At 58.5% G+C, this 40,555-nt stretch carries 47 protein-coding genes and 1 tRNA gene; 26 read left to right on the top strand and 22 right to left on the bottom strand.

Annotation, left to right across the window (positions count from 1 at the left end; translation table 11 throughout):
• Window positions 1-202 (top strand): hypothetical protein (locus JNM42_RS07285; protein ID WP_294268019.1); only part of this gene is annotated, 202 nt, incomplete at its 5' end.
• A 235-nt stretch (window positions 203-437) separates the two neighbouring features.
• Here JNM42_RS07285 and JNM42_RS07280 read toward each other — a convergent pair.
• Window positions 438-719 (bottom strand): type II toxin-antitoxin system HicB family antitoxin, encoded by a 282-nt coding sequence (locus JNM42_RS07280; protein WP_294268018.1) that lies wholly within the window; start codon window positions 717-719, stop codon window positions 438-440.
• A complete protein-coding gene (locus JNM42_RS07275; protein ID WP_294268022.1) occupies window positions 716-901 on the bottom strand; it encodes a type II toxin-antitoxin system HicA family toxin in 186 nt (61 codons plus the stop codon). Before JNM42_RS07275 ends, JNM42_RS07280 begins: the two co-directional genes overlap by 4 nt.
• 395 nt (window positions 902-1,296) lie before the next feature.
• On the opposite strand from JNM42_RS07275, the gene JNM42_RS07270 reads away from it, so the two are divergent.
• The 5 genes from JNM42_RS07270 to JNM42_RS07250 all read left to right on the top strand — a co-directional run bounded on the left by JNM42_RS07270 (window position 1,297) and on the right by JNM42_RS07250 (window position 6,707).
• Window positions 1,297-1,917: a DUF4440 domain-containing protein gene (locus tag JNM42_RS07270; protein WP_294268017.1), complete on the top strand. Its 621-nt coding sequence runs from the start codon at window positions 1,297-1,299 to the stop codon at window positions 1,915-1,917.
• Window positions 1,918-1,992: 75 nt separating this feature from the next.
• A complete protein-coding gene (locus tag JNM42_RS07265) occupies window positions 1,993-2,595 on the top strand; it encodes a CDP-alcohol phosphatidyltransferase family protein (protein WP_294268016.1) in 603 nt (200 codons plus the stop codon).
• Window position 2,596: 1 nt separating this feature from the next.
• On the top strand, window positions 2,597-4,375 hold the full coding sequence (locus JNM42_RS07260) for a bifunctional alpha/beta hydrolase/class I SAM-dependent methyltransferase (protein WP_294268015.1): 1,779 nt from the start codon (window positions 2,597-2,599) through the stop codon (window positions 4,373-4,375).
• 8 nt (window positions 4,376-4,383) lie between these two features.
• Window positions 4,384-5,754 (top strand): phosphatase PAP2/dual specificity phosphatase family protein, encoded by a 1,371-nt coding sequence (locus tag JNM42_RS07255; RefSeq protein ID WP_294268014.1) that lies wholly within the window; start codon window positions 4,384-4,386, stop codon window positions 5,752-5,754.
• Window positions 5,754-6,707 (top strand): phosphatidate cytidylyltransferase, encoded by a 954-nt coding sequence (locus JNM42_RS07250; protein WP_294268013.1) that lies wholly within the window; start codon window positions 5,754-5,756, stop codon window positions 6,705-6,707. Before JNM42_RS07255 ends, JNM42_RS07250 begins: the two co-directional genes overlap by 1 nt.
• A 20-nt stretch (window positions 6,708-6,727) precedes the next feature.
• Here the strand turns inward: JNM42_RS07250 and JNM42_RS07245 are convergent, their stop codons facing one another.
• From JNM42_RS07245 to JNM42_RS07225, 5 genes are all read right to left on the bottom strand, one after another.
• Window positions 6,728-7,360, bottom strand: a complete 633-nt coding sequence (locus tag JNM42_RS07245) for a glutathione S-transferase family protein (RefSeq protein WP_294268012.1) — start codon at window positions 7,358-7,360, stop codon at window positions 6,728-6,730.
• A 170-nt stretch (window positions 7,361-7,530) separates the two neighbouring features.
• A complete protein-coding gene (locus JNM42_RS07240) occupies window positions 7,531-7,911 on the bottom strand; it encodes a transcriptional regulator (protein ID WP_294268011.1) in 381 nt (126 codons plus the stop codon).
• Complete coding sequence (locus JNM42_RS07235) at window positions 7,883-8,218, bottom strand: type II toxin-antitoxin system HigB family toxin (RefSeq protein ID WP_294268010.1); 336 nt, start codon at window positions 8,216-8,218, stop codon at window positions 7,883-7,885. Before JNM42_RS07235 ends, JNM42_RS07240 begins: the two co-directional genes overlap by 29 nt.
• A 177-nt stretch (window positions 8,219-8,395) precedes the next feature.
• On the bottom strand, window positions 8,396-8,854 hold the full coding sequence (locus tag JNM42_RS07230; RefSeq protein WP_294268009.1) for a VOC family protein: 459 nt from the start codon (window positions 8,852-8,854) through the stop codon (window positions 8,396-8,398).
• Window positions 8,855-9,009: 155 nt separating this feature from the next.
• Window positions 9,010-9,477 carry a VOC family protein gene (locus JNM42_RS07225; protein WP_294268008.1) on the bottom strand — a complete coding sequence of 156 codons (468 nt, stop codon included), beginning with the start codon at window positions 9,475-9,477 and terminating at the stop codon, window positions 9,010-9,012.
• Between the two features lie 678 nt (window positions 9,478-10,155).
• Between JNM42_RS07225 and JNM42_RS07220 the strand changes: the two genes are divergently transcribed.
• On the top strand, window positions 10,156-10,551 hold the full coding sequence (locus tag JNM42_RS07220) for a VOC family protein (RefSeq protein WP_294268007.1): 396 nt from the start codon (window positions 10,156-10,158) through the stop codon (window positions 10,549-10,551).
• Window positions 10,552-10,635: 84 nt separating this feature from the next.
• On the opposite strand, the gene JNM42_RS07215 is transcribed toward JNM42_RS07220, so the two are convergent.
• A complete protein-coding gene (locus tag JNM42_RS07215) occupies window positions 10,636-10,902 on the bottom strand; it encodes a hypothetical protein (protein ID WP_294268006.1) in 267 nt (88 codons plus the stop codon).
• Between the two features lie 513 nt (window positions 10,903-11,415).
• On the opposite strand from JNM42_RS07215, the gene JNM42_RS07210 reads away from it, so the two are divergent.
• Window positions 11,416-12,162, top strand: a complete 747-nt coding sequence (locus tag JNM42_RS07210; RefSeq protein ID WP_294268005.1) for an endonuclease/exonuclease/phosphatase family protein — start codon at window positions 11,416-11,418, stop codon at window positions 12,160-12,162.
• Between the two features lie 60 nt (window positions 12,163-12,222).
• Here JNM42_RS07210 and JNM42_RS07205 read toward each other — a convergent pair whose 3' ends face one another.
• Together JNM42_RS07205 and JNM42_RS07200 are read right to left on the bottom strand one after the other, a co-directional pair.
• On the bottom strand, window positions 12,223-12,624 hold the full coding sequence (locus JNM42_RS07205) for a PIN domain nuclease (protein ID WP_294268004.1): 402 nt from the start codon (window positions 12,622-12,624) through the stop codon (window positions 12,223-12,225).
• Window positions 12,621-12,815: a type II toxin-antitoxin system VapB family antitoxin gene (locus tag JNM42_RS07200; RefSeq protein ID WP_294268003.1), complete on the bottom strand. Its 195-nt coding sequence runs from the start codon at window positions 12,813-12,815 to the stop codon at window positions 12,621-12,623. The genes JNM42_RS07205 and JNM42_RS07200 overlap by 4 nt, the downstream gene beginning before the upstream one ends.
• 499 nt (window positions 12,816-13,314) lie before the next feature.
• Here JNM42_RS07200 and JNM42_RS19445 point away from each other — a divergent pair, with 499 nt between their 5' ends.
• From JNM42_RS19445 to JNM42_RS07175, 6 genes are all read left to right on the top strand, one after another.
• Window positions 13,315-13,590, top strand: coding sequence for a BrnT family toxin (locus JNM42_RS19445; protein ID WP_366504419.1), 276 nt, complete (start codon window positions 13,315-13,317; stop codon window positions 13,588-13,590).
• Window positions 13,514-13,828, top strand: coding sequence for a BrnA antitoxin family protein (locus JNM42_RS07195; RefSeq protein ID WP_294268002.1), 315 nt, complete (start codon window positions 13,514-13,516; stop codon window positions 13,826-13,828). The genes JNM42_RS19445 and JNM42_RS07195 overlap by 77 nt, the downstream gene beginning before the upstream one ends.
• 94 nt (window positions 13,829-13,922) lie before the next feature.
• Window positions 13,923-14,216 (top strand): excalibur calcium-binding domain-containing protein, encoded by a 294-nt coding sequence (locus tag JNM42_RS19440; protein ID WP_366504418.1) that lies wholly within the window; start codon window positions 13,923-13,925, stop codon window positions 14,214-14,216.
• The gene (locus JNM42_RS07185; protein ID WP_294268001.1) at window positions 14,204-14,368 is read left to right on the top strand and encodes a hypothetical protein; all 165 of its coding nucleotides are present in this window, start codon (window positions 14,204-14,206) and stop codon (window positions 14,366-14,368) included. The genes JNM42_RS19440 and JNM42_RS07185 overlap by 13 nt, the downstream gene beginning before the upstream one ends.
• Window positions 14,369-14,461: 93 nt before the next feature.
• Window positions 14,462-15,535: a competence protein CoiA family protein gene (locus tag JNM42_RS07180; protein WP_294268000.1), complete on the top strand. Its 1,074-nt coding sequence runs from the start codon at window positions 14,462-14,464 to the stop codon at window positions 15,533-15,535.
• Between the two features lie 85 nt (window positions 15,536-15,620).
• The gene (locus tag JNM42_RS07175; RefSeq protein ID WP_294267999.1) at window positions 15,621-15,974 is read left to right on the top strand and encodes a hypothetical protein; all 354 of its coding nucleotides are present in this window, start codon (window positions 15,621-15,623) and stop codon (window positions 15,972-15,974) included.
• Between the two features lie 142 nt (window positions 15,975-16,116).
• On the opposite strand, the gene JNM42_RS07170 is transcribed toward JNM42_RS07175, so the two are convergent.
• From JNM42_RS07170 to JNM42_RS07145, 6 genes are all read right to left on the bottom strand, one after another.
• Window positions 16,117-16,563 (bottom strand): YaiI/YqxD family protein, encoded by a 447-nt coding sequence (locus JNM42_RS07170; RefSeq protein ID WP_294267998.1) that lies wholly within the window; start codon window positions 16,561-16,563, stop codon window positions 16,117-16,119.
• Window positions 16,563-17,576 carry a hypothetical protein gene (locus tag JNM42_RS07165; RefSeq protein WP_294267997.1) on the bottom strand — a complete coding sequence of 338 codons (1,014 nt, stop codon included), beginning with the start codon at window positions 17,574-17,576 and terminating at the stop codon, window positions 16,563-16,565. The genes JNM42_RS07170 and JNM42_RS07165 overlap by 1 nt, the downstream gene beginning before the upstream one ends.
• Before the next feature lie 137 nt (window positions 17,577-17,713).
• Window positions 17,714-19,000, bottom strand: a complete 1,287-nt coding sequence (locus JNM42_RS07160; protein WP_294267996.1) for a TIGR03862 family flavoprotein — start codon at window positions 18,998-19,000, stop codon at window positions 17,714-17,716.
• An 8-nt stretch (window positions 19,001-19,008) separates the two neighbouring features.
• Window positions 19,009-19,794: a glutamate racemase gene (gene murI / locus JNM42_RS07155; protein WP_294267995.1), complete on the bottom strand. Its 786-nt coding sequence runs from the start codon at window positions 19,792-19,794 to the stop codon at window positions 19,009-19,011.
• 324 nt (window positions 19,795-20,118) lie between these two features.
• Window positions 20,119-20,850 carry an SGNH/GDSL hydrolase family protein gene (locus tag JNM42_RS07150; RefSeq protein ID WP_294267994.1) on the bottom strand — a complete coding sequence of 244 codons (732 nt, stop codon included), beginning with the start codon at window positions 20,848-20,850 and terminating at the stop codon, window positions 20,119-20,121.
• A gap of 61 nt (window positions 20,851-20,911) precedes the next feature.
• Window positions 20,912-22,456, bottom strand: coding sequence for a fumarate hydratase (locus JNM42_RS07145; RefSeq protein ID WP_294267993.1), 1,545 nt, complete (start codon window positions 22,454-22,456; stop codon window positions 20,912-20,914).
• Between the two features lie 654 nt (window positions 22,457-23,110).
• On the opposite strand from JNM42_RS07145, the gene acs reads away from it, so the two are divergent.
• The 7 genes from acs (at window position 23,111) to JNM42_RS07110 (ending at window position 30,782) form a co-directional block, all read left to right on the top strand.
• Window positions 23,111-25,078, top strand: a complete 1,968-nt coding sequence (acs, locus tag JNM42_RS07140) for an acetate--CoA ligase (protein WP_294267992.1) — start codon at window positions 23,111-23,113, stop codon at window positions 25,076-25,078.
• Between the two features lie 187 nt (window positions 25,079-25,265).
• Window positions 25,266-27,176: a DUF294 nucleotidyltransferase-like domain-containing protein gene (locus tag JNM42_RS07135; RefSeq protein WP_294267991.1), complete on the top strand. Its 1,911-nt coding sequence runs from the start codon at window positions 25,266-25,268 to the stop codon at window positions 27,174-27,176.
• A 2-nt stretch (window positions 27,177-27,178) separates the two neighbouring features.
• Window positions 27,179-27,898, top strand: coding sequence for a 3'-5' exonuclease (locus tag JNM42_RS07130; protein WP_294267990.1), 720 nt, complete (start codon window positions 27,179-27,181; stop codon window positions 27,896-27,898).
• A 63-nt stretch (window positions 27,899-27,961) separates the two neighbouring features.
• Window positions 27,962-29,980 (top strand): sodium:solute symporter family protein, encoded by a 2,019-nt coding sequence (locus JNM42_RS07125; protein WP_294267989.1) that lies wholly within the window; start codon window positions 27,962-27,964, stop codon window positions 29,978-29,980.
• Window positions 29,981-30,024: 44 nt separating this feature from the next.
• Window positions 30,025-30,288, top strand: coding sequence for a DUF4212 domain-containing protein (locus tag JNM42_RS07120; RefSeq protein ID WP_294267988.1), 264 nt, complete (start codon window positions 30,025-30,027; stop codon window positions 30,286-30,288).
• Between the two features lie 31 nt (window positions 30,289-30,319).
• The gene (locus tag JNM42_RS07115; RefSeq protein WP_294267987.1) at window positions 30,320-30,625 is read left to right on the top strand and encodes a hypothetical protein; all 306 of its coding nucleotides are present in this window, start codon (window positions 30,320-30,322) and stop codon (window positions 30,623-30,625) included.
• A 67-nt stretch (window positions 30,626-30,692) separates the two neighbouring features.
• Window positions 30,693-30,782 (top strand) — tRNA-Ser (locus tag JNM42_RS07110).
• A gap of 399 nt (window positions 30,783-31,181) precedes the next feature.
• Here the strand turns inward: JNM42_RS07110 and JNM42_RS07105 are convergent.
• From JNM42_RS07105 to JNM42_RS07095, 3 genes are all read right to left on the bottom strand, one after another.
• A complete protein-coding gene (locus JNM42_RS07105) occupies window positions 31,182-31,841 on the bottom strand; it encodes a peroxiredoxin (protein WP_294267986.1) in 660 nt (219 codons plus the stop codon).
• A gap of 189 nt (window positions 31,842-32,030) precedes the next feature.
• Window positions 32,031-33,071, bottom strand: a complete 1,041-nt coding sequence (locus tag JNM42_RS07100; RefSeq protein ID WP_294267985.1) for an MBL fold metallo-hydrolase — start codon at window positions 33,069-33,071, stop codon at window positions 32,031-32,033.
• A gap of 178 nt (window positions 33,072-33,249) precedes the next feature.
• Window positions 33,250-33,645 (bottom strand): DUF488 family protein, encoded by a 396-nt coding sequence (locus JNM42_RS07095; RefSeq protein WP_294267984.1) that lies wholly within the window; start codon window positions 33,643-33,645, stop codon window positions 33,250-33,252.
• A gap of 377 nt (window positions 33,646-34,022) precedes the next feature.
• Between JNM42_RS07095 and JNM42_RS07090 the strand changes: the two genes are divergently transcribed.
• Both JNM42_RS07090 and JNM42_RS07085 read left to right on the top strand, forming a co-directional pair.
• Window positions 34,023-34,655: an MBL fold metallo-hydrolase gene (locus tag JNM42_RS07090; RefSeq protein ID WP_294268020.1), complete on the top strand. Its 633-nt coding sequence runs from the start codon at window positions 34,023-34,025 to the stop codon at window positions 34,653-34,655.
• A complete protein-coding gene (locus tag JNM42_RS07085) occupies window positions 34,645-35,010 on the top strand; it encodes a GIY-YIG nuclease family protein (protein ID WP_294267983.1) in 366 nt (121 codons plus the stop codon). Before JNM42_RS07090 ends, JNM42_RS07085 begins: the two co-directional genes overlap by 11 nt.
• Window positions 35,011-35,068: 58 nt before the next feature.
• Here JNM42_RS07085 and JNM42_RS07080 read toward each other — a convergent pair whose 3' ends face one another.
• Together JNM42_RS07080 and JNM42_RS07075 are read right to left on the bottom strand one after the other, a co-directional pair.
• The gene (locus JNM42_RS07080) at window positions 35,069-36,286 is read right to left on the bottom strand and encodes an HDOD domain-containing protein (RefSeq protein WP_294267982.1); all 1,218 of its coding nucleotides are present in this window, start codon (window positions 36,284-36,286) and stop codon (window positions 35,069-35,071) included.
• 252 nt (window positions 36,287-36,538) lie between these two features.
• Entirely contained in the window at window positions 36,539-38,236 is a 1,698-nt protein-coding gene (locus JNM42_RS07075; RefSeq protein ID WP_294267981.1) for an AMP-binding protein, read from the bottom strand.
• A 103-nt stretch (window positions 38,237-38,339) separates the two neighbouring features.
• On the opposite strand from JNM42_RS07075, the gene JNM42_RS07070 reads away from it, so the two are divergent.
• Window positions 38,340-38,957, top strand: coding sequence for a DNA-3-methyladenine glycosylase (locus JNM42_RS07070; protein WP_294267980.1), 618 nt, complete (start codon window positions 38,340-38,342; stop codon window positions 38,955-38,957).
• Between the two features lie 16 nt (window positions 38,958-38,973).
• Here JNM42_RS07070 and JNM42_RS07065 read toward each other — a convergent pair whose 3' ends face one another.
• Window positions 38,974-39,417: a universal stress protein gene (locus tag JNM42_RS07065; RefSeq protein WP_294267979.1), complete on the bottom strand. Its 444-nt coding sequence runs from the start codon at window positions 39,415-39,417 to the stop codon at window positions 38,974-38,976.
• A 243-nt stretch (window positions 39,418-39,660) separates the two neighbouring features.
• Between JNM42_RS07065 and JNM42_RS07060 the strand changes: the two genes are divergently transcribed.
• Window positions 39,661-40,095: a hemerythrin domain-containing protein gene (locus tag JNM42_RS07060; RefSeq protein WP_294267978.1), complete on the top strand. Its 435-nt coding sequence runs from the start codon at window positions 39,661-39,663 to the stop codon at window positions 40,093-40,095.
• On the top strand, window positions 40,095-40,331 hold the full coding sequence (locus JNM42_RS07055; RefSeq protein WP_294267977.1) for a DUF2249 domain-containing protein: 237 nt from the start codon (window positions 40,095-40,097) through the stop codon (window positions 40,329-40,331). Before JNM42_RS07060 ends, JNM42_RS07055 begins: the two co-directional genes overlap by 1 nt.
• The last annotated feature ends 224 nt before the right edge of the window (window positions 40,332-40,555 follow it).

Below are 40,555 nucleotides of genomic sequence, written 5' to 3'. Positions count from 1 at the left end.
CTATAGCAAGCAACCCAACAAGCCCGGCAGCACTTGCGGCGAGATAGTGTGCGTGGCTGACGAAATGAATGAGCCACGACACCCCGATGTAACCCAATACCCCGATGCCGGCGATGACAGTAATGAGCAGGCCGAGACCTTCAAGACTTCCTACGAAGCCAGCAATTCGGTCGAGGGTGTCGGCTATGGGGCCGCCAAATAACGGCCGTGGCGGAGGAAGGTTCGTTTCCAAGAAGGCAGGCTGTGATTGCAGATTCTTCGCGCGGCAAACATCGTTAAGCGAAACGATGACGAGCGGCAAAAACAGGAGCAGCGAAAGTAGCAGGGCGGCAAGCCCAACAGCCGTGGGCCAATACTGGTATGAGACTGCGCTCCCGCCGATCAGCAAGGGCACGGACCAGAGGCGCTTGAGTACGTGACGCACTAACCCGGATTTTTCATGAAGGCGGGCGAATCTCGTCTAACCTTTTGATATGCTTGAGCGCGATACGTGGCGGCAATACGACCACTGGCTGGCCGCGCTTGGCCTTGCTCGGGTCAGGCAACGTCCGGCCATCGTCAAGATAGCTGGAAAGCGCCACGGTCAGCGCATCTTGAGCGCGATCCAGCGCCTCGACCTCGTTCGTGCCGGCGGTGATCGCTCCCGGCACATCGGCGAAAAACACGCCAACTTGCCCATCTTGATAGTATTTCAGGGTGACGGGATAAGACAGGTTCATTTTTTATTACTCCTCAAACGGGTATTGAGCTGCTTGCAAATATCGTCCAGTAACTCTGGGGCATAGTCGGTATCGCCGTGCACCGGCACCGTCGTCTGCCGGCCGTTGGGTTTGACCAGGTAATGTCCGCCGTTACCGCGATTCTTGATGACTTCCGCTCCGCAGGCTTTCAAGAATTTCAGGAATTGTTTTTGTTTTCATGGAGCAAAGAATAGGAGGTATATGTCCTTGTTACAAGGCTTGTGAGCGATTTTGTTGTTCTTCACCGGCGGGTATCGAGATACACCGGCCTCTCAATACTGGCTTACCAACCCTGCGGCTACATCCGCTGATGGCCGTCAGACGACCGCAGTCAATTTACACTCACCGGCCGTTTTTGGCCACCAAGCTGCCGTTCACTCAAAAAAACACTTTCGCATTTCGAATGGCGGCTATTCCGCGAACCGTTCCGCAGGCCGGGCCGAAATCGGCAATTGACTGAGCCACCGGGCGTCAGCCATACTCCCCGACGGCCATCTGGCTTCACTATCCTGCGGCTGGGCTCGATCCAGCCGTGCTGAATCGGGGAGACATCGACGTGAAGAAGTTCATTGTATTGGGGCTGGCGGCCCTGTTCTGCATCGTATCCTGGGCCTTTGCCGAGGAGCCCGACCACGCGATCCACGAAGAACTGCGCGGTGTACTGCGCGAGGTCCAGTCGGCGATCAACAGCGGGCAGTACGACAGGATGCTGCCGTATCTCACCCCGGACGTCGAAGCGACCAGCATCACGCAGGAAGTGATGTCGAGCCGCGCCGACGTGTCGAAGTACTTCCAGACCTGGTTCGGTCCCACCGGCTACATGCGCAGGATGACGATGACGCTCGATGCGGACAAGCTGACCGAGCTGTCGCCCGACAAGCGCTTCGGGCTGGTGCGGGGCAAGGCGCTCGAGCACTACGAAGCGAAGGACGGCGACATCTTCGACTTCGACACCCGCTGGACCGCGGTGATGGCGGTGGGTGACGACGGCAAGTGGCGGCTGCGCGCGATCCATTTCGGGACCAACCACCTCGACAATCCGGTGCTGGCCAAGGTGCAGCGCACGCTGGTGCGCGACGGCATCGTCGCCTCGATCGCCGCCCTGCTGGTCGGCTTCGCGCTCGGATGGTGGCTCGGGCGCCGGCGAAGCTCGCACCCGCCCGCCGAAAGAGCGTAACGGAGCCTGGGTCAGCATGGCGATGACGCGAATGGCCTGTGGACGCCGTCTACGCCCTCACGTGCAGAGTCGCGCTTGACGCTCTACGCGCTGAAACCGCGTTTCCAGGCCTGGCTGCGCCCGCTGGTCGGGATCATCGCGCGCGCGGGCATCACCGCCAACCAGGTCACGGTGACGGCTGCGGTGGTTTCGCTCGTGATCGGCGCATGCGTCGCCTGGCGGCTGCCCGATACCCGCGCCTTCGTGCTGATTCCCTTCTGGATGTTCGGGCGGATGGCGTTCAACGCCATCGACGGCATGCTGGCGCGCGAATTCGGACAGCAGTCGCGCCTCGGCGCCTATCTCAACGAACTTGGCGACGTCATCGCCGACAGCGCGCTGTTCCTGCCCTTCGCGTACATTGCGCCGTTTGCCCCGGCATGGGTCGGTGCGGTGATCGTGCTGGCCGTGATCGGCGAATACGCCGGCGCCCTGGGGGCCATGGTCGGCGCTTCGCGCCGCTACGAGGGGCCGATGGGCAAGAGCGACCGCGCGTTGGTGTTCGGCGCGCTCGGCCTGTGGGTCGGCCTGGCATCGCCATTGCCGGCCTGGGCGGCTTTCGTCATGCCCGTGCTGGCCGCATTGCTTGCACTCACCATCATCAACCGGGTCCGTGGCGGCCTCAAGGAAAGCAGGTGACATGAACGACATGACAGCCGGCCCGCAACTGCGCCCGGTGCACGAGCGCAGCTTTGCCACGCACGACGGCGTCGACCTCTTCTACCGCCACTGGCCGGCGCTGCGCGGCCCCGCGCGCGGCGCGATCGTGCTGTTCCATCGCGGCCACGAGCATTCGGCGCGGATGGCGCACCTGGTCGACGAACTGGTGCTGTCCGACTTCGACTTCTTTGCCTGGGATGCGCGCGGCCACGGCCGCTCGCCGGGCGCGCGCGGCGACTCGCCGAGCTTCGGCACCTCGGTGCGCGACGTGCAGACCTTCGTCGAGCACATCGGCGTGCACCACGGCATGCGGGCCGAGGACATCGGCATCGTCGCGCAAAGCGTGGGCGCGGTGACCGTCGCCACGTGGGTGCATGACTACGCGCCGCCGATCCGCGGCATGGTGCTGGCTTCGCCGGCGTTTCGCGTCAAGCTCTACGTTCCGTTTGCACTGCCCGGCCTGCGGCTGCTGCGCCGCGTCTTCGGCAATTTCTTTGTCACCAGCTACGTCAAGGCGAAGTTCCTCACCCGCGACCCGGCGCGCATCGCCAGCTACGAGACCGACCCGCTGCTGTCCAGGGCCATTTCGGTCAATGTGCTGCTCGGCCTGCAGGAGGCCGCCGATCGCGTGGTGGCCGATGCGCAGGCGATCACCGTGCCGACGCAACTGCTGATCTCGGGGTCCGACTGGGTCGTGCATCACGGCCCGCAACATGCGTTCTTCGAGCGGCTCGGTGCAGTCGAGAAGGAGCGCCACGTGCTGCACGGCTTTTTCCACGACACGCTGGGCGAGCGCGAGCGTGCCGTCGCCGTCGATCGAATGCGCGCGTTCATCGTCCGCGTGTTTGCCGCGCCGCGAGTACGGCGCAACCTGCTCGACGCTGACCGGCACGGCTTTACGCGTGAGGAAGCCGACGCGCTTGCCGCACCGCTGCCGGCGCTGTCGCCGCGCGGTCTTTACTGGTCCGCCACGCGCGCCAGCCTGCGCTTCGGCGGCCTGCTGGCCGATGGCGTGCGCCTGGGCCATGCCACCGGCTTCGATTCGGGCAGCACGCTCGACTATGTCTACCGCAATCGTGCCAGTGGCCGCTCGCCGCTCGGGCGCCATCTCGACCGCACCTTTCTCGACGCCATCGGCTGGCGCGGCATCCGGCAGCGCAAGCTCGACGTCGAGGCGCTGCTGTGCGATGCCAGCGCCAGGCTGCGCGCGGCCGGCGCGCCGGTGCATATCGTCGACATCGCCGCCGGCCACGGGCGCTACGTCCTCGATGCGGTGGCCGCGATGCAGGAGCGCCCCGACACTATCCTGCTGCGCGACTACAGCGCCCTCAATGTCGAGCACGGGACAGCGCTGATCAACGACAAGGGGCTGGCCGACATCGCGCGCTTTGCCAGCGGCGACGCGTTCGAGCGCGCCAGCCTGGCGGCGATCAGGCCTCGGCCGACGCTCGCTGTGGTTTCGGGGCTGTACGAACTGACTCCGGACAACGCCCCGCTGCGCCAGTCGCTGGGCGGCCTCGCCGAGGCCATCGCCCCCGGCGGCTTTCTCGTCTATACCGGCCAGATCTGGCACCCGCAACTGGAGCTGATCGCGCGCGCGCTGACCAGCCATCGCCGCGGCGAAGCCTGGGTGATGCGCCGCCGGACGCAGGAAGAGATGGACCAACTGGTGGCCGCGGCCGGCTTTCGCAAGCTGGCGCAGCGCATCGGCGAATCCGGCATCTTCACCGTCTCTCTGGCGCAGCGCGTGGCCGGATGAGCACCGCCATGCCTGCGCTCGTGACGACCGAGGCCTGGCCATGGCGGCGTGCGGCGGCGTGGCTGCTGTTCCTCGCGCCGTTCTTCTTCATCACCTACGGCCTCGCCAACTGGTCGGCGTCGCAACGTGCCGACGTGCCTTCGCTGGTCTTCGATTGGGAGCACGCGATTCCGTTCTGGGCGTGGACGATCCTGCCCTACTGGTCGATCGACGCGCTATACGGCCTGTCGCTGTTCGTCTGCCTGACGCGGCACGAACTCGATACGCACGCGAAGCGCCTGCTGACGGCGCAGGCGGTTGCCGTCACCTGCTTCGTTCTGGTGCCCTTGCGCTTCGCCTTCGCGCACCCCGCGGCCGACGGCGTATGGGGCCTCATGTTCGCTGCGCTGGCCGGCTTCGACCAGCCGTTCAACCAGTTGCCCTCGCTGCACATCGCGCTGGCGGTAATTCTGTGGGCGTTGTATGCGCGCCGGCTATCCGGCCTCGCGCGCCTGGCGATGGAACTGTGGTTCCTGCTCATCTGCGGGTCGGTGCTGACCACTTACCAGCATCACTTCATCGATATTCCAACAGGTTTACTGCTCGGCGCGCTGTGCCTGTGGGCGTGGCCCTTTGCCGACGAAGGCAACGGACGCTCGATCGCCGCACAATGGCAATGGACGCGCGATCCGGCGCGCTGGCGGCTGGCTGGGTTCTATGCCGCAGGCGCCTTGCTGCTCGGAGCAATCGCCATCGCGTCGGGAGGCTGGGCGCTGTGGCTGCTGTGGGGCAGCGTGTCCTTGCTGCTGGTGGCGCTGGCCTATGCGGCGATCGGCGCGACGGCGTTCCAGAAGCGTGCGGATGGTCGCCTTTCTGTGGCGGCGCAATGGTTGTTCGCGCCTTATCGCGCCGGCGCATGGATCAACTCGCGCGCCTGGACATGGCGTGAGCCACAGCCGGTACAAATAGGCGATGACGTGTACCTGGGGCGCATTCCTGGCGCGCGCGAACTCGCCACATCGCCGTTCGCCGCCGTGCTCGATCTGACGGCGGAGTTTGCGATGAATGCCGGCAAGTGCATGTACGTTTCACTACCCGTGCTCGACCTCACAACGCCGCCGGCCGCCGAACTGGCGCAAGCCGCGCAGGCAATCGAGCGCCTGCGCGCCCGCGGGCCGGTGCTGGTGTGCTGCGCGCTGGGCTGCTCGCGCAGCGCGTGCGCGGTGGCGGCATGGCTGCTGGCGTCGCGGCGCTCGCCGGATGTCGCCTCGGCACTTTCCACGGTGCGTGCGGCGCGTTCCCGCGTCGAGCTTGGCGACGGCCATGTCGGCGCGCTGCACGAGCTCGTCGGCACAATTCCCGCCCTGCCAGCCGGCGTCGCCATGCCGGGCGCGGAGTAATGGCGATGCAGGCGCTGGCTCCTCATGTTCAGACCATCGGGCTCTTCGCCGGCATCGGCGTCGTGCTGCTCGTCGCGTCGCTGATCGGCTGGACACTGAAGCTCACCGTCGCCAGGAATCAATCGCACGGCGTGATCGACAACCTCAACACGCGCATCAAGGCGTGGTGGGCGATGGTGCTGGTGATCGGGATTGCCTTCCTGTTTGGCGATATCGGCATCGTGCTGCTGTTCGCCTTCATTTCCTGCGTTGCCTTGCGTGAATTCACCACGCTCACGACGCGCGCTGGCGACCAAGCCGCGCTGGCGGCGTGCTTCGTCCTCGTGCTGCCGGTGCAATACGTGCTGGTGTACTTCGGCTGGTACGGTTTCTATTCCATTTTCATCCCGGTATTCGCTTTCCTGTGCCTGCCGGTCGTCATGCTGGCCGCGGGCAACAGCCGCTGCTTCCTTGAACGTGTGGCGACGCTGCAGTGGGGCCTGGTGCTGTGCGTGTTCTGCATCTCGCACGTTCCCGCCTTGCTGTCGCTCGACATTGCCGGCTACCAGGGCCGCAACCTGCTGCTGATCGTCTTCCTGGTCCTTGTAGTGCAATCAAGCGACGTGCTGCAGTACTGCTGGGGAATGCTGTTGGGCAGGCACCGCGTGGCCCCCGCGCTATCGCCGTCGAAGACCTGGGAAGGCCTGATCGGCGGCGTGGCCAGCGCCACCGCTCTCGGCGCCGCGCTGTTCTGGATCACGCCATTCGATCCGTGGCAGGCCGCGCTGATGGCGCTGGCGATCAACGGCATGGGTTTCTGTGGCGGCCTGGTCATGTCGGCGATCAAGCGCGAGCGTGGCGTCAAGGACTGGGGGCAGATGATCGACGGCCACGGCGGCATGCTGGACCGCCTCGACTCGGTGGCCTTTGCCGCGCCGGTGTTCTTTCACCTGACGCGCTTCTGGTGGACTTGAAGGCCAGTAAGAATACTGGCTCAAGAGCCCTGAGCGGCAGCGAGTTCGGCATCTTTCGCTTTTGCCCACGCCACTGCGGGACGTGCATTCACTCTGTCGATATACGCCTGGATCACCGGTTCTGCCGGTACCAACTGGTACAGGGTGATCCACGTCAGTGCCGTACCCCATAACACATCGAGGGCGGTGAATTTGTCGCCCAGAAGGTAAGGGCCCCTGGCCAGTTGATCGGTCAGCGTCTTGAACATCGTGTCGAAATCGCCATAGGGCGACATCGCCTGCGGTGCGGGCTCGCGCTTTTGCGCGCGATCGACGACTGCCGGTTCGAAGCTGGAACCGTAAAAAGCCATCCAGCGCAGGTATGGTCCGCGCAGCGGATCGCCGATTTTCGGGGCCAGCCCCGCTTCCGGAAAGAGGTCGGCGAGATAGATGTAAATCGCGACCTGCTCGGTAATGATCGCCTCGCCATGCTTCAGGGCAGGAACTTTGCCCATGGGGTTTATCGCGAGATAGTCGGGTTTGCGTTGCTCGCCTTGCTTCATGTTGAGCAAATGCAGGTGGTATTCGGCACCGAGTTCCCTGAGCAGTGTCAGCGTTCCGGTGGATCGAGTGTTCGGAGAATGAAAGAAGGTGAGTTCTGGTGTGGAAGTCATGGTGGTCTTTCGTGTGAAGTTATTGAATGGTCAAGCGTGGCACATCGAGGTTGATCGCTGCGCTCTTGAGGCGCTAAGGGAGATCACGGATGAACAGTTTTTTCCGGGCGTGAGCGACGGTTTCGTTGGAGCGCCCACAGTGCGGGCACAGCGACAAGCTGCCGCAACCATCAAGCCGCAAGCGGTGGTTTGGTGGGGCGGATCAGGCTTTCAGCAGGAATTCCAAATTTCTCATGCAGATTCCAGATCATGTTGAGTGTCAGCGGGCGCTTGCGGTTGAGAATTTCGTAAACGCGATTTAACCGACCGATAGCGGGAACCAGGTCTTTCGCGGACAGCCCTGCCTGTTCCATGCGGAATTTGATGGCCTCCACCGGGTCAGGAAGATCAATGGGATAGTGCCTGGTCTCGTAGGCTTGCACAAGGGTTAGCAGCACCTCGAATCGGTCACCGTCTGGCGTACCGGGTTCTGGCTCGCTATCAAAATAGGCCGACACCTCACGCAGCGCTATTCTGTAGTCGTCATCGGTGTGAATCGGGCGAATTTCCATGATATTGCTCCATTTCAACGGTTTCGGCGTCTATTGCATCATAAACAGCATGCGTGCCGATAAATTTCACGTAGACGGCCTGGTAACGGTAGGCGACAGCCACTATCAGGCGATAGTTGTTGCCTTTGATGTTGAAGACCACCCGGCGGCCCTTGAGGATGCTGGCGCTACGGAATTGCTCCTTGATCTCGGCAGGCTGAGTCCACGCCGCCTTTTTAGCCTCATCTATCCATGCCTTCAGATGTTGCTCGGCGCCTGGGTTTTCTTCCCAGAAGTGTCGCAGGTAACCGAGGGCAATGATTCGCATGTGTCAAGTATAGTCCCACGGTGGGATACAAGGCAATGGCGTTTGGTTTTGGATTTTGATGCTACGGCGCGGTATGTCAATGCCGGTTTGGTGCAGGCGCTGCCAAATCGCTTGTCTGGTCACATTTGGTTTCCAGAAAAAATATACCGAGCGACCTCATGATGGCAGTAGGGATCGTCACCACGGGTCATAGGTGCCGAAGTTCCAGATATGGCCTTCAAGATCGCGACAGGTGAAGCCGCGTCCACCAAAATCCTCATCCTTGATATCCAGCAGTATCTCGGCTCCTGCGGCTTTCGCCTTGGCGTAGATGGCGTCGGCGTCAGAGACAATCAGATAGGCGCTTTGCGTTTCGGCACCAGCCAGCTCATCGGGTTGTTTGATCAGGCGTCCCCACGCGGTCTCCTTTCCGGAAACCGAGCCGAGCATGATCATTCCGTTGCCGAAGGTCAGTTGAGCATGGGCTATGCTTCCGTCATCGTTGGCATGGACGGCCTGTCTGACGAAGCCAAAAGTGGAGCAAAGCCAGTCAATGGCTGCCGGTGCGTTGCGGTAGCGCAGGCATGGAATGACTGTCGCCGTGGTGTTTTTGCAAAGGCAGGCATCACTTTCTCCTGTTTTGAATGGCGTGGTCATCGCTGCTTGGGGGCTCTCCGACCTGAGCAGGCCGCGATTCGGTAAATCGTTGCCTAAGGCCAGCAACCCGTCTTGGAGGTGACGGGCTTCTTCAGTTGCAAGCGTTGCACGCTGGCCACGCGCTTGTAATCAATTGCCGACAAGCCATGTTTGTCTCAGCTTTCCGGGCAGGCTTTGCCGAGCGATGCGGCGATTTCTTGCGGGCTGACATCGCGCATGTGCGTGGCGACCGACCATTGATGGCCAAAGGGATCTTCCAGCCGGCCATAACGAACGCCCCAGAACATGTCGGCGACCGGCATCGTAATGTGCGCGCCAGCTTCGACGGCACGGGCAACCGTGGCGTCAACATCCGCGACATAAAGATGGATGGTCACCGGCGAGCCTTTCAGTGCCTGCGGAGCCAGGCATCCCTGCTCGGGGAATTCATCGACCAGCATCAGCGGCGAATCTCCGATTTTGATCATGGCGTGCATCAGCCGCCCATCGGGAACGGGCAGGCGTACCAGTTCGACGGCGCCAAAGGCCCTGGCATAAAAGGCAATTGCATCGGCGGCGCCTCGGCAGACCAGGTGCGGGGTGATCGAATGCATGTCGGGCGGGATCGCTTGAGGCCTGTTCATGGCAATCTCCTTTGCAGGGTTGAGAGGCAAGAGTTGGCGGCCACAGGGTGTAGGACGGGGTGATTGACCTGAAATCTACAAGCGTTTGCAAATTTCGTTCGATTTTTGAACAGCCAACACACCGTTCGAGAAAACCTGCGACTGTTACGGATGGCGGAATATCATTCAGCCGATACAGCGGGCGGACTTCAATCCCGGTCGGGAAGCCTACACCACGCCTTCACCACGCGGGTTGGGGAAGCGTTTCGTCGATTCCGGTTTCTCGACCCACGGCTTCGCCCGGATCGGCGTGTATCCGGTAACGAACCTGGCCTTTTCCATCAAATTGCATTTGTACCGGTGGGCCGGATATCACAAGCGCATGCGTTAGAGGCGTACATCCGCCACCGGCCATGCATTGTCGGTAGGCGACTGCGCCATCAAGCAGCCGTTCCGAGCCCGGATGAATGCTTTTGGTATTATTTTGCACTTTCACCGCAGGCGAGTTGGAACCCGATATATCAGTTCTGAATAATCAGAAGAAGTGAAGACTGAAAACAGGATATACGACATGACATACTCAGCGCAGCGTAAGACCGCATTGATAAACAGTGCATTACGCCAGTTTTCCAGATTATTGGTCAGTCCAATAATCTGTTTACTCGACGAAGTGTCGTCTACATCACGTTAGACCTTTCTATGCTCGTACTCGACCACGTTTCCATTTCTGTTCCAAGCACCGAGAATGCTCGTCCGTTTTACGACGCAGTGATGGCCGCGCTTGGTGTCGCAAAAGTCTATGACCGTCCTGGCGCACTTGGGTACGGCGTGCGATGTAACGACATTGAAGACTTTCATTCCTGCTTGGCGGTCTATGAGTCAGCTGACGTCAATTTCGACGAAAAGCGCCACTGGTGCTTCAAAGCAACTACCCGAGCGCAAGTTGCTGCCTTCTATTCTGCTGGTCTAGCTAATGGTGGCAAAGACAATGGCGCGCCCGGCCTTCGTCCGCACTATCACGCCAACTACTTCGGCGCCTTCCTCTACGACCCGTTTGGCAACCGCATAGAGGCGGTTTGTCATCGCGCGGAATGACAGGTCTAACATGGCGCTCAACCTCGCTCCCTTCGGTCGCTGGACGCTACGCGATAAAGCCGCGCAGCGCCGGTTAGCTCTACGTTATGCGTCTGCATTGATGAACTCTTGCATCTGCTCGGCGCTTGGCGTTTTCCAGTTCGTGATATGTCCGGTATCGACATCAATATCGAGGATCACATAGTCGCCGTAATGTTGCCCGGGCATAAAATCAGGCACGTAGCCCTCGTAATCCTTCAACTGCTTGTTGTCTTGGTCATACACGGCGCACTCGAAACGGTCACATACTTTCATGTGCAATTTCACCGTTTTCACATTTACCGGAACCAGCTTTGTCATTTCGATTTCCATTTTCTTTCTCCGCTTCGTTGGCAACCCATAACCCGTCAATCCACGCGGACGGCTTTCAGCCGCCGGTGATTTCTGCGTTCTTCAACATGGGTGGCTACACCGCTCTGAGGCAGGCGGAACATTTCATTATCACTCAAACATGCCTGTTTCATACAGCCCGGAAAATATGCTAAATTGCGAAGCGCAATTTGCGTGATCGCATAACACCGCAGGTGTTGATGCAGACACGCCAACAGCGCTTCGGAGAACAAGCGATTGAACCTCTGCATTTTTTCGGCCGTTGCCTCTAACCAAAGCTTGCCTGAACGAGCCGCCACCCACGTCGTAGAACGACTCGGTCAAGCGGACACCGCTCACTGTGTGAGCGGCTATGCCCCACTTGTCCCGCTGCATGCCCGTCGCGAATTGTCCTTTTCGCTCAGCTCAACGGTCTTGGGCGCGACGGTCATACCCGCAGCGGGCCGGCGGGGGTGCCGCTTACTTCGAACACGTTAGCCACAAATTGGAGATGTCATGATGAAGATCGCCAACTGGAACCTGGAACGCGTTCTACCCTTGCAAAGCCGTGTCTCGGCCATTCACGACCATTTCGCGGCTATCGACGCCGACATCTGGATTCTTACGGAAACCCATGAACTTGTCGGACCGGGTGACGGCTTCAGTTCTGTGATGAGTGGCGAACCTGATAGGGAATCGAAGCCGGGGGAGCACTGGGCAGGCATCTGGTCGCGTCACCCGATCAAACATTTGCCCTCGTTTGTTTCAGATGCAGCCAGGTGCAGTGCCGCGCACATATCGCACCCAGTTATTGGTGAGATAGTGGTCTATGCAACGGTCTTACCTTGGGGCGGAAGCAAGTGGCGCGGCATCGAATCGGCTGACGGGGCAGCGTTTGAGGCAGCACTTGGCGCATACGTTAGCGACTGGCAAGACATTCGTGCTGCATTTCCGAATGCACTGCGCGTTATTGCCGGCGACTTCAACCAAGACCTCGCACCGTATCACTACTATGGCTCGAAAAAACAGCGCGAACTACTCAAATCAGGGCTCTCGGCTGCTGGCGTGATTGCCAGGACAGCCGAAGCGAACGATCCGATCGATTGGGAGCCAACGCAGCGTCATGCCTGTATCGACCACATCTGTACTTCTGAATCGTCTGGAATTCGGGTCGGAAAAACCATTCGCTGGCCGAAATCGGGAAAGCCTGATCCTCGTCTATCGGATCATTTTGGCGTTGCAGTTGAGCTCTCATGTGGCTAACCCGGCAGTCCACACGGTCGCTACGCGACAAAGCCCCGCGCAGCGCCGGTGACTTCTACGTCAGGTTTCGAGCAAGGCGGAACGGAGGCCAAGGTGCTGCACAAACGGATCAAAATCCCGGTCGCTGTAGAGCAAGATGAAACCGCTTTCGATGCAGCGCGTGGCAATGATGGTATAGATGGTTTTGCGTATGGTGATTCCTTGCCCTCGCAAGATGCGGAAATTCCTGGCAGTTTGAATAGCAACGTCCTGACCGCCAAGCTCAACTATCAGCAAAGATGTCAGCAACCTCCTGGCTTCGTTGAAATCGCGCTCGCTTCCAAATCCCTGAAGCACTTCAGTGAGAATGAGGTCGCCCACAGCAACCGGCTCACTGCTCAGCAAGCCATCAAGTTTCTCCGTTTGTGGAGTCTGCGTGCCCCGAAAATAGTCAATCCATACACTCGAATCAACCAAAATCACCTGTCAGTCCTCATCTGTTCCAGATTGCCTTGCCAGTCCAGCTTCCCACGGAAGCCCCGAATTTCTTCTTGCTGGCGTAAGCGCAACAAGGTCTGGAGGCCAAGTTCCACCGCTTCACGTTTGGTTTTGAGGCCAGTCAGGCGGAGCGTCTCGTTCATCAGTTTGTCGTCAATAACAATATTGGTGCGCATGATGTGTATCCTTTCTTGTGTGCATACACATCTTAGGCGGTATTCCCTTAATTCGCAACCTAACGAACAAGGTTAGATCGTGAGAAGCCACGATCTGAACCGTTTGTTGAACGAGCCCGGTCCCTTAGCCGGTTTCGGGCTACCTGGAAAATATGTATTTGGGACCTAGACCGGATTGAGGCTTTTCCGGAAGGGAGAGGCTTTAATGCCACCTCCGGGCGAGTCGTTGTGTCCGCCGCTAACGCGAGCGCAACGAGGGATAAGCGTAGCGGCCGGAACTAAAGCGTACTTTGGCATTGCCGAAGTGCTGAGTCCTCAGCGCGAAATCGAAAAGTGGGTACGACGCAAGTTGCGCTGCTCTCTCCAAGCCCTTGTAAGTGAGCGGCGTTGCTACATTTCGGTCAAGGGGGACGCTCCACCAGCAAGCCGGCTTCGCGTCCCTTGCCTCGCTTAGACACTCACTCTTGACGCAGCTACGTTGTGTATATACACTTAGTCCATGGAGTTCACTTGGCGTGAAGCAAAACGTAACCTGAACTTGAAGAGCCACGGGCTAGATTTCGTTGACGCCCCGAAAGTCTTCGAAGGTTCCACGTTCACATTTGAAGATGATCGCTTTCCCTACGGAGAGCAACGCTTCGTAACGCTAGGGCTCCTTGCTGGTATCCCTGTCTCAATTGTGCACACGGAGAACGAACATGAAATCCACGTCATCTCTTTCCGCAAAGCAACCCGCCGCGAAACGCAAATCTACTTCGATGAAATCAAAAACTGATTGGGCTCGTCTTGAGTCAAAGAAGGTCAATCCCATAGCGTCCGAAGATCATCCAGAGGCAGATGTCCGACACATCGTGCGCGGGATCGTTCGGCGCGGGCTTCAGCCCCTGCCACCCAAGGCATCTATCTCACTGCGCCTCGATCAAGATGTTCTGGAGTGGTTCAAAGCACAAGGCTCCGGTTATCAAACACGCATCAACAGTGTTCTGCGTGCGTTTCGCGATGCCTCGGTCTAACAATTCCGTCGAGGGGACGCCCAGCAAGCTGGGTTCGCTCCAATCGGTTGCCGCCCCTCACGTCAAACGTTAGAACTTTCGGGGCACCCGATCTATGAAAAAGCTCATTCTCATCGCAATCCTTGTCGCTGTCGGCTGGCAGGGCTACGCAAAATATCAAGGCCAACACCTCGCTTTGGCTAGCGCCCAGGGCTTGGCCGAATACTCACGTCCGCGTAGTCCCACTGCAGAAACAATTCCTTCACAGCTGTTCAAGTGCGACGGCCGAACATACTGTTCCCAAATGACATCCTGCCAAGAAGCGACTTTCTTCTTGCAATATTGCCCGGGGGTCAAGATGGATGGAAACAACGATGGCATTCCCTGCGAGAAGCAATGGTGCAAATAATCGAAGTCATAAAACCCGTGCGCATCGGCCAACCAGTTCCAACCCATCATTTCACCGGAGCTGCGCGAAAAGCCGCACAGGCCGGTGAATTCAACCACGTCGAGGCTGTAGAAAAACATTATTGGGGCGGCCATGAAAAATGGAATGCGTGATATACCCGCAGACTTGTATCCAACTGCCGGGGGCATAGGGTTTGATCGTTCAGCATAGCCGTTCATCATCAGTTCAAAGTTCGACATCTGACAATGACAGTTGCCTTGCTGCTTCCATTCGCTAAACGACTTTCCGATGGCTTGCTCGTGACCCCGGAGGAAGTTCCGCGGGGCCTCGCATGCAAGTGCATTTGCCCAGGCTGTGAAAACCCGGTCCAGGCCAGGCAGGGGACTGAGAAAGTCTGGCATTTCGCGCATACGAAAGCCGAAGCGTGTGCCGGCGCTTATGAAATCTCGGTGCACGAATTGGCGAAACAGCTCATTCGCGAGCGCAAGGAACTCTTGCTTCCGGCCTTGGAGGTCGTTGTTTCCGCCCGAGGTGCCAGCGGTGAAAACCTGATCGAACAGGAAGTGGTCTTCGAAAGCAGGTTTGTCCGTCTCGATGATTGCAAAGTTGGCCAACGGCTCGACGAAATCACACCAGACATCAGTGGAAGCCGGAAGGGTAGGCGGATTCTGGTTGAAGTCACGGTTTTCCACCGGCTGATGCCCGAAAAGCGGCAGCGCCTCATCGATACGGGGCTGGCCTCGTTCGAGATTGACCTTGGAATTTTCAAAACCCGGCAGGCATCGCGTGACTTAGTCGAAGAGGCTGTTTTCAGGCAAGCCGGGAATCGGCGATGGATTTACCATCCAAGGATGACTGACGTTGAGGCGGCCTTGCGCGCTCGCCTTGAAAAGCGGCTGGAGGAATCGCGGATTGCCTGGGAACAAACCGAGGACAAGCGGAAAGCCCAGGAAGCTGAATGGTTGAAAAACCGGGAAGCTCTTGCCGTGCGCGGCGACATCATCCCAAGCCAATTCAGGATACACAGCCCGATCCGCGAAACCGCATTGCAGCCGGTAAGCGAAATCGGATGGAAAGCTTCGTTTCCTGCCCCGGAGCGTTGGCAGCCTGCGCGCAAGGCCTTTTGCGTACGGCATGCATTGCCTGTGACTCAGGTTGATGACGTGATGAACAACATTTCCAAGCGGAGCCATCTGGCCACCACCAACCCAGTCGAGTTATCAACACAGTGGTCGGAGGCATTGGGGGTTTCAAGCCTTGAAATTATCCGCTACTTCCGCGAGGCGGGATACACCCAGGATTATGATGTTGACTTGTAGTTCCAGTGGGCGCGGAGCTCGGAATGGAAACATTTACGCAGTTATCCAGCCATCGATGCACCTTCCTTGAGTTGAGCGCGTCAGGATGAAAAACACCCTTCTGAAACTCCAACCTTGGATCGAGGCCAGGCGGCGATTCAAACTGAGTCACGCGCACATCCAGATGGCCCGCGAACTGGGAATGAACCCCAAGAAAATGGGCTCACTTGCGAATCAAAAGCAGGAGCCGTGGAAAGTGCCGCTTCATGAGTTCATCGTCGGATGCTATTTCAAACGCTTCAATCGTTCGGCGCCGACGGAGGTTCGCTCTCTTGAACAACTGATCGAAGCTGAAGCGATGCGACGCAGGACGAAACTGGCTCAAAAGGCCAAAAAAGCCTTAGTGGCATCCAAAAATAGTGACACCTCCAACTCCGAAAGTGATGTATCTCCTGTTTAGGCTACTGGATTCCGGCTTGCGCCGGAATGAGCGCGAAGCCTGGCCTCGGGCCACGGTTTGGAAGGTGTTTTCCATTGATTCACAGCCTCTGTGTTGCCAAGAACGATCCGGCAAAGGGGCAAATGACGCCCAATTCAAGCGCTCAGGTGTGGCTGGCCAGGAAACGATCCAGATGACCGGCAAAGGCTTGCCGTTCGCTCTGGCTCATCGGCGGCGGTCCGCCGGTTTGCACGCCGCTGGCGCGCAGGTTGTCCATGAAGTCGCGCATGTTGAGCAATGGCCGGATGTTAGCGGCCGAAAACCATTCGCCGCGGTGGCTGAGGACGTGGCCGCCTTTCTCGATGACTTCGGCGGCAAGCGGCAGGTCGCTGGTGATCACCAGATCGCCGGCGCTCAGCCGCTTGACGATCTCGTTGTCGGCCACATCGAAACCGTCCGGCACCTGCACGCTGCGTATGAAAGGCGAGGGCGGCACGTGCAGTGTCTGGTTGGCAACCAGCGTCAGCGAAATTTTTGTGCGTGTTGCCGCACGGAAAAGTATCTCCTTGATGACCTTTGGGCAGGCATCGGCATCGACCCAGATTTGCATCAGATCAGCCCGCGTTGTTTGAGTTCGTCTTTCAGCCAAGCGTAGCATATGGGCGCGGCCACCAGTCCGGCGAGGCCGAAGGCGCTTTCCATGACCAGCATGGCGGTGAGCAGTTCCCAAGCCCTGGCGCTGATCTGCGCGCCGACGATGCGCGCGTTGAGGAAGTATTCCAGCTTGTGAATGACGACGAGGTAGCCGAGCGACGATACCGCCACCAGCGGCGAGTGCGCCAGACTGACGACGAAGATGATCGTATTGGAGATCAGGTTGCCGATCACCGGCAACAGGCCGGCGATGAAGGTGACGACGATCATCGTCTTGGTGAGCGGCAGATTGACCCCGAACAGCGGCAGCACGAGAGCCAGATAGAAGGCGGAAAACACGGTATTGATCGCCGAGATGCGGACCTGGGCAAAGACGATGCGGCGAAAGGCCTCGCCCAGCCGGAAAACGCGTTCGGCCAGCGCCCTGCTCAGCGGAGCGGTGCTGTCATTGGCGAAGGCTTCGCGTAGCGAAACCATGGCGCCGATCACCATGCCGATCAGCACGTGCGCCAGCTTGTGGCCGGTTTCCTTGCCGATCTGTTGCAGCTCGACCGCGTGTTCGCGCAGCCATTGGCCGAGCTTTTCGCTGATGCCCTCGGTACTGCTCGGCAGGAAATGGGCCAGCCACTGCGGCAGCGTCGCGCGCGAACTTTCCAGAATATCGGCCATCTTGGCGAGCAGCGCCGGAAGGCTGCCGCCTTCGCTTTTCATGAAGCCCATGATGCCGAAGACAGCGGCCGTAACGAGACCGACGACCAGCAGCACGACGAGGCCGACCGCCAGGCCCTTGGCGCGGCCGGTCGACAGATGACGGGCAAAGAGCGGAACAAGCGCTCGCACCAGCTCATAAACCAGCAAGCCGGCAATCAGCGCCGGCAGCAAGCGAAACTGGAGGACAAAGAAGATGCTCAATACGGCCAGAATCCAGGCCGCATACTCGTGGACGGTGGGGTTGGCGGGTTTATTCATTCGGGATGGTCTCGGGTTGGCGGCTAAGGAAACGCTGAATACGCCGTCACACCGGCGAAAGCCGGTGTCCAGTGCCTTGAATTTTCGGGATTCCGGCTTTTGACGGAATGACGTTTTGACACTTGATCGGCGGCTCCCTAAATTATTGCAGAAGGCTGGCATGTGCGCTGCATGGATTGCAGCCAGGCCAGGGCACCCAGCCCGGCCGCATGGCCGCTGGCAAAACAGGCGGTGAGCAGGTAGCCGCCGGTCGGCGCTTCCCAGTCGAGCATTTCACCGGCGCAGAAGACACCGGGCAGATGGCGGATCATCAGGTGTTCATCGAGCGCTTCAAACACGACTCCACCGGCGCTGCTGATCGCTTCGTCCAGCGGGCGCGGCGCGATCAGGCGCAGCGGCAGCGCCTTGATGAAGACAGCCAGCCTGTGCGCATCGGAAAAATCCTCACGCGCAATGCATTCGTTCAGCAGAGCCGTCTTGACGCCCTTCAGGCCGAGGCGGCTTTGCAGATGGCTGGATAGCGAACGCGAGCCGCGTGGGCGCACCACTTCGTCGGTCACGCGCTGGAGCGTGTGGCCGGGCAGCAGGTCGAGTGTAAGCGTGGCGCTGCCGGTCTGCTCAATGCTGTCGCGCAGCGGCGCCGAAAGGGCGTAGATCAGGCCGCCTTCGACGCCGTACTCGGTGATCATGAATTCGCCCGGCTGCCGATGCACCCCGCCTGCGGCATCGGTAAAGGACGCCGCGACCGGTTTCACCGGCTGGCCGGCAAAGCGTTCGCGCAGATGCTTGCTCCAGCCTGCGTCGAATCCGCAGTTGGACGGGCGTAGCGGGGCAACCGGAACGCCGGATTGTTCGAGCAGGGCCACCCAGCGCCCGTCCGAACCGAGCTTTGCCCAACTGCCGCCGCCAAGCGCCAGAACGACGACGTCGGCTGTGCAGCGCTGTTCGCCCTTCGGGGTATCAAAGCACAGCGAGTAAATGCCGTCGGCCTGCCGCTCGATGGCGCACCAACGATGGCGGACGTGAATGTGCACGCCGTCCGCACGCAAGCGGTGCAGCCAGGTGCGTAGCAGCGGTGCGGCTTTCATGCCGGTGGGAAAGACCCGTCCGGACGACCCGACAAAGGTGTCGATGCCCAGCCCATGTATCCATTCGCACAAGGCTTCCGGCCCGAAGCGATCAAGTAGCGGTGCGATGCGATCCTGTCGTGTGCCGTAACGGGACCGGAATGCGGCGTTTGGCTCGGAATGCGTGATGTTCATGCCGCCCTTGCCGGCCAGCAGGAACTTGCGGGCAAGCGATGGCATGGCTTCGAAGAGATCGACGTGAATATTGGCCGCCGCGCCTGCAAGGCTGATCGCTTCGGCCGCCATCAGACCGGCCGGCCCGCCGCCGATAATGGCTACACGTTTCCTGTTCGGCATGAATGCACTCAGGCCGTCGTCAGGCGCGCCGAGGCTGCCAGCCGTGTGGCCAGCCGGTGCAGACCGAGTGCGGGAAGCGCGACTTGCAGGCGCTCGGGTTGCGCGGTGGCGAGCAGGGTCAACTGGCCATGGCCGAAAGCGCAAGCCCCGGCCAGACGAACACACTGGCGGGCAACGGCGTCGGCGACATCGAGCAGCGTGGCCTGACCGGCAACGATGGCTGCAAGTACCGGCGCCAGAAAGGCGTAGTGCGTGCAGCCGAGGACGATCTGGTCGGCGCCCGCAGCAAGGGTCGGGGCCAGATGGAGGCGGGCGGTCTCGGCAAAGCCGGAGTCATCGAGGTGCAGGGTTTCGACCCGGGTGGCCCAGCCGGGGCAGGGCAGGATGTCGACCTGAACCGTTCCGGCGTGCTGCCGGATGAGGCGGGAGAGCCGCTCGCTGCGTGCGGTTGCCGTGGTGGTCAGCACCGCGATGCGGCCGCTTTTCGAGGCCGCTGCGGCCGGCTTGATGCCGGGCTCGACGCCGACCACGGGAATGTCGGGCAGCGTTTCGCGCAGCGCGGCGACGGCGGTGGCGGTGGCCGTATTGCAGGCGACAACGATCACCGTGCAGCCCTGATCTACAAGGTGGTGCCCTATCTTGAGAACGCGCTGACGGATGAAGCTATCGTCCTTGTCGCCCCAGGGAACGTGCGCCGTGTCGGCGAGGTAAACGAGGTCGGCGCACGGCAAGGCCTGGGCGATGGCCGCGAGTACCGAGAGCCCTCCCAGACCGCTGTCGAAAACGCCTATCATGCGGCCAAGGCCTTGATTTGCAGGTAGCTTACAATGTGGGAAACAGGGAGATGAGGCTTCATGGGGCGCCATTTTATCTTATGCTGCAAGCAAGTCGCGACTTTCTTGCCGCTCACGGCAGGTCAATAGCACGAATGCATCGGTCAATTCCCGAAACCGTCGTCCCGGCGCAAGCCGGGACCCAGTCGGTGCTCCAAAACCCGGTTCCGGCTTACGCCGGAAGGAGCGCGAAGCCTGGCCCAGGGCCACGATGTGGGATTTTTTCAGCCACTGGTGAGATTACAAAGCAGTTCATGATAATTCAGAATGAATTGATTTCGTTCCTTACAGTGCATCCGCACGCCAGCGCTTGACGATCTGCTCGGCCAGATGCTCCGCCCAAGCCGTGTAGAAGACCGGCCCGGGATGAAAACCGTCCGTGGCAAAGCTCTCCGCCTGGAGTTCATCCATCCTGCGCGACACCTCGACCGAAAAGACGTGGCAGTTATCGTTCGCCAGCACCAGCCGGTGCAAGCCCCGGTTAAAGTGCCTGGCGCCTTCGCCCATGTACCAGCGCAAGGGCTGCGGAAGCGCGGGAAAAAGGTGCATCGGCGGCAGGCCGGAAAGCAGCATCAGTCGCGCGTCGAACTTGCCTTGCAGCAAGCGAATCAGATCCGCCTGCTGCCTTAGCCATGCACAGCGCGGGTAGCCGGAGGTCAGATCATTGACTCCGAGCGAGCTTACAACCACGTCATAGGATTCAGGCGCTGCACTGCCGAGGAGGCGCAGGGTATCGTTCGTTGTTGCCCCTGTTTTGGCGATCAGCTTCCATGAAACCCTGAAATGCGGCGCAAGCGAGGCAACAAGCTGACCGCACAGTCCTTCGTCCTGCGATGCCGCGCCGACACCGGCGGCAGCGGAATCGCCAACAATCAGCAGACGCAGCGGCGGGCCATGGCCGTGCGTGCCATCGCGCGCGCCCGGCGGCTCCGGCAGGACAGGCGTGACGTGACGGACGTAATGACCCTGCAAGAAAAAAAACGGGCCGAGCGCAATGGTGGCGGCGAGGTGCTTCATGTCGGTCTCGAAAAAACAAAACCGGCACGCGGCCGGCTTCGTTCGCGATGCGTGTCGGGAATCAGTGGGCGACAGGCTCGGAATAAGGAATCTTGCCGATCTTGATCTGCCATTCTTTCGGGCCTGTGGTGTGTACCGCCGTGCCGTTTGAATCGACGGCCACGGTGACCGGCATGTCCTGAACGTCAAACTCGTAGATGGCTTCCATTCCCAGATCGGCAAAGCCGACGACCTTGGCTGACTTGATGGCCTTGGCGACGAGGTAGGCAGCGCCGCCGACGGCCATCATGTAGGCCGACTTGTTGTCCTTGATTGCCGCGATGGCTGCGGGGCCACGCTCGGATTTGCCGACCATCGAGATGAGGCCGGTTTTTTCCAGCATCATGCGCGTGAACTTGTCCATGCGCGTGGCCGTTGTCGGGCCGGCCGGGCCAACGACTTCGTCGCGTACCGGATCGACCGGGCCGACGTAGTAGATGACGCGGTTGGTGAAGTCGACCGGCAGTTTTTCGCCCTTGGCCAGCATGTCGGCGATGCGCTTGTGCGCGGCGTCGCGGCCGGTCAGCATCTTGCCGTTGAGCAGCAGTTTCTGGCCGGGCGTCCACGCTGCGACTTCGGCTTTGGTCAAGGTATTGAGATCGACGCGCGTAGCCGACTTGAGATCCGGCGTCCAGGTCACGTTCGGCCAGTCCGAGAGCTTTGGCGGTTCGAGTCTGGCCGGGCCGGAGCCGTCGAGATGGAAGTGGATATGGCGCGTCGCAGCGCAGTTGGGAACCAGCGCCACCGGCAGGTTGGCGGCGTGGCAGGGGAAGTCGAGCACCTTGACGTCGAGCACGGTCGTGAGGCCACCAAGGCCTTGCGCGCCGATGCCGAGGGCGTTGACCTTCTCGTAGATCTCAAGGCGCAGTTCTTCGGTGCGCGAGAGTTTTTCGCCGGAGGCGGCTTTTGCCTTCAGTTCGTGCATGTTGCACGGTGCCATGATCGATTCCTTGGCCATCAGCATGGCTTTTTCCGGCGTGCCACCGATGCCGACACCAATAATGCCGGGCGGGCACCAGCCGGCGCCCATGGTCGGCACAGTCTTGATAATCCAGTCGACGAGGTCGTCGGAGGGGTTGAGCATGGCAAACTTGGCCTTGGCCTCGGAGCCGCCGCCCTTGGCCGCGCAAATGACTTCGACATGGTGGCCGGGAACGATTTCGAAATGCACGACGGCCGGGGTGTTGTCCCTGGTGTTCTTGCGCGTGCCGTAGGGATCAGCGAGCACCGAGGCGCGCAGCGGGTTGTCCGGGTCGGCGTAGGCACGGCGCACGCCCTCATTGACCATCTCCTGCAGGCTCATGGTGGCATCCGGCCAGTGCACGTCCATGCCCACCTTGAGAAACACCATACCGATGCCGGTGTCCTGGCAGATCGGGCGGTGGCCTTCAGCCGACATGCGCGAGTTGGTCAGGATCTGCGCAATCGCATCCTTGGCGGCCGGCGATTCTTCGCGCTCGTAGGCTTCGCCCAGCGCCGTGATGAAATCGAGCGGGTGGTAGTAGCTGATGTACTGGAAGGCATCGGCGACGCTCTGGATCAGATCTTCCTGGCGAATGTTGGTCATTTCAGGCTTTCTATCAAAGGTTTCAGGGCAGGGACAGTGGGGTATCTTGTACGTTGAGGTCTTCGTCGCGATCATTGACGGAGATAGGGTGTGCAGTCGGGAATTTTATCATCAATCAATCCTTGCATTGATAGCGCGCTTGAGCCGCTCGCTGAAGAGAGGCAACGAGGCTCAGCAGCGGTGAATCAATGGATAAACACCCCCAAACCGTGGCCCGAGGCCAGGCTTCGCGCTCATTCCGGCAATAGACGGAATCCAGTACCTTCGTCTGGTATCCGAAAAAAATGGGATAACAAGCTGGACCCCGGCTTCCGCCGGGGTGAGCGCGAAAAAAGGCAGTAATGATGATTTCACAGACTCACAGTGCGGCAGTAAAGCCTGGTTTGGCGATTGCTTGTTAAGCACAGACCGCCTTTTTCGACTTTGAGCCGGCGCTTTAATTTTGGAATGCAATCGTCCTGCCAAGAATGATTTTGTAAGTGATGTGTAAGATAATGAGCATCTAATCCACACCCATTCACGTCATTTCTTGACTGGATAAAGGCGTTTTGTGCCTTCCCGCCTCGCCGGGTTGTGAATAGTTGATGCGGTTTGTTTCGGTGCACCCGCATCGATCTGACAAACCTCTTTTGAACGCTGCACAGGAGATGGAATATGTCCGAGATTGAGTCTGTCAAGCTTTTTCAGCCGTCTGCCGAGTTTGTCAAGCAGGCAACGATTTCCGGCATGGATGCTTACAAGGCATTGTGTGCCGAAGCGGCCAACGATTATACGGGCTACTGGGCTCGTCTGGCCCGTGAGCATGTGAGCTGGAAGAAGCCCTTCACGCAAGTGCTCGATGAGTCCAATGCGCCTTTCTTCAAGTGGTTTGCCGACGGCACGCTGAACGCCTCCTACAACTGCCTGGACCGTAACATTGAAGCCGGCCTTGGCGACAAGGTGGCGATCATTTCTGAAACCGACGACGGCGAAGTCAAGAAAATGACTTACAAGGTCCTGCTGGCCAAAGTAAGTCAGTTGGCCAACGGTCTGCGCGCCAAAGGCATCAAGAAGGGCGACCGCGTCATTATCTATATGGCAATGGGTATCGAGGGCGTGGTGGCCATGCAGGCCTGTGCCCGCATCGGTGCCATTCACTCGGTGGTGTTCGGCGGTTTCTCGGCGCAATCGGTACGCGACCGGATCAACGATGCCGGTGCCGTTGCCGTGATAACCATGGACGAGCAGTGTCGTGGCGGCAAGAAGCTTCCGCTCAAGCCTGCTGTCGATGAAGGTATAGCTCTCGGCGGCTGCGAGACAATCAAGACGGTGATCGTGTTCAAGCGCACGGGCGGCCCCTGCAATATGATAGCCGGTCGCGATGTCTGGTGGGATGACGTGATCGCCGGCCAGTCCGACGTGTGCGAGCCAGAGTGGGTCGAAGCCGAGCATCCGCTGTTCCTGCTATACACCTCCGGTTCTACCGGCAAGCCGAAAGGCGTTCAACACTCGACCGGTGGTTACCTGTTGCATGCCATTCTGACCATGAAGTGGACTTTTGACCTGAAGCCGAACGATCTCTTCTGGTGTACCGCCGACATCGGCTGGGTGACCGGCCACACCTACATCACTTACGGCCCGCTGGCCTGTGGTGGTACCCAGATGGTCTTCGAGGGGGTTCCGGTTTATCCCGACGCCGGCCGTTTCTGGAAGATGATTCAGGATCACAAGGTCACCATCTTCTACACCGCACCGACCGCCATCCGCTCGCTGATCAAGGCCTCAGATACCAATCCGGCGGTCTCGCCGACCAATTACGACCTGTCCTCGCTGCGCCTGCTGGGTACGGTCGGTGAGCCGATCAATCCGGCGGCCTGGATGTGGTATTACAACGATGTGGGTGGGGGTCGTTGCCCGATTGTCGATACCTTCTGGCAGACGGAAACCGGCGGTCACATGATCACCCCGTTGCCCGGTGTGACGCCGATGGTGCCGGGTTCGTGCACGCTGCCCTTCCCGGGCATTCAGGCGACCATCGTCGATGAAACCGGTACCGAGCTCGATTGGGGCAAGGGTGGCTTGCTGGTCGTTACGAAACCCTGGCCGTCGATGATCCGCAATATCTGGAATGACCCGGATCGTTTCAAGAACTCCTATTACCCGAATGATTTCAACGGCAAGCTGTATCTCGCCGGCGACGGGTCGGTGCGCGACATCAATACCGGTTACTTCACCATCACCGGCCGTATTGACGATGTGCTGAATGTCTCCGGTCACCGCATGGGTACGATGGAAATCGAATCGGCGCTGGTTTCGCATCCGAAGGTCGCCGAGGCTGCTGTCGTCGGTCGTCCCGACGATCTGACCGGCGAGGCAATCTGCGCCTTCGTCGTGCTCAAGGGCGCGCGTCCGGTGGGTGAGGCGGCCGCCAAGATGATCAAGGAACTTCAGGATCACGTCGGCAAGGAAATCGGGCCGATTGCCAAGCCGAAAGATATTCGCTTTGGCGAGAACCTGCCGAAGACGCGTTCCGGCAAGATCATGCGTCGCCTGCTCCGCTCACTGGCCAAGGGCGAGACAGTCGCGCAAGACGTTTCGACACTGGAAAATCCGGCGATTCTCGAGCAGTTGAGAGGCCATTGATTTTGTTTGGGTTGAGGAGGCATGCATCGCCCGGTTAACGGGTTGACAAACGATGCATTTAGCATGACCAGGCGGCAGCTAAAGACCGCTCTTCAGGCCGGCACATATCATGTGTGCCGGCCTGAACATTTGCACTGAAGGTTAAGTATCAAGCACTCTTGGTGTGTATGACGAGCAAGGAGAAGGGATGAACAATAGTGCGACGGAGTTGCTGGTTTCGGCAACGATCGAGTTTCTGCATTCTTACCCGCCGTTTGATCGCATGGAACCGGATGCGCTGCAGTTTCTTGGAGAAAACGTCAGGCTTGCCTATTATCCCCAGGGTTCCCTGATAGTTTCGCCGGAAACCGGCGTGGTGCGGATCTTTCGCATTTTGCAGCGTGGCAAGGTTCTCGTTCGTCGGGCGGGGGAGGGCAGTGCGAATGAACAGACAGCGCTGACGCTGGGGCCGGGCGAGGGGTTTTCGATCGGGTCGGTGGCAGCACAGCGTTCCTCGACGAGCATTTATTCGGCGCTTGAGGATGTTTTCTGCTACGAACTGACGGCCGAGATTTTCTTCCAGCTAATGCACAAGAGTTCGGTGCTCAATCTCTTCTGTACCCAGTACCTCGCAAGTTTGCTCAGCCAGTCTCGCCAGCAGTTGCAACAACAGTTCTCGCAGCATGTTGCCGAGCAGCAGACGATGAATTCGCCACTGGCGTCGATCATTCACAAGGATCCCGTCTCGGTCACGCCGGATACGCCGATCAAGGTGGCCATCGAACTGATGGCCAATCGCAATATCGGCTCGATGATCATTGTCGATACCGACCAGCAGCCGGTGGGTATCTTCACCCATTCCGATGTTCTCAAACGTGTCGTCCTGCCGGGAATCCCGCTCGAAAATCCGATTCATTCGGTGATGACGCATTATCCGCGCGCCTTGCCGTTTGCCGCCAATGCCTATGACGCGGCTCTGGCCATGGCCAAGCATGGGGTGCGTCATGTGCTGGCGGTCGACGAGGGCGGGTGTCTGAAGGGTGTCGTCTCTGAGCGCGACCTGTTTACGCTGCAGCGCGTCGGGCTGCGCCAGATTCGTCAAACCATTGATTCGGCGACCAGTATCGACATGCTGCTGCTGGCCAGCAAGGATGTTCGCCAGCTTTCGCTCAACATGCTGGCACAGGGCGTCGGTGCCGAGCAGATCACCCAGTTCATTTCGGCGCTGAACGATACGCTGACCCGCCGCATCATCGAGCTCAATCTCGACAAGCACGACCTCTATGGCATTGAATGGACGTGGTTGTCCTTCGGTTCCGAAGGGCGCGACGAGCAAACCTTCAGTACCGATCAGGACAACGGGATTGTCTATATCTGTACCGACATCATGGATCGTGAGCAGACCCAACTGCTGCTGCTGGAGTTCGCGCGCGACGTCAATGCCGATCTCGACCAGTGCGGCTTCCCGTCGTGCACCGGGAATATCATGGCCAGCAACCCGAACCTGTGCCTGACGCTGGAGGAGTGGGAAGAGAAGTTCGATCAATGGATTCGTACGCCGGAGCCGCAGGCGCTGCTCAATTCGACGATCTTCTTTGACTTCAGGCCGCTGTACGGCAAGTTCAATCTAGCCAACCGCATGCGTCTGTCGCTGTTGCGGCAGACGCGCAACAACCCGCTGTTTCTGCGCATGCTGGCGGGCAACGCTCTTTCTGTTCTGCCACCGCTCGGCATGATTCGCGATTTCTTGACGGACGCCGATCCCGAACACCCGGGAACCATCGACCTCAAAAAGTATGGTGCGCGGCTTTTTATCGACGCGGCACGGGTGTTTGCCATGGGGCATGATGTATCGGCAACCAACACCGTGCAACGCATCAAGCTGTCAGCGCCTTTGATGAATATTTCACCTGACGAGGCAGCGGCTGGGGTCGATGCGTTCAACTTTATCCAGCTTCTGCGTTTGCGCCATCAGTACGCGGAGCAGACGCAAGGTCGTGCTGGCGATAATCTGATCCGGCCAGACGATCTCAACGAAGTTGATCGCCGCATCCTGAAAGAGGCGTTCCGCCAGGCGCGCAAGCTTCAGCAGCGTCTCAAACTTGATCACAAGTTTTGATCATGGCCTGGTTTTCAAGAATTTTCGCAAGCCACAATGCGCAGCAGGAGGTCATTCTCTCGCCTGAGCAACAAGAGGTCATCAAGGCATGGCAGCAGTTGCCTGCGGTCGATCTGGACTGCTCGCACATGCATAGCCGATATGTCATTGTCGATATTGAAGCCAGCGGACTCGATACGGACAAGGATCATCTGATCTCGATTGGTGCAATGGCGCTGGTCGATGGAAAAATCGATTTCAAGGATGCCTTTCAGGTCGTGTTGCGCCAGGACCAAGTCAGCAGCAACGAGAACATCCTGATTCATGGCATTGGCGGCCTGACACAGAGTGCAGGAATGGATCCGGTTGAAGCACTGCTTGCCTTTCTCCGGTATATAGGCAAATCACCGCTGGTCGCCTATCACGCCTTTTTTGATCAGTCGATGATTGAAAAGGCGATGGGTGACTATCTCGGAATGGAGCTCGGGCAGACATGGATCGATCTGGCGTGGGTACTTCCCGGTCTATTCGATTTCCAGATTGGTACCCGGGTTGAACTTGATGACTGGCTCGAGCTTTTTGGTATCGACAACTTCTTGCGACATAACGCCGTTTCCGATGCTTACGCGACGGCCAGGCTGTTGCAGGTAGTGATTGCCGCCGCAATTCAACAGGGTGCTGATTCTCCGGGCAGTTTCCTTAAAATGGAGAAAGCGCGTCGTCGCTTGTATGAGAGCCTGTAACGGGCATCGGTCGCGCGCGCAACTTGCTTCTTATCCGGCCAGATGACTGATTCTTCCGTTCGAATGCGTCGCAACTACGCGCTTTATGCGGGCAGTTTTTTTGCATTCGTACTGGCATTGGGCGTCCTTGAGCAGCATGGTATGCCGCCACGCTGGATTGGCTACGCTTTCCTTTTTCTGACCATCATACTGTACGCCACCATCGGCGTACTGGCGCGGACGTCGAACGTGTCCGAGTATTACGTCGCCGGTCGACGCATCCCGGCCATATTCAATGGCATGGCCACCGGCGCTGACTGGATGAGCGCCGCATCATTCATAGGACTGGCGGGCACGCTCTATCTCACGGGCTACCAGGGGCTGGCTTACGTGATGGGCTGGACCGGCGGTTACGTGCTGGTCGCGCTGTTGCTTGCTCCCTATCTGCGGCGTTTCGGTCAATACACCATTCCTGACTTTCTTGGTGCCCGTTATGGCGGTCATGCGGCGCGCCTGGTCGGCGTCTTTGCGACGGTTCTGGCCTCCTTTGTTTACGTGGTCGCACAGATTTACGGCGTCGGCGTCATTACTAGCCGCTTTGTCGGCTTGCAGTTCGAGATTGGTGTTTTTGTCGGTCTGGCCGGAATTCTGGTCTGCTCCTTTCTCGGCGGCATGCGTGCGGTGACGTGGACGCAGGTTGCACAGTATCTGGTGTTGATTGTCGCTTATCTCGCACCGGTAACGATGCTTTCGTACAAGGTGACAGGCGTACCCGTACCGCAGATCATGTATGGTCAGGTGTTGCAGAAAATCGAGTTGCTTGAGCAGCGGATTTCCAACGACCCCGCCGAGATCGATGTGCGGCGACTTTTTCTTGTGCGTGCCGATGAGCTTGCTGAACGAATCAGCGGCCTGCCAGGATCGCTTGCTGTAGAGAAGCGCATTATTTCTGCGCAAATTGACCAGTTGAAGAACAGCAACGCCCAAATGCGTGATGTCTTTGCGCTTGAACGTCAACGCCGGGAATTGCCGAAGAATGCCGATGCTGCTCGTGAACACTGGGATTCGTTGATGCGGCAGGCCACTCAGCGCGGCAGCGAACTAACCCGTCATGCCGAAGCCTTTCCGGGTATCGATGAAGTCGCGAGCAATACGGTACGAATCAATTTTATTGCCCTGGTGTTTTGTCTGATGGTGGGGACGGCGGCCTTGCCGCACGTCCTGATGCGTTATTACACGACGCCCAGCGTGCGTGCAGCGCGCAGTTCAGTTTTCTGGTCCCTGTTGTTCATTCTGGGGCTCTATCTGACTGCCCCCGCCTATGCTGTTTTTGCCAAGTACGAGATCTACTCGAATCTTGTCGGTTCGAGAATTGCTCAATTACCAGGCTGGATTGGCGCATGGGGTAAGGTGGGACTGGTGTCGATCGAGGATATCAACGGCGACGGTATTCTGCAACTCGCCGAACTTTCGCTCAATCCGGATGTGATTGTGCTGGCGACACCCGAAATCGCCGGTTTGCCTTATGTCATTTCCGGACTTATCGCAGCGGGTGCGCTGGCTGCCGCCCTGTCGACGGCAGACGGGTTGTTGCTGACGATTGCCAACGCCCTTTCGCATGATGCCTATTACAAGGTCTTCCGACCGCAGGCCACGACACAGTGGCGGCTGGTTGTTTCCAAGACCCTGCTGCTCGTTGTTGCCGTGCTGGCGGCGATGGTGGCCTCCCAGAAACCAGCCACCATTCTGTTTATGGTGGCCTGGGCGTTTTCACTGGCCGGTGCGGCTTTCTTTCCGGCACTGGTACTCGGAATTTTCTGGAAGCGAGCCAACAAGCCAGGAGCCATCAGCGGCATGGTACTTGGCTTGCTCGTCACGCTGTACTACATGGTGCGCGTACAGTACAACGCCATTCCATGGCTCGGCATTCATGGCATCGGAATGGAGCCCTGGCTGGGAATACAGTCGACATCGGCCGGGATCTGGGGCGTTGCTGTCGGGTTTTTAACCATCATCGTTGTCAGTCTGTTCACTGATCCGCCAAGCACCGAGACCATGAACTTCGTCGAGAGCGTCCGTTCCCCGGACTTCTCCGGTCACTGACCCGCATCCTCGGGGGGTGCGTAAAATTAACTGAGGAGTTTCCGATGCAACTGACGACAAAGCACACGCAATACTGGCAGCGATCACTGCGCATTACTGTAATTCTCCTGGCCCTATGGTTTGTGGTGACCTTCGTTGTCAGCTACTACGCCCGTGAACTCAGCGGGATTAAAATTTTCGGATTTCCACTCGGCTTTTACATGGGTGCCCAGGGATCACTGATCATCTATGTGTTGATTATCTGGTTCTACGCCAGATACATGAATGCGCTGGACCAGGAATACGGTGTCTCCGAGGGGGAAGACTGATAGCGCTATCCAGCCATTTCGAATCAAGTCGATGCCGGGTATCGAACTTCAAATTCTCTCTGTCCTGCGCGCACTGGCTGAAATTGCCGGCATGTTTCTTCTGGCGCAGGGTGCATTGTATTTGCTTGCCGGCGGCACGCGAGAGCAAAACTTTGTCTATCAACTGTTTCGCATCATTACGCGCCCGGTAATTTCGGCGACACGCTTCATGACGCCGAAAGTGGTTGCAGACAAGTACGTCCCATTCATTGCCTTCTTCATTCTCTTCTGGCTGTGGATTCTGCTGGCCTATGTCCGTCAGGATGTCTGTCAACTGAATGGCCTGCTGTGTGGCTGATCGATGTTCACGAATCGTTTCCTGATTTGTTGATCGGGTGTGCTTCTGCTAGAATGCGCCCTCTTCGGGAGAGGTGGATGAGTGGTTTAAGTCGCACGCCTGGAAAGCGTGTGTAGGCGTCAGTCTACCGCGGGTTCGAATCCCGCCCTCTCCGCCAGAAGAGCACCAGAAACCCTCTCAGGCTTTATTGGTTTCTTGCCTATCCTGCCCGCGTTGTACACCACGTGCCCATGACAAGTCATTTATCCTGTGATGCCTGAATTCCCGGGGCGGCGGCACAGGCTCAGCATCGCGCAATACCCTACACGCTCGCTTCCCGCTTATTCATCGGCCAAAGGAAGGTATCACTCGCTTTTCTTCTGGCTTCGACTACGCATACTGCTTGTCGTGCTGCCAGGCCAAACCAGATGTGATCAGCGCCTTGCAATCGGCCGCTCCGTTGTTGCGATGAACGAAGCCATCAATCCCGGATACGGGATTGGTGTATCTCGTCCAAGGCCGACACGCTTTGCTGAGTAACCGGGCGATGGCTTGCCATGCCCGGAAATGTTCAGACTTACTTTGGTTGCGATACGATGCGCAGATAGGGTTTGAGTGTTTTCCAGCCGTTTGGGTACTTGGCCCTGGCCGCTTCATCGGAAACGGAGGTCGGGATGATCACATCCTCGCCCGGTCGCCAGTTAACCGGCGTGGCCACGGTGTGCTTCGCGTTGAGCTGGACGGCGTCGAGCGCGCGCAGCACTTCATCGAAGTTGCGTCCGGCGCTCATTGGATAGGTCATCGTGAGTTTGATCTTCTTGTCCGGTCCGATCAGGAACACCGAGCGTACGGTCGCATTATCCACTGCGCTTCGACTGGCTGCGTTGCCGCTGGCGTTCGGATGGATCATGTCATAAAGCTTGGCGACGACGAGCTCGGTATCGCCAATCAGCGGGTAATTAAGTGGCGAGCCCTGCGTCTCAGCGATGTCGCCTGCCCAGCGATGGTGGTCGTCGACACTGTCAATCGACAGGCCGATGACCTTGGTGTTGCGCTTGTCGAATTCCGGCTTCAGGCGGGCGAGGTAACCGAGTTCAGTGGTGCAGACGGGAGTGAAGTCCTTCGGGTGTGAGAACAGGATGACCCAACTGTCACCGATCCATTCATGGAAGCGAATCGTGCCTTCGGTTGTCGGGGCGCTGAAATCCGGCGCTTCGTCGCCAATATGAAGTCCCATGGTTTTCTCCTTAATGATCATTGTGGGGGAAGCGTTTAATGACCAGCGAAGTTATGCTTCACCTGACGAAACCTGCTCTAAAGTCTTGCCAGCAGGTGGTCAAGTCCTGCAAACCACCGGCAGGCCGTTGTACGCTTCATTTCGACCGTATTCCTGAACGAGCGTTCCAATCCACGCCCAGTCGACTGATTACGGTTCGCGCCCCGCTTTGACCGGATAGCCTGCCTCGCGCCAGGCTTTCATCCCGCCGTCGAGTGCCACCGTGTGCAGGAAGCCCATCTCGCGCAAGGTAGACGCGGCCAGCGTCGATACATAGCCTAGTTCGCAACAGGTGAGGATGCGTCGGGTCGGGTCAGGCAACTCCTGGTTGACCCGCAATTCCAGTTGGCCGCGGGGAAGCACCCATGCTCCGGGAATATGGCCTGATTCATAAGCGTCGCGCTCGCGCACGTCAAGCACGATCAAGTCGTCCTGCGTGGCCTCAATGTGTGACTTGAGCACTTCGAGCGACATGAACGGCACGCAAGCAGCGGCCTCGGCGAGCAACTGCGCGACCGATTTTCCACCGCTCATGTTGGTGCGCAGCGCCTCGGTGACATGCGTTGGCATGGAGAGATTGAGATTGCACATCATCTCGACGAATTCGGCTCGTTCGCGCTTCTGCAAACGTGGATTGGTGGCGATCTCCTGCCCGATCGTCGAACTCTGGCGACCCTTGTAGTCGTGCGCCGGGAAAACCTTGAGATCAGGGTCAAGGCGCAGAATGCGATTGAACAGGCTGTCATAAAGCGCCTCCGGGTCGCCGCTCGGCAAGTCGGTACGGCCAGTCGCACCGATCAGCAGTGTATCGCCAGTGAACAGCCGGTCTTCGACCCGCAGGCACAATGAATCGCGCGTGTGGCCAGGCGTGTGGATCGCCTGAAAACGCAACTTCCCGACGATGATCATCTCGCCATCACCGATCCGCATGTCCACAAAGGGCGCCGAACTCGCCTGGTGCATCACCACCGGCACACCCAGTTGCCGTGCAAGTTGCCTGGTCGCCGAGAAATGGTCGGCGTGAGTATGGGTATCGATCAGGTAGCGGATACGCAAACCATCCCGCGCGGCGAGGGCAATGTAATGGTCAATCTGGCTGATTTCCGGATCGATCAGCGCCGCCGCGCTAGTCTCACTGCAGCCGACAAGATAGGACTGACATCCGCCTGTGACTATTTGCTCGAAGATCATTTCGCTCTCCTTTATCTTCGGGGCGCATGGCGGCTCGGGTCGCCGCAGATAAGCTCACAGCGGTTCGCCGCTGTCGTACTTCTGCCTGGGCTCGTCCAGGACTGGGCACGAGCGAATATAAAACCGCGTTGCAGCGGCCTGTTCACCTTCCCGGCAGGGTTGGGCGTCATTCGCTTCATCATCCGGCCTGCTCGATTGAAGCGCCTTTCTCGGTGAGCAGTGCGCGCAGGACCGAGCGATGACATCGGGCTTCAGTCTCGCAGTAACATCCAACCGAAAAATTGTTCTGATGCGAAAGCGCGGCGAGCAGCTCAAGAGCATGTCTGGCTTCAGGAGCAGACATCTCGGCCCGGTAAGTCCTTGCGAATGTTGCCCACTGCGCCGGGGTTTCTGCTGCCAGTCCCAATTTCAGGGTTTCGACACTCGGCGCCAGAGTAGGAAACCACACGTCGTACCAGTTCCGTGATGAAAACTCGGACTTGGGTACGCCCCTTGGCGGGCGACGCACCGTTCCGATGCGAGTACCTTCACCCTCGCTACGCGCAGTGCCCAGCCTCACGACACGAACGACCATTGCGTACTCCCGGCATAGATGCTTCGCAGTGATCAGATACGCCAGTCTGGCGACTGATACCCTGCTCAAGCGAAGTATGCAGCAGCTAGGCCCATTGCTCAACATATCAGGTGGCTCTTTCTCCGCGTAACGGTAATTTAATGCTACCGGCTACGAAAAATATCGTCCGACGCTTCTCGTCACTGGCTGCCCTCGCCGCCGCGTTCATCGGGCTCGCATGATCGAGAACACCTACTGTCGATCAAACGCCGTATGGGGTGATTTTCCTTCCGGTTAGCGAGTTGCCGACTCTCATCGATCTCCAGAGCGGGCGAGACGGAATCCGGCTCTGCTATACTTTGCGCTTTTTCCGGTTAGCAGGCGATAAAATTATGTCAATGAAATTCCAGATCATACCGGTTACGCCGTTTGAGCAGAACTGTAGCCTCCTGTGGTGTGATGAAACGCAGCGTGCGGCAGTGGTTGATCCGGGCGGTGACGTCCCGCGCATACTGGCGGCGGTGAAAAAAAACGGGGTGGTGCTGGAGAAGATCCTGGTAACGCATGGGCATATCGACCACGCCGGCGCCGTTGCTGAACTGGCCGATCAGCTCTCCTTGCCGATTGAAGGCCCGCAGCGTGAAGATCAGTTCTGGATTGACGGCATGCCGCAGCAAAGCAGGATGTTCGGCTTTCCTGGCGTACGCGCTTTTTCGCCGGATCGCTGGCTGGAACAGGGCGATAGCGTGCGTTTTGGTAATGTCGAAATGGATGTGTTGCACTGTCCCGGGCATACGCCCGGACACCTGGTCTTCTTCAATGCGCGCGATCGTCTGGCAATCGTCGGTGACGTTCTGTTTCAGGGTTCGATCGGTCGTACGGATTTTCCGAAGGGTGATTTCGATACGCTGATTGCCTCAATCCGTGGACGACTGTGGCCGCTTGGCGACGATGTTGCCTTCATTCCCGGCCACGGGCCGATGTCGAGCTTCGGCACCGAACGCCGCAGCAATCCATTTTGTGGCGGCTGATCGGCCTTCTACAGCGCAAACCTACCAGTTGCTGATCGAGGTGGCAGCGCCGGTACGTGTGTGTGTCGGCCGCCTGGGCACCTTTGACTTTCCAGCCGGACTCTACGCCTATACCGGAAGTGCGCTGCGCAATCTGGAGGCGCGGGTGAGTCGTCATCTGGCAAGGGCAAAGAAATTGCACTGGCATATCGACTATCTGCTTGCCGCGCCGGGTGTCCGCGTGTGCGAGGTGCGCCGTCATGGTGCTGCGGAATGCGTCGTCAATCAGCAAGTCGCCGGTGAAATCCCTGTGAAAGGTTTTGGTGCAAGCGATTGCCGGGCCGGCTGCGGTAGCCATTTGAAGCGCCTGCGCTGATTGTTCTGGCGCTAGCGCTGTCAGCGCTTGCCGTTCAGTGTTCTGAGCCGCGATAAGATCAGTCGTGATTATCGATGTTGATGCGGGCGGCCCAGTAGAGGGCAGTCACCTGTGATTTTGCGTGTATTGCCGGGCTGATCCCCAGGCCAGAAAATATCGCTTCTGCATCCGAAAAACTACCGGATTCACCGGCAATGATTGCTGAAAGCAACTGACCGAGAATGCCGTCGTCGGCGGTAGAGTTCAAGGCGTCCACCACCTCAGGCTGCAAGGGCAGTTCCTTGAGAATCTCTTTCATCGGCAAATTGATCAGAACGTCAAGCAGGGAAAACAGCCCGGTCATGAACGCGTTGTCGCTCAGGTCAGGAATGTCGGGTTCTGGCTCGATGGTCGCACTCAGCAGTTCCATCAGGCGGCCGCGCGCTGCGGCAAGTTGCATCAGGGGGTTGGGTGCATTGCCACTGGCCAGATTGTCGGCATAAATCAGCAACTGCAGCCAGCGCTGCAACTGGCGACGACCGAGTATGGCGATCGCCTGGGAAAAGTTGCTGATCCTGGTTCTAGCACCAACTGCAACCGAATTGACCAGACGCAGCAGGTTGTAGGACAGCTTGGGCTCTTCGCGAAAGATTCCCTCAATCTCGCGTGTGTCGCCATCCTGTCTGACGAGGTTCAACAGTTTGAGCAACTTGAGGCGCGTGAGGTCGGGTTCCGGGCCGGCAAGAGGGTTGCGCACCGTCAGAAAATGGCTGTCACACCAGTCAAACTTTTTCTCAGTCAGCCAGCCGAACATTTCATGCGATCCGACCTTCGTCGCGATCTTCCGGAAACCGGCATCATTGGCATAGATCAGGTCGATTGCCGGGAGATGCTGGCGGGCGAATGCGGCGTCAAGCCACAGACAATCAAATGCAGCAACCGGTACCTGCCGCAGAAGGTCGTCACGGTTGATGTGCAGGCCGAAGCGATTACCCTGGGAACGAAGCTGCTTGCAGCGTGTCAGGGTTTGAGTATTTTCAAGAGTGGCTGCAGGAAGTACGAAAACGACCTGTTTGGCATCAAATTCAGCAACAAATCCACTCTGTTCGATACATTCCGGGTTGATCGGCACAACCATCGGCAACAGCCTGGCCAGAGGGGCAGCGGCCGCTTCGGTAAAACAGCGCTCAAGATCGGTGCAATCGTTGCTAAAGAGAGCACCAGACTGCCAGTCAAGCGCTGCCCAGCTTCGGTCGGCAGCCAGCATCGGACGAATGAAAAAGTAAGGTTGTGGCATGGCAGCGGAACTCTTGGCGTTGATTTTTAACGGCGCTACTGGTTTTGTTCTTGCGATGCTGACTGGATAACATCATGCGTAATTCTAACCCAGATCGCCAGGCGCAGACGAAGAGGTAGTTCAGACAGAGGGTATTTGAGACAACTCAATCGAAGCCTGAAGTCGTACGCTGGAAAATGCCGCGAAGTGGCTAGTTTTACGCCATTCTGGTGTTCTTCGTGATTGGGTAGTGAAGTTTTAAACCTTGCCTTCTCAACCGGCTGCCTGCTGGTTCTCGTCGCGCAGTTCGCGGCGCAGGATCTTGCCGACGGGAGTTTTTGGCAAGCTATCGCGGAAGTCGATATGCAGTGGTCGCTTGTAGCCGGTGAGTTGCGTCTTGCAGTAGTTGATGACGTCCTCCTTGTTCAGCGTCGGGTCTTTCTTCACGATGATCAGTTTGACCGCCTCGCCTGACCTTTTGTCGGGCACACCGATTACCGCGCATTCGGCCACACCCGGATGCATCATCACAATGCTTTCAATCTCGTTCGGGTAGACATTGAAACCCGACACCAGAATCATGTCCTTCTTGCGGTCGGTGATGGTGATGTAACCTTTATCATCCATGTGACCGACATCGCCGGTTTTCAGCCAGCCGCGTTCAATGATCTTCGCCGTTTCTTCGGCATTGTTCCAGTAGCCGCGCATCACCTGCGGTCCGAAAACACAGATCTCGCCAGTGTGCCTGGCGATATCGCCTTCGCCATTCCATAAGGGCAACTCGTTGAAGGCTTCATCGCGGATCGAGACTTCGGTCGAGGAGACGGGCAGGCCGACGGTGCCGTTCCAGGGCGTACCGAGAAGCGTGCAGCAGACGCCCGGAGAAGTTTCCGTCAGTCCATATGCTTCCGTGAGGAAGGTTCCGGTGATTTTCTGCCAGCGCTCGGCGACCGGTTTCTGTACCGATGCGCCACCGCCGACCACCACTTTCAGCGCCGAAAAGTCGAGACGATCGAAACCGGGGGTATTCATCAGACCGTTGAACAGTGTATTGACACCGGTGAGCACGCTGAACTTCCAGTGGCCGAGTTCTTCGACGAAGGCCGGCAGGTCGCGCGGATTGGTGATCAGCACCGTCAGGCTGCCCCACTTCATGAAAGCCAGCGTCGAAGTCAGGCAGAAGATGTGGTACATCGGCAAGGGCGCAATGGCAATTTCACGGCCTTCCTTGAAGCTGCCGGAGATCCACAGACTGGTTTGTTCCAGATTGGCGAGCATGTTATGGTGGGTCAGCATGGCGCCCTTGGCAACGCCGGTGGTGCCGCCGGTGTATTGCAGGAAGGCGATGTCTGCCCGCCCAGTTTTGAATGGTCTGAATTCGCTCGCCGCACCGCGTTTGAGCGCGGTGAGCAAGGGCACGGCGTCGTCAATGTGCCATTCCGGCACCATTTTCTTTACCCGTTTGACGACGAAATTGACAATCCAACGTTTTGGTACGGGCAGCAGGTCGCCGATTTGCGTGCTGATGACGTGTTCAAGCGGCGTATTGGGCAGGACCTCCTGCAGAATACGGGCAAAATTCTCGAGAATGATGATGGCTTTGGCTCCCGAGTCCTTCAACTGGGCTTCCAGTTCGCGAGCGGTGTACAGCGGATTGACGTTAACCACCGTCAGGCCGGCGCGCAGGATGCCGAACAGCACCACCGGGTATTGCAACAGATTGGGTAGCATGATGGCGATCCGGTCGCCGTGCGCGATACCCCGGAGTCCGTGCAGGAAGGCCGCAAAATCGCGCGAAAGACGATCCAGTTCGTTAAAACTGATACTGTGGCCGAGATTGTGAAAAGCCGGTTTGTCGCCGAACCTGCGGATCGTGTCTTCAAGCAGATCGGGCAGTGAGGAAAAAGGGCTTGCGCCAATTTCGGCGGGCATACCCGACGGATAGCTGTCAAGCCAGACTTTATTGCCCATGGTTGTTCTCTGTTATTGTGAGTGCATATTAAGACTAGACAATAAAGTGGGCGTTGGAAATAAGTATTTTCGGTTTGTTTATTGGCTGACTTAGAATAAGCTCATGATTCCTGATTATTGGCAACAAGCGTCTTCCGAGTTGGCGCAGGGTGATCCGGTGATGGCTGGCCTCGTCGAACGTTTTGCCAGCGCGTCGCTGGTTTCACGCGGCGACCCTTTCGTTACGCTGGCACGCTCGATCGTTGGTCAACAGATCTCGGTGAAGGCCGCCGACAGCGTCTGGTCACGCCTGATTGCGGCGTTGCCGGTGATGGCGCCAGACAGCGTGCTGGCCAGCGCAACAGACAGCTTGCGCGCCTGTGGCCTTTCGGCGCGCAAGGCGGAGTACCTTGGCGACCTGGCACGGCACTTCAACTCAGGGCAGATTCACCTCGAGCGCTGGTCGTCGATGAGCGATGCGGAAATCATTGCCGAGCTGACGGCGGTGCGCGGAATCGGCGTATGGACAGCCGAGATGTTTCTGATCTTCAACCAGTTGCGCCCCGACGTTTTTCCGCTCGACGACATCGGTCTGCAGAAGGCTGTTGCGCTGCATTACTTTTCCGGCCAGCGACCGCCCAGAGGAGCACTGGTCGGTCATGGCGAGCGCTGGCGCCCGTGGCGCTCGGTGGCAACCTGGTATCTCTGGCGCAGCCTCGATCCGCTGCCGGTTGAATACTGATCGGCTGGTCAAGAACTCAACGGTAGACCAGCACCGGTATTTTCGAGTGTGTGAGAACCTTGTTGGTTTCGCTGCCAAGCAACAGGCCACTGAAGCCGCGCCGGCCATGCGAAGCCATGAAAATCAGGTCACAGCCGCTCTGGGTTGCGGCTTCGATGATGGCTTCATAGGGCACGTCGCAGGTCAGGGTCATTTTGTTGCAGACCACACCCGCTTCCTGACAGAGATTATCGACAAAGCTGATAACCTGTTGCGCCTGCTGTTCGGCAAGTTCGGCAAATTGTTCAGGTGTCGTCGAATCGATCAGGGCACCTTCACCATAATAGGTGACCGGATATTCCGGTTTGGCGTAGAAGGCGGTAATGCTCGCTCCAGCTTCCTTGGCGAAAGAAACCGCGCGGCGGGCCGTATCCTGGGAGAGTTGAGAACCGTCGGTGGGAACAAGAATGCGCTTGAACATGATGTCACCTATTCCTTGTTAAGATCGTACTTCCAATATAGACCGAAAATGGGCTGAAGGACAAAGGAATGATGAGAATTGGCGTGGCGTGGCCTGACTGGGGAAGGGGTAAGCTGCGGTGCGCGTTGAAATCCCCCCTTTTTTCTTTCGTTTTGATCTTCGTCAATACGAGATGCCCGCAGTTGCCGGAGAATTTGTCTTTGTTTTTCGCTGAGGTGAGCCATGGAAAGTATCCGGAACCTGATGACCGGCAAGCATCGGCAGTGCGATGACTATTTTGTTGCAGTCGAGCAGGCCCTTGCCCGCAGTGCCTGGTCTGAGGCCGATTCAGCATTCAACCATTTTCGCGATGCCATGTTGCAGCATTTTGCGCTCGAAGAATCCATCCTGTTCCCCGCCTTTGAGGCTCAGACCGGCATCAACATGGGGCCGACTCAGGTCATGCGTGCCGAGCATGCGCAGATGCGCGCGTTGCTGGCTGTGGCTGAAATCGCACTTGCCGCGCGCGACGCGGACGACTATTCGGGAAATGCCGAAACCTTGTTGATCATGACGCAGCAGCACAACATGAAGGAGGAGAATATGCTTTATGCGATGTGCGACCAGCATCTGGCCCTTCAACTCGCAGAACTGTTACCGCAACTTGAGAGCGGGATCAATATGAGGGAGCTGATGTAATGAATCAAGCCAGGGCTGAGCGGGTGATCGATGGCCGCTGCATGGAGCCGCCTGAGCCATTTGTACATACCATGGAGGCGCTGGACACGATCAAGCCGGGCCAGAAAATTCTGCTTATTGTTGGACGCGAGCCGATTCCGCTCTACCGGGCGCTGGAACTGAACGGTTTCTCCTGGCAGACCGAGCGTCTGCCGGATGGCTCGGTTGAGGTCCTGATCTGGCACAGGACGTCCTGATGCGATGGTCCCCATGGCTTTCATGCCCGCGTTGCGGCGGAGTCTGAGCGCAGGTGCAGGCTTTACTCTCGTATGATCAGTCACCACCCCTCGGCGCTCCCTTACGCTTCTTCCTGACGGCGCCTTTTTTCGGCATCCTCGCCGGTCTGCTTTTATTATGGAGCGGGCCGGAGGCCTTTGCCGCGCGCTGGACGCCCGCCGCCCTGGCGCTGACGCATCTGATT

The sequence above is a fragment of the Propionivibrio sp. genome (genome assembly GCF_016790145.1).
Classification (GTDB): domain Bacteria; phylum Pseudomonadota; class Gammaproteobacteria; order Burkholderiales; family Rhodocyclaceae; genus Propionivibrio.
Note: the sequence above shows the minus strand (reverse complement) of the source record. Positions and strands in the feature narration are given on the sequence as shown.

Excerpts from the sequence above, each read along its gene's own strand:
- JNM42_RS07130 (WP_294267990.1), top strand. The coding sequence starts at position 27,179 with ATGGCCTGGTTTTCAAGAATTTTCGCAAGCCACAATGCGCAGCAGGAG.
- JNM42_RS07220 (WP_294268007.1), top strand. The coding sequence starts at position 10,156 with ATGCTCGTACTCGACCACGTTTCCATTTCTGTTCCAAGCACCGAGAAT.
- JNM42_RS07200 (WP_294268003.1), bottom strand. The coding sequence starts at position 12,815 with ATGCGCACCAATATTGTTATTGACGACAAACTGATGAACGAGACGCTC.
- JNM42_RS07180 (WP_294268000.1), top strand. The coding sequence starts at position 14,462 with ATGACAGTTGCCTTGCTGCTTCCATTCGCTAAACGACTTTCCGATGGC.
- JNM42_RS07075 (WP_294267981.1), bottom strand. The coding sequence starts at position 38,236 with ATGGGCAATAAAGTCTGGCTTGACAGCTATCCGTCGGGTATGCCCGCC.
- JNM42_RS07235 (WP_294268010.1), bottom strand. The coding sequence starts at position 8,218 with ATGCGAATCATTGCCCTCGGTTACCTGCGACACTTCTGGGAAGAAAAC.
- JNM42_RS07255 (WP_294268014.1), top strand. The coding sequence starts at position 4,384 with ATGCCTGCGCTCGTGACGACCGAGGCCTGGCCATGGCGGCGTGCGGCG.
- JNM42_RS07065 (WP_294267979.1), bottom strand. The coding sequence starts at position 39,417 with ATGTTCAAGCGCATTCTTGTTCCCACCGACGGTTCTCAACTCTCCCAG.
- JNM42_RS07055 (WP_294267977.1), top strand. The coding sequence starts at position 40,095 with ATGAATCAAGCCAGGGCTGAGCGGGTGATCGATGGCCGCTGCATGGAG.
- JNM42_RS07135 (WP_294267991.1), top strand. The coding sequence starts at position 25,266 with ATGAACAATAGTGCGACGGAGTTGCTGGTTTCGGCAACGATCGAGTTT.
- JNM42_RS07145 (WP_294267993.1), bottom strand. The coding sequence starts at position 22,456 with ATGACCAACATTCGCCAGGAAGATCTGATCCAGAGCGTCGCCGATGCC.
- JNM42_RS07225 (WP_294268008.1), bottom strand. The coding sequence starts at position 9,477 with ATGAACAGGCCTCAAGCGATCCCGCCCGACATGCATTCGATCACCCCG.
- JNM42_RS07195 (WP_294268002.1), top strand. The coding sequence starts at position 13,514 with ATGAAATCCACGTCATCTCTTTCCGCAAAGCAACCCGCCGCGAAACGC.
- JNM42_RS07115 (WP_294267987.1), top strand. The coding sequence starts at position 30,320 with ATGCCGGGTATCGAACTTCAAATTCTCTCTGTCCTGCGCGCACTGGCT.
- JNM42_RS07120 (WP_294267988.1), top strand. The coding sequence starts at position 30,025 with ATGCAACTGACGACAAAGCACACGCAATACTGGCAGCGATCACTGCGC.
- JNM42_RS07250 (WP_294268013.1), top strand. The coding sequence starts at position 5,754 with ATGGCGATGCAGGCGCTGGCTCCTCATGTTCAGACCATCGGGCTCTTC.
- JNM42_RS07280 (WP_294268018.1), bottom strand. The coding sequence starts at position 719 with ATGAACCTGTCTTATCCCGTCACCCTGAAATACTATCAAGATGGGCAA.
- JNM42_RS07095 (WP_294267984.1), bottom strand. The coding sequence starts at position 33,645 with ATGGTCGTTCGTGTCGTGAGGCTGGGCACTGCGCGTAGCGAGGGTGAA.
- acs (WP_294267992.1), top strand. The coding sequence starts at position 23,111 with ATGTCCGAGATTGAGTCTGTCAAGCTTTTTCAGCCGTCTGCCGAGTTT.
- JNM42_RS07185 (WP_294268001.1), top strand. The coding sequence starts at position 14,204 with ATGGTGCAAATAATCGAAGTCATAAAACCCGTGCGCATCGGCCAACCA.
- JNM42_RS07230 (WP_294268009.1), bottom strand. The coding sequence starts at position 8,854 with ATGACCACGCCATTCAAAACAGGAGAAAGTGATGCCTGCCTTTGCAAA.
- JNM42_RS07070 (WP_294267980.1), top strand. The coding sequence starts at position 38,340 with ATGATTCCTGATTATTGGCAACAAGCGTCTTCCGAGTTGGCGCAGGGT.
- JNM42_RS07150 (WP_294267994.1), bottom strand. The coding sequence starts at position 20,850 with ATGAAGCACCTCGCCGCCACCATTGCGCTCGGCCCGTTTTTTTTCTTG.
- JNM42_RS19440 (WP_366504418.1), top strand. The coding sequence starts at position 13,923 with ATGAAAAAGCTCATTCTCATCGCAATCCTTGTCGCTGTCGGCTGGCAG.
- JNM42_RS07160 (WP_294267996.1), bottom strand. The coding sequence starts at position 19,000 with ATGCCGAACAGGAAACGTGTAGCCATTATCGGCGGCGGGCCGGCCGGT.
- JNM42_RS07170 (WP_294267998.1), bottom strand. The coding sequence starts at position 16,563 with ATGCAAATCTGGGTCGATGCCGATGCCTGCCCAAAGGTCATCAAGGAG.
- JNM42_RS19445 (WP_366504419.1), top strand. The coding sequence starts at position 13,315 with ATGGAGTTCACTTGGCGTGAAGCAAAACGTAACCTGAACTTGAAGAGC.
- murI (WP_294267995.1), bottom strand. The coding sequence starts at position 19,794 with ATGATAGGCGTTTTCGACAGCGGTCTGGGAGGGCTCTCGGTACTCGCG.
- JNM42_RS07125 (WP_294267989.1), top strand. The coding sequence starts at position 27,962 with ATGCGTCGCAACTACGCGCTTTATGCGGGCAGTTTTTTTGCATTCGTA.
- JNM42_RS07165 (WP_294267997.1), bottom strand. The coding sequence starts at position 17,576 with ATGAATAAACCCGCCAACCCCACCGTCCACGAGTATGCGGCCTGGATT.
- JNM42_RS07210 (WP_294268005.1), top strand. The coding sequence starts at position 11,416 with ATGATGAAGATCGCCAACTGGAACCTGGAACGCGTTCTACCCTTGCAA.
- JNM42_RS07240 (WP_294268011.1), bottom strand. The coding sequence starts at position 7,911 with ATGGAAATTCGCCCGATTCACACCGATGACGACTACAGAATAGCGCTG.
- JNM42_RS07060 (WP_294267978.1), top strand. The coding sequence starts at position 39,661 with ATGACCGGCAAGCATCGGCAGTGCGATGACTATTTTGTTGCAGTCGAG.
- JNM42_RS07245 (WP_294268012.1), bottom strand. The coding sequence starts at position 7,360 with ATGACTTCCACACCAGAACTCACCTTCTTTCATTCTCCGAACACTCGA.
- JNM42_RS07105 (WP_294267986.1), bottom strand. The coding sequence starts at position 31,841 with ATGGGACTTCATATTGGCGACGAAGCGCCGGATTTCAGCGCCCCGACA.
- JNM42_RS07175 (WP_294267999.1), top strand. The coding sequence starts at position 15,621 with ATGAAAAACACCCTTCTGAAACTCCAACCTTGGATCGAGGCCAGGCGG.
- JNM42_RS07260 (WP_294268015.1), top strand. The coding sequence starts at position 2,597 with ATGAACGACATGACAGCCGGCCCGCAACTGCGCCCGGTGCACGAGCGC.
- JNM42_RS07100 (WP_294267985.1), bottom strand. The coding sequence starts at position 33,071 with ATGATCTTCGAGCAAATAGTCACAGGCGGATGTCAGTCCTATCTTGTC.
- JNM42_RS07080 (WP_294267982.1), bottom strand. The coding sequence starts at position 36,286 with ATGCCACAACCTTACTTTTTCATTCGTCCGATGCTGGCTGCCGACCGA.
- JNM42_RS07215 (WP_294268006.1), bottom strand. The coding sequence starts at position 10,902 with ATGGAAATCGAAATGACAAAGCTGGTTCCGGTAAATGTGAAAACGGTG.
- JNM42_RS07090 (WP_294268020.1), top strand. The coding sequence starts at position 34,023 with ATGAAATTCCAGATCATACCGGTTACGCCGTTTGAGCAGAACTGTAGC.